The organism is Marinobacter sp. DUT-1 (assembly GCF_050379415.1).
GTDB lineage: Bacteria > Pseudomonadota > Gammaproteobacteria > Pseudomonadales > Oleiphilaceae > Marinobacter.
On the sequence record NZ_JBNRLS010000002.1, the window covers coordinates 452764 to 510434 of the forward strand.

Here is a 57671-nt window from a genome sequence, read left to right on the forward strand (position 1 = left end):
TGGGACAGGGAATCCTTCATTCGCATTTCCTGCAGTTCCCCCTTGAAGAAACTCAGTCGCAGGGAGATAAACAGCGAATCCGGACTCCGTGGTTCAAGAGTGAACTCCCGGGTATTGTCACCAATGCGGCGCTGGGACACCTTGTAGGTTTCATCCAGATTGTCGACCTCGCCACTGAGTAACAGGGCCGGCGTGGTCTGCACCCGGTCATCGAGTTTATGGATGGTTACCTGCTCCAGGTCGGGATCGTAAACTTCCACCGTTTCCCCGTTACTGACGATGAACTGGGGCAAGGGCGCACTGGTTTCCCAGTAGAACAGTCCGGGGCGCTTGGCCTTGAGTTCACCCTGGGTCTCCTGCACGCGACTACCATTTTCGTTCACCACAATCTGGATGAAGTCCGCCTGGTATGACTCATAACTCATGAGGATGGAAGCAAGCTCGGACGCAGCTTCGTGACTCTGCGCACTGCTCTCCTCGGCCGCCGCGGCGCCCAGGCTGAACATCAACCCGATCACCAGGGAAAACGCGACTTTGAACTGGCGTACCGTCATAGGGTTAACTCCTAGTCTCTGGGTGGCGGCGGGGCCAGCACCTCACGGGCACCGTTATGCCCGGCAGCGCTTACCACTCCCGACGCCTCCATGGCTTCCACCAGGTTTGCGGCCCGGTTGTAGCCGATCTTGAATTTACGCTGTACGGAGGAAATCGACACCCTCCGCCCCTCAGTGACAAACGCCACCGCTTCGTCATACAGGGAATCGCCTTCGCTGTCGCCGCCACCTTCGCTGAGGGTCGGGACACCCGGCAGACTCTCGCCTTCCGCACCATTGAGAACATCATCCACGTAAACGGGTTCCCCGCGCGCTTTCCAGGCGCTCACCACCCGGTGGACTTCATCGTCGTCCACGAAGGCACCATGGACACGAACCGGCAGTCCGGAACCCGGCGGCAGGTAAAGCATGTCACCGTGCCCCAGCAGCTGCTCCGCACCGCCCTGGTCCAGCACGGTCCGGGAATCGATCTTGGAGGACACCTGGAACGACATCCGAGTGGGAATATTGGCCTTGATCAGGCCGGTAATCACATCCACCGACGGGCGCTGGGTGGCGAGGATCAGGTGGATACCGGCAGCCCGGGCCTTCTGGGCAATGCGGGCAATCAGCTCCTCCACCTTCTTGCCAACGATCATCATCATGTCGGCGAACTCGTCAATGACGACGACGATGAACGGCAGGGTTTCCAGCTCGGGCCGGTTCTCCTCGTCGTTTTCGAGATACTCGTCCGGCTTCCATAGCGGATCCAGAATGGGCTCACCGGCGGCCTGGGCATCCTTGACCTTGCGGTTGTAACCGGCAATGTTCCGGACCCCGAGGTTGGCCATCAGCTTGTACCGGCGTTCCATCTCGGCGACGCACCAACGCAGGGCGTTGGCGGCTTCCTTCATGTCAGTCACCACCGGGGCCAGCAGGTGGGGAATGCCGTCATAGATGCTGAGTTCCAGCATCTTCGGATCCACCATGATGAAGCGTACCTCCTCGGGAGTGGCCTTCAGCAGCATGCTAAGGAGCATGGCATTGACCCCCACCGACTTACCGGAACCGGTGGTACCGGCCACCAGCAGGTGCGGCATCTTGGCGAGGTTGGCCACCACCGGGTTGCCACCGATGTCATTACCCAGGGCCAGGGTCAGCGGCGAGGAGCTTTCGGTGAATACCCGCGCACCAAGCACCTCGGACAGGCGGACCATTTCCCGTTCCTCGTTGGGAATTTCGATACCGACAACGGATTTGCCGGGAATAACCTCTACCACCCGCACGCTGAGTACCGCCAGGGACCGCGCAAGGTCCTTGGCCAGATTGGAAATCTTGCTCACTTTCACGCCGGGAGCGGGCTTGATCTCGAAGCGGGTGATCACCGGGCCGGGATTGACCTCCACCACCTCCACGGAGACACCGAAATCAGCCAGCTTCTCTTCCAGCAGGCGGGACATATGTTCCAGGGATTCCTCGGAGTAGCCCTTCTCCTTGTGCTCCTCGGGGGGATCCAGCAGTGTCAGAGGGGGAATCGGGCTTTCGATATCCTCCAGCAGGGAACCCTGGCCGGGCTTCTTGCCTTTCTCCGCCTTCGACTGATCCTCTTTCTTGAACGGAGAGATCTTGAAGGATCGGGAGGCCGGCTGCGCCTCCGGTTTTACCGGCTTTGCCCGAGGCTCGGGCTTGTCGCCGCTGTCCCGCGCACTGAAATTCTCCAGGCGCGCCGGCTCAGCCGGTTCCGAGGCACTCAGACCGTCCAGGGCCGGTTCCCTACGCTGGACTGGCGCCTCGGACCTGGCCTTGCGGGGACCCAGGCCCGGCAAGCGATGCCACCAACGGTCCTTTTTGCCCCCCGCGGTCTCAGCATTGCTCTCAACCCGGTCATTCACGATGGGCGGTTCTTTCTTCGGAGCCTCCGGCGCTTTCTTCTCGGCCCTGGGCTTCGCAGGCTTGTCGCCGCTGGATGTGAACAAACCTTTGAGAAACTGACCGAAACGCAGGGTCAGACCGCCCACCTGGTCCATCAGCCAGAACCAGGACAGGCCGGTGGTTACCGTAAGCGCAAACAGGAAAATAGCGATCAGCAGAAGCGTCGTTGCCGGCAGGTTGAAGAACCGGACCATCGCTTCGGACACGGCCGTTCCCAGCACACCACCCGAGGACACGCCAAGCCCGAAAACCGAATACAGGGACAGCAGGCTGGTCGACGACAGCAGGATCAGGAGGAAACCGCCAAAGCGCATCAGAAATAGCGGCCAGTGCAGGTCCAGCGATTCATTCCGACGCCGGATCAGCATGATCGCGTAGCCGGCAATCATCACCGGGAAGAGATAGGCCATGTGACCAAAGAAATCCATGAACAGGCTCGCCAGCCAGGCGCCTGTGCGGCCGGCGTAGTTGCGGACCGAGGTGTCATGCCCGATGCTGGCCCAGCCGGGATCACCGGGGGTAAAGGTGACCAGGGCCATGGCGAGGTAAATCGCCAGGGCAATCAACGCGATTACCGCGCCCTCACGCGCGCCCTGTGCGGCAAGACGACGAAAACGCTGCTGCTTTTCCGTAAGTTCCGGGGATGCTTTCTTAGCTTTTGCGGTTTCGGCCATGAATGCTCTGACGTGTCCGTTACTTTAACTGCCCAGGGCGTCGAAGCCTCGTATCAGATCTGTTTTCAGATCCTCGACGTCCTCAATGCCGACCGACAATCGGATCAGGTTCTCGGTAATACCTGCGTGATCCTTGTCCTCGGGCGACAAGCGGCCATGAGTCGTGGTTGCCGGATGGGTAATGGTTGTCTTCACATCCCCCAGGTTGGCGGTAATGGAGATCATCCGCGTGGCGTCGATAAAACGCCAGGCCTCTTCGCGACCACCTTTGACGCGGAACGAAAGTACCCCGCCGAAGCCTTTTTGCTGCTTCTTTGCCAACTCATGCTGGGGATGGCTCTGCAGACCCGCGTAATACACGGATTCCACTGCATTTTGCTGCTCCAGCCACAATGCCAACTCTAACGCATTGTCGCAATGGGCGCGCATACGGATTGGTAACGTTTCCAGACCCTTATGGAAAACCCAGGCATTGAACGGGCTCATGGTCGGGCCCGCGGAACGGAGAAAGCCGTAAACCTCTTCCATCAGCTTCTCTGAACCAACCACGACGCCCCCGACACAACGGCCCTGACCATCGAGGTATTTGGTAGCAGAATGGATGACGATGTCCGCACCATGCTCCAGCGGCCGCTGAAGAATGGGAGTGCAGAAACAGTTATCCACCACCAGAAGCGCATCACTGGCCCGGGCGAGCCTGGATAATTCCTCGAGGTCCGCCACTTCGCACAAGGGGTTGGACGGGGTTTCGAGGAACAGCATGCGGGTTTCAGGACGAATGGCCTGCTGCCATTCCTCGTAATTGGTCAGGCTGACAAAGGTGGTCTCCACCCCGAACCGGGCAAGGTACTTCTGGAACAGAACGTTGGTGGTTCCGAAAACACCTCTGGAACAGATGACGTGATCCCCGCTCTTGAGCAACGAAATGCAGGTGCTCAGAATCGCCGCCATGCCGGAAGCCGTGGCCACGGCACGCTCGCCACCTTCCATGGCTGCAATGCGACCCTCGAAAGCCTGGACGGTCGGATTGGTGAACCGGGAATAGATATTTCCCGGTTCGTCGCCGCCAAACCGCGCCGCTGCCTGGGCGGCACTGCCATAGACGAAGCTTGAGGTGGGAAAGATCGCGTCACTGTGCTCCAGCTGATCGGTACGGATCTGCCCTGCCCTCACGGCCAGGGTGTCCACGGACATACCCTCGAGATCCGATTCCGGAATCTGGACGGTTTCTTCTCTGCGAAAGGTCATGGGCGTCTCCTGGCCTGGGTTCCCGGACAATCAGTCTTCATCGTTGTGAAGATCGATAATACCGTTGTCGGACGAGTCGCCACCGGACGTGCTGCGTGATTCATCCTTTCGGAGGTCCTCAAGCTTGTCCAGGTAGGCCCGGTCGACGTCACCGGTGACGTAGTTTCCGGTAAAGACCGAACATTCCCAGCCTTCAATCTGGTCATTCACATCGCTGACGCAGGTAATAAGGTCCTCCAGATCCTGATACAGCAACCAGTCGGCGCCGATCAACTCCCGGATCTCCTCGATGGTGCGGTCATGGGCGATCAACTCACTGGCGGACGGCATATCGATGCCGTACACATTCGGATAACGCACGGGGGGCGCCGCGGAGGCAAAATAGACGTTCTTCGCGCCGGCATCCCGGGCCATCTGGACGATTTCCTTGCAGGTGGTGCCGCGGACGATGGAATCGTCCACCAGCATCACGTTCTTGCCACGGAACTCCAGATCGATCGGGTTCAGCTTCTGGCGAACGGATTTCTTCCGCATCTTCTGGCCCGGCATGATGAAGGTCCGGCCGATGTAGCGGTTCTTGATGAACCCTTCACGGAACTTGACGCCCAGCCGGTGAGCCATTTGCATCGCCGAGGTCCGGCTGGTATCCGGGATCGGGATGACCACGTCAATGTCATGATCCGGCCGCTCGCGCATAACCTTTTCCGCCAGGGTCTCGCCCATACGCAACCGGGCCTTGTAGACGGAGACCTTGTCGATGATGGAGTCAGGGCGGGCAAAATAGACGTGCTCGAAAATACAGGGGTACAGGTGGGCCTCATCCGCACACTGCTGGGTGTAGAGGGTGCCATCGGTCTCGATATAGACCGCCTCACCCGGCGCGATATCCCGGACCAGCTTGAAGCCGGCGGCACTCAGCGCCACGCTCTCGGAGGCAATCATGTATTCCTTGCCGCCATCCTCGGTCTCGCGCACCCCGTAACAGGCGGGACGGATCCCGTTCGGGTCACGGAAACCGATAATTCCGTAACCGGTAATCATGGCAATCACCGCATAGGCGCCACGGCAGCGCTTGTGCACCGCCTTCACCGCGTAGAATATCTCGTCTTTCGTCGGCGTCAGCTTGCCCAGCTTCTGCAGCTCATGGGCGAACACGTTGAGCAGTACTTCCGAATCGGAGTTGGTATTGATATGGCGAAGGTCAGTGCGGAAGAGATCCCTCGCCAGCTCATCGGCGTTGGTCAGGTTGCCATTGTGCGCCAGGGTGATGCCGTAAGGACTGTTGACGTAGAACGGCTGGGCTTCGGCAGAACTTGAGGTACCGGCGGTGGGATAGCGCACGTGGCCGATCCCGACATTACCCACAAGACGACGCATGTGACGGGTGTGGAAGACATCCCGCACCAGGCCGTTGTCCTTGCGCAGATAAAAACGTTCGTCCTGAAAGGTAACAATGCCCGCCGCGTCCTGGCCCCGGTGCTGAAGTACAGTCAGCGCATCATAGAGCGACTGATTGACGTTGGAAGTACTGACGATGCCGACAATGCCACACATGGATAGGATCTTCTCCGAGTGTTAATACTGAATGTTAACGGGACGCGGACCTGGGTTCCACGTCTTCTTTTCCCTGACTTGCCTCCGGAGCTTCTGGTCGGGCCTCGCCCTCCCCCGCTGGCTCCAGAAAACGGGCGAATTCATCGCCGAAGGTGCGCCGTGACCAGTCCTCTACCACGGCAAGCCTGTCGATCATCACGGATTCCCGCCACCAGGTGTCCTGAGCCAGCGGGGTGTAACGGGTGAAGGCAATCCCGACAATCACCACGACCAAACCCCTGAGCAGGCCGAAGCCCATGCCGAGCACCCGGTCCGTTGCCGACAGTCCGGTGACACGAACGAGATGGCCGATCATGTTATTGATGATGGCTCCGACAATCAGAGTACCAAAGAACAGGATGGCAAACGCCGCAATCAGGCGCACCAGAGGCGTCTCGACGGTGCTCTCCAAGAGGGATTGCATCTGCGGGTGGAAAGTCCTGGCCAGGATGAAAGCTGCAATCCAGGTAACCAGTGACAGGGCTTCCTTGACGAATCCACGCTTGAGACTGATCAGCGTGGAAACCGCAATGAGGACAATTATGACCCAGTCAATCCAGATCAGCGATTCCATGAAAAACCCGGCAGAGAAAAGAAAGCGCGAATTCTATCAGGAATCGCAGCGCCACCAAACTGCACGACGCTCATAATCCGGGGTCAACACGTTATTTATCACCCTCGGTGACCAGACTGTTCAGGTTGAACGCATCGTCCAGCACCCGTTTGGCGGCTTCGGCTTCGGATTTACTGGCAAAGGGCCCGCTGAACACCCGCGTCAGGGCAGTATCGCCGCGGGTCAGCTCCTGAAGATGGGATCCGTAGCCCTTCTCCCGCACCTGGTCCCTGAGCCTGCGGGCATTATCGGGATTACCGAAACTGCCCAGCTGCACCACCCAGGCGCCTTCAAGGGAGCGGGTATACTCAGCCTTCTCCGACTCTCCGGACGCGGCCGGCTGCGACTCAGCCGTGTCATCGGCCTGCTGATCGGTACCAGCGCTGACGGCAGCGTTGTCTACGCTGTTATCTGCTGCCGGCTGTGACTCCGAAACGGCCTCCTCATCCTCGATTACCCGGTAACCAGCCGACTGTTCGGTCTCGGCGGGCATCGTTTGTGCGGGCTGCCCAACCTGCGAAGTTGCTTCAGGTGCGACCGACTCCTCGATTTCATAAACGGGAGGCTCCGGAATCTCTTCCGACGGGGCGTTCACTTCCGGGAACGGCGGCTCTTCCGGAATCTGGATGGGCGTGGAGGTGCGCTCGGAATGAGGCTCATCGAAAATCATCGGCACAAAGATAACCGCCAGGGACACGAGAACCAGTGCCCCGATGATCCTTTGTTTCAGTCCGTCCACGCTACCACTCCCGTTAACCGTTCCTGTACAGTTTACTGCTATCGCCGATACTAAACGGCTGTTTCCGATAACTCAAAGCCGGAACCCCCGCCATGGACAAAGTTTAAGCTCTGTCGCCCTGAAGGGCATCACGGGCTTCGGCAACGGTAAAGAAAGACCCGAATACAATCACGAGTCCATCCCGGCCGGCGGATTCCCTGGCTGCGGCAATGGCCGCCGCTACTGACTCACACTGCTTAAGCCCGGTAACGCCAGCGCGCCGCACTCGCTCGCTCAGAGTCACGGCATCAAGCCCTCTGGGAACCTCCAGCGGTGCGAGGAACCACTCATCTACCACCGATGCCATGGCCGAGGCAACACCTTCCACATCCTTGTCGCCGAGGGCCCCATAGACGGCAACCACCCGCTGGTCTACGTGACGCATGGACGCCAACCTGTCGGCAAGCCAGGTTGCCGCATGGGGGTTGTGGCCCACGTCCACCAGGGTCAGAGGGCTGTCTGAAAGTTGCTCGAACCGACCGGGGACCGACAGGCCCATAAGGGTGGTTTCAATCTGCGCGATGCTCAGTTCCGGCTCCAGCTTCCGGATGGCCACCACAGCCGCCGCCACACTCTTCACTGGCAGAGGGCCAGCGGGAAAACGGATCGTCTCGCCCCGGTATTCCAGGTGGACCTTGGCGGAATCGCCGGTAGCGCCGTCTTCGGGCAGCCGGATCAGGTAGTCCCGACCGAACAGATCCAGCGATACCTTTTGCGCCGAAACCTGCTGCAACACCGATCTGGGGGCGTCCTCATCAGCGTACACCGCCGGAATGCCCGGCCGTAGGATCCCGGCCTTTTCAAAACCGATCACTTCACGGTCATTACCAAGGAAAGCTACGTGATCGATATCCACAGAAGTGATGATGGCAAAGTCCGCATCGAGTACGTTGACCGCGTCCAGCCGGCCACCAAGACCAACCTCAAGCACCCAATCCTGGACTCCCGCCTCGGCAAAAGCCACAAACGCCGCCAGGGTACCAAATTCGAAATAGGTCAGCGTGGTATTGCCCCTCGCCTGTTCTACTGCCTCGAACGCGCGCACCAGAGCCTCATCGCTGATCTCCGAGCCATCGATGCGGACACGTTCGTTGTAGCGATGCAGGTGCGGAGAGGTATAAGCCCCGGTTGTGCGGCCGGCGGAGCGCAACAGGGCATCGATGGCAGCGACAGAACTGCCCTTACCATTGGTGCCTGCGACGGTGATGATCCGGCCCCGGGGTTTGCGGGGCAACAGCCGGCGCAAAACCAGCAGGACCCGGTCAAGACCCAGATCTATTTCGGAGGGATGGATGGATTCCAGGTAGGAAAGCCACTGATCGGGCGAGGCATTGGCCCCCGGCGCGGCCGGGGGCTTGCCATTGGTGTTACTGCTCGGCGGCATCGTTTTCGGGCTTTTCGGACACTTCGAACTCGATGGGCTCTTCGGTACCGGGCTTCTCATCCGCAGTGAACTTGGCGAGCAGGTGTGCGCAACGCTCCCGCAGCTGGTGGCGATGGAGAATCATGTCGATGGCACCGTGCTCAAGCAGGAATTCACTGCGCTGGAAGCCTTCCGGCAGCTTTTCACGGACCGTCTGCTCGATCACCCGCGGGCCGGCGAAACCGATCAGCGCATTGGGCTCGGCAATGTTGAGATCCCCCAGCATGGCCAGACTCGCGGATACTCCACCGAATACCGGATCGGTCATCACGGAAATGTAGGGAATGCCTTCCTGTTTCATCCGTTCAAGCACGGCGGCGGTCTTGGACATCTGCATCAGCGACAGAATCGCTTCCTGCATCCGGGCACCACCACTGGCGGAGAAACACACCAGCGGAATCCGATCCCGTAAGGCAACGTTGGCCGCCTGCACGAACTTCTCACCTACAACCTGGCCCATGGAGCCGCCCAGGAAGTTGAACTCGAAGGAGCAGGCCACCAGGGGAACCCCCAGGGTCGTGCCCTTCATGGCGATCAGCGCGTCTTTCTCACCGGTGCCCTTCTGGGCCTGGGAGAGGCGATCCTTGTACCGCTTGCTGTCCTTGAACTTGAGGCGATCCCAGGGTTCCAGATCTGCTGCGATTTCCTCACGGCCGTCTTCGTCGAGGAAGATGTCCAGTCGACGACGGGCGCTCACCCGCAAGTGATGGTTACATTTGGGGCAAACTTCCAGATTCTTCTCAAGTTCCGGCTTGTAGAGAAAGGCTCCACACTTGGGGCACTTCTTCCAGAGCCCCTCGGGGACCCCGGTTCTCTGCTTGGATTCCGAGCGGATCTTGCTCGGCATGATTTTGTCCAGCCAGTTACTCATGATTCAATCCTGTCCTGTGAGGCCTGCCTGCCCACGGCCTCCGGTCAGGAGGCCAGGCTGTCCAGTGCTTCGCGCATCGGGTGGAGCAGATCCGTCAGGGCCCGTTTGAGCTCTTCCGTATCTGCCTGATTTCTGGCTATTGTATCGACCAGCACACTGCCAACAATTACACCATCGGATACCCGACCAACGGCAGCGGCTGTTTCCGCGTCACGAATTCCAAACCCGACTCCGACCGGCAAGGCCGTCATCTCGTGAATATGGGCGACCTTGGCGGCCACTTCGTCGACGTTGATTTTAGCCGCACCGGTCACACCCTTGAATGAAACATAGTACACATAGCCGGAAGAGTGCTCGGCAATAGCCCGGATCCGTTCATCAATCGTGGTCGGTGCCAGCAGGAAAATCGCGTCCAGGTTGCGGCTGGTGAACAGCGGCGCGACGTCATCCGCCTCTTCCGGCGGCAGATCAACGGTGAGAATACCATCGACGCCGGCATCCGCTGCCGCCTCGGCGAAAGCTTCGTAACCCATGGCTTCCATGGGGTTGAGATAGCCCATCAGGACCACCGGGGTCTTGTCATCCTGCTTGCGGAACTCTTTAACCATGCCAATGACCTGGCGCAACGAGGTTCCATGCTTGAGCGACCGTTCGCAGGCAAGCTGGATGACCGGGCCATCCGCCATCGGGTCGGAGAACGGCACACCAAGCTCGATGATATCCGCGCCGGCACTGACCAGCGTATGCATCAGATCCACCGTCACATCCGGGTGGGGATCACCGGCCGTGATATAGGGAATCAACGCTTTCCGATCCTGTTCCTTCAGGGCCTTCATTACCCCTTGAATTCGGCTCATGCCAGTTTCCGTCCTTTCATCAAATCTCGATACCATCAAGTTGGGCGATGGTGTGAATGTCTTTGTCACCCCGGCCGGAAATGTTGATGACCAGCATCTGGTCCTTGTCCATTTCCGCGGCCTTCTTCACGCCGTAGGCCACCGCGTGGGCAGTCTCCAGTGCCGGCATGATGCCCTCTACCCGGGTCAGCATACGGAAGCCGTCCAGGGCCTCGTTGTCGGTCACCGACACGTAGTTGGCGCGGCCGATATCCTTGAGCCATGCATGCTCAGGCCCGACTCCCGGATAGTCCAGGCCCGCGCTGACGGAATGGGTGCCGGCAATCTGGCCGTTCTCGTCTTCCATCAGGTAGGTGCGGTTGCCATGCAATACACCCGGGCGTCCGGCACACAGGGGTGCGGCGTGCTGGCCGGTCTCGATACCCAGGCCACCGGCCTCAACGCCATACATCTCCACATTCTCATCCCCGAGGAACGGATAGAACATGCCGATGGCGTTCGATCCACCACCCACACAGGCAACAAGCGCATCGGGCAGCTTACCGGTTTTCTCCAGTGCCTGCCGGCGGGTTTCACGACCGATCACCGACTGGAAATCCCGTACCAGAAGCGGATAAGGATGGGGGCCAGCCACGGTGCCAATGATGTAGAAGGTGTCGTCCACATGGGAAACCCAGTCGCGCATGGCGTCGTTCATGGCGTCTTTCAGGGTCCGGGTGCCGCCTTCAACCGCGTGGACCTGGGCACCCAGGAGCTTCATGCGATACACATTCAGGGACTGCCGCTGAACATCTTCCGCGCCCATGAACACGTGGCATTCCAGGCCCAGCCGTGCACATACCGTGGCAGTGGCGACACCGTGCTGGCCTGCACCGGTCTCGGCAATAATCCGCTTCTTGCCAAGGAAACTGGCCAGAAGCGCCTGACCGATGGTGTTGTTCACCTTGTGAGCGCCGGTATGGTTCAGATCTTCCCGCTTGAGCCAGATCTGAGCCCCGCCGGTCTCCCGTGTCAACCGCTCGGCGAAGTAAAGCGGGCTCGGGCGACCGACGTAATCCGCCAGATCCGCGTCAAATTTGGCCTGGAACTCGGGATCCTTCTTCATCCGAAGGTATTCCTTTTCCAGAGTCATCAGGGAGTCCATCAGGGTTTCAGAAACAAACCGTCCGCCGTAGGCACCGAAGTGACCCCGTGCATCGGGAAGCGCGCTCAGCATTTCTTCAGTCAGTTTTACAGACACGGTGAACCTCTTTAATGAAGTCGGAAATTTTCTGGATGTCCTTGATGCCTTTGCTGCGTTCGACGCCGCCACTGACATCCACGGCCCAGGGTTTCACCTGTGTTACGGCGCGGGATACGTTATCAGATGATAACCCACCGGCCAATACAAGTGGCATGGGGCGGCTTTCAGGGATCAGCTGCCAGTTGAAGGACTGCCCGGTGCCCCCGTATTTATCCGGATCCCAGGCATCCACCAGCAAGCCGGCGGCGTCCCGGTAATCCTGAAAAGCGGTCTCGATCTGCCCTTCCTCGCGGACCCGGATGGCCTTGATCCAGCGCCTGCCAAAACTGCGACAGAACTCGGGCGTTTCATCGCCATGGAACTGGAGCAGATCCAGCGGCACCTCGGACAATACCTGCGCGACAAATTCGGGCTCCGGATTCACAAACAATCCGACCGCTTGCACAAAGGGCGGGATGTCACGAATCAGCGCTGCGGCGTGCCCGGGGGAAACGGAGCGCGGACTGGGTTCATAGAACACGAACCCGAGGGCATCCGCGCCACAACTGATAGCTGCCGACACATCCTCGGGGCGGGTCAGGCCACAAATCTTAACTCTTGTGCTCATAGCTTCGGCATCGGCTTTTTGGGATGAATATGGGTCGGTTCAATCGGGTGATTGTCGTCCAGCGGAAACCAGGGGCGGACAAAACCCGGGCCACATTCGGCCCTCGGTATTCCGTAACCTGCAGGATAACCCACATCCACCAGGTAAAGCCCGTCCGGAGGTGCGGTTACGCCGCCCACGGTCCGATCCCGCTCATTCAGTATCGCGGCAATCCAGTCCACAGATTCCTTGCCATTGCCGACCGCCATCAGGGCCCCGGCTATGTTGCGAACCATGTGGTGCAGGAAAGCGTTAGCCTGAACATCTATTACGACGAAATCGCCCTTGCGGGTTACCGAAATTCTCTCAAGAAAGCGAACAGGCGTGAGGGACTGGCAACCGGCAGCCCGGAAAGATGAAAAATCATGCTCGCCAACCAGCGCCTGGGCAGCCTCATGCATCCTGACTTCATCCAGGGGACGGAAGGTCCAGCTGACCTGGCCCCTCAGGATTCCCGGGCGAACCGCGTGGTTGTAGATCACATAACGGTAACGGCGATAGACCGCCGAGAACCGTGCGTGGAAATCGTCCGCGCCCTGACCCGCCCAATGGACCGAGATATCCTCCGGAAGCGCCGTGTTGATTCCCATCACCCATGAGCGCAGATTGCGGATCGACGGCGTCTCGAAATGGACAATCTGGTAACTGGCATGAACACCCGCATCGGTACGACCGGCACAAACCAGGTCTACCGGGTGGTCGGCTACCTTGGCGACTGCTCTGGAAAGCTCCCCTTCAACCGACCGCACTCCGGATTTCTGCATCTGCCAGCCATGAAAACTCCGGCCATCGTATTCAAAGGCCAGGACCACCCGGCCGTCACCAATTGCGTTGTCTGTGGTCAGTTGCTGTGCTTCGAGGAACAAGGGGAAGTCCGAAAAGGTCTTGCTTTAAAAACAAAGCGCCGGCTGTATCCCGTAAACCGGGGCCGGCGCTCGTCACCAGAAGGCTTGATTATAACGGATCAGGACAGATTTTTAAGGAGATCCTGCGCCTCTGCCTTCTGGGCGTCATCACCCTCCAGTGCGACTTCCTCCAGGATGTCGCGGGCACCATCGCTATCACCCATCTCGATGTAAGCGCGAGCCAGGTCCAGCTTGGTCGCTGCTTCATCGGTGCCAGCCAGGAAGTCGAAGTCGTCGTCTTCGCCAAGCTCGGACTCATCGATATCGACAGGTGCAGGCCGATCTGTTTTCTCGTTTGCCACTGGAATCTCCTCTTCAGCAGCTTCGTCAGCGGCAGGCGCTTCCTGTTCCGCCAGGTTCTCCAGGGTACCCAGATCCTCCAACTCCTCGGTCTCGGCAACTTCCTGTTCAGGGCTGGGCTCCTCGCCCTCTCCCATCACGTCGCCTTCGCCAAGGGTGTCTTCAAGACCCAGCTCCTCGTCGAGGGATGCAGGCTCCTCCTCACGGTGATTGGTGGTATCAGCGGAATCGGAGAACTCCTCCATCAAGGCGAGATCCTCGTCAGAGACATCCAGCTCCAGATCATCCAGTGAGGACTCTTCAATCTCATCACCGCCAAGCTCGTCCTCGCCTGCGACCTTGTCGAGTTCAGCATCCAGCTCATCCAGGAACGACTCGTCCAGACCGCTGAGCTCAGATTCCATTTCCTCGCCTTCCGCATCTGCCGGCTTACCGGGCTCGTCCTCCGGCTCCAGGGAGAACTCATCACTCTGGCCTTCCTTTGACTCTTCGGCAGGCTCTTCCAGATCCATTTCAAGAGACGAGAAATCAGTCTCTTCGTTCTTCGCTTCCGGCTCGCCTTCATCTTCCGTCTCAAGGGAGGACAGATCGAACTCGATCGTATCGTCCCGATTTTCAGCAGCTTCGGACTCCGTATCCGCTGCATCTTCGGATTTTTCCTCGGCCTGCTCGACATCACTCAAATCGAATTCAGCGAATTCGGTATCAAAGTCACCGAACTCGTTTTCAACCTGCTCTTCCTTTGACGCATCGTACTGGTCTGCCAGCAGTTCGTCGGATACTTCTGCCTCCGAAGACGTCTCGGCGGATGCATCTTCTTCAGCTGTGCCGAATGAATCGGAACGAAGCTGTGACTCCAGGTCATCAATGCTGGGCACTGACTCCGCCTCCTCGAGACGACTGCGGAGGGCATTGGCCTCGGCCAGCGCGTCCTCGTCTTCGAAGGCTTCGATCTCACCGAACTGTTTTTCGAAGCCCTGGCGGTCCTGGTTATCGGCATAAAGAGCCAACAACTTCAGGCGCAGATCGGTACGGCTCGGTTCCCGGGAAATCGCGGTTTCCAGGGTCTGTACCGCCTGATCAGTCTGACCGTAAGCAACATAGCGGTCGGCCTCAGCCAGCGCATCAGCAGCTTCGGGAGCCTTGGCTTCATCCTCACCAAGGTCAACTTCGAAAGAATCGGACTCGCCCTCGGAATCTGCGTTGAGCTCGTCATAGAACTCTTTTTCACGATTGGCATTCCGGCGTGCCAACAGAAGCAGGAGCAGGAGCAGGAGAATCAGGCCGCCGCCCAATGCGATCTGGTACATCGGATTGTTGACGATCATGTCAATGATGTTGCCGGGGAATGCTTTTTGCGGAGCCGGCGGCTGCTGGGCGGACTGGGTCTGCTGTTGCGACGGGGCAGCTGCTGCCTCTTCTTCAGGCTCCTGGCCGCCAGCCGCGGCGGCATCATCTGCGACTGTTGCATCTGCGGACTCCGCACTGCTGCTCGTCGCGTCGGCTTCGGCCTGGTCTGCTGCGGCTTGACCCGCTGCACCGGCTGCCTGGGCCGCATCATCAAAACCCTCTGCAGCAACGTCTTCGTCAGCCGCCATGTCTGTCTCGGCCCCGGCTACGCCCTGCTCCCCTTCACCAGCGGCTGAATCGGACCCGGTCGCAGAAGCTACAGTTTCGGACATCTCGTCCGCGCCTGTTTCTTCAGATCCGGGTTCCGCGGCATCCTCAGCAGACGCTGTTGCAGCTGCCTCACCCTCACCAGGCGCTCCGGCTTCGCCCGCTACCGCTTCAGCGTCGCCCTCTCCGGCCATCTGCTGCATTTCCGCGAGCTGACTGTTCTTGAGCTCAAGCAGACGCTGCAGGGTCTCGACCTGATCCTGCAGGTCGTCAACGCGGCTGTTCAGTTCCGCATTTTCACGTCGTGCACTCTCCAGCTCTTCCATGGCAATGGCCTCGCCGGCATCCACACCGCCGGGCAGGTCGCTGTCACCGCCGGCGGAACCACCGTCGGCGGTATCCCGGGAGTCACTTTCCTCGGCTACCAGGAGCTTCAGCTCGGCGTCTCCACCAGCCGTTGCAGCCTGCTCGGTTGGCTGCGTCTGTTGGGGAGTCGGGGTGGCATCGACTGTGCGTTGGGGAGACTGGAATTCCTGATTCTGCTGGCTGACGATGCGCGTGGCTTCAGCCCGGGTACGAGTCTGGATCTGGTCCCTGGTGGGTACCCGTAAGACTTCACCGCGCTTGAGCCGGTTGATGTTGCCACCGATGAAAGCATCCGGATTCAGATCCTGGATGGCCAGCATCACCTGTTGCATGGACACGCTGTTATCGGGACGGACCCGCGAGGCGATCGTCCAGAGCGTATCTGAGGGACCGGTAGGGCCAAAGGTATCTGCAGAATAACCACGACCGAGCGAACTTTCCGCCTCGGCCTGGCGCCGGATGGATTCGCTGCTGCGGGTCGGTTGAGCGGCAGGCTCGGAGGTACGCGTGGTGGAGCTGGGGGCAGCTACCTGTTCACGGACGCCGGAATCTTCGGCGTACACGGGCGGATCAACCAGCACCGCGTATTCACGCATCAGCCGTCCGTTCGGCCAGGTCAGCTCCAGCAGGAAATTCAGGTACGGTTCGCGCAGCGGTTCCCGGGAGGAGACATTGACCACGAGATTACCGTCTGTGCCGGTCACAACCTCAAAACGGAGCTTGCTGAGAAACTGGTTGCGATCCAGCCCCACACGCTCATAGGCGGTGTCCGAAGCAATATTGACCAGAACATCGCCAGGGCTCACTCCCCGGCTCTGGGGCAGAACGATTTCCGCATCCAATGGCTCATTCAGATAGGACTGAAGTTCGATTTCTCCCAGCCCAAGGGCCTGTGCAACGCCGGAACCGAGCCCTCCTGCCAGAGCCAGGGCAACCGCAAGCTTGCGTACCTTCATGCTTTTTCCTTTCCAGTCTCCGTTATTCGTTACTGCTTTCTTCAAAACAGAATCGGATGAGGTTGGATGACTTCCGTCTGGATAATTTTCGTTATTATGTCGCGATTTTAATATTCAATTTCGCAAGTATTGTTGATAAAGCCTCGTTTATCAATCAATCAGCTGCAATCCTTGCACCACTTTTTTATCTTCAAGCCGGAACCCCCTAGGTTCCCTGAAAATAACAGGGGCGGAGGCCGAAATCAGCCTCCGCCCCCAACCGGTTTTCTGAAACCGGACACAGTTGGCATTAATTACCCCTGCGTAACACTTCTTAACGCTCCTGAAGGATCCGGAGCATGCGCCGCAGCGGCTCTGCAGCGCCCCACAGCAGCTGGTCACCAACAGTGAACGCGGAGATATATTCCGGGCCCATGGCCAGCTTACGGATTCGTCCGATGGGGATGCTGAGTGTACCGGTCACTTTCGCCGGCGTCAGCTCTTCCATGGTCGCATCCCGGTCGTTCGGGATGACCTTCACCCAGTCATTGGCCTTCGCCAGAATTCCTTCAATCTCGGAAACGGACAGGTCCTTCTTGAGCTTGATGGTCAGTGCCTGGCTGTGGGAACGCATGGCACCGATACGAACACAGATACCATCGATGGGAATCGGGTTGTCGCTGCGACCGAGAATCTTGTTGGTCTCGACGCCCGCTTTCCACTCTTCCTTGCTCATGCCGTTATCGAGCTGCTTGTCGATGAACGGAATCAGGCTGCCCGCCAGAGGCACACCGAAGTTCTCGGTTGGGAAATCGCCGGAACGCATGGTGTCGGTTACCTTGCGATCGATTTCCAGGATCGCGGAGGAAGGATCGTCCAGCTCGGATTTCACCGCGCTGTTGAGCGCACCCATCTGGTTCAGCAGCTCCCGCATGTGCTTGGCGCCAGAGCCGGAAGCGGCCTGATAGGTCATGGGAGACACCCACTCGATCAGGTCCTGCTCGAGCAGTCCGCCGAGGGCCAGCATCATCAGGCTGACGGTGCAGTTACCGCCAACGTAATCCTTCACACCCTTATCCAGGGCGTCATCGATCACGTTGCGGTTAACCGGGTCCAGGACGATCACGGAATGATCAACCATCCGCAGAGTGGACGCGGCATCGATCCAGTAACCTGCCCAGCCTGCGTCACGCAGTTTCTGGTAAACCTCACCGGTGTAATCACCCCCCTGACAGGTGACGATGACGTCCATGGATTTGAGAGTATCGATATCGAAAGCGTCCTGCAGTGGCGGAACGCCTTCCTTGCCGACATCCGGAGCCGGTTTCCCGGTCTGGGAGGTGGAGAAGAACACCGGATCGATGTCAGCAAAATCGTTTTCTTCACGCATGCGCTGCATGAGGACCGAGCCCACCATGCCACGCCAACCTACAAGTCCAACTCGCTTCATGTGCGACCTTTGAACCTCGTTGATTTATGCCCGCCCGCTACCGTTATCGCTGGCAGGGACAGGATGGATGATCCCGCGGCAACTGCATCCTGTTGCCGTCGGGTCTCTGTCGGTCTGAACCGGGATCGCCCGCTCAGAGTGCTGCGAGCACCGCCTCACCCATTTCCCGGGTGGACACTCTCTGCGCGCCTTCCGACATGATGTCAGCCGTGCGCAGGCCCTGGTCCAGAACCTTGCTGACCGCCGCTTCGATGGCTTCTGCGGCGTTTTCCTCACCCAGGCTGTAACGCAACATCATGGCAGCACTGAGGATGGTGGCCAGCGGATTGGCAATGCCCTGACCGGCAATATCCGGCGCCGAACCGTGGCAGGGCTCGTACATTCCCTGCTTCCGGGAGTTCAGCGATGCGGACGGCAACATGCCGATGGAACCGGTGAGCATAGCCGCTTCGTCCGAAAGAATATCACCAAACATGTTGCCAGTCACAATTACATCGAACTGTTTGGGGGCCCGTACCAGCTGCATGGCGGCGTTATCCACGTACATGTGGGACAGCTCTACATCTGGGTATTCGCGCTTCAGATCTTCCATGATTTCCCGCCACAGAACAGTCACTTCCAGCACGTTGGCCTTGTCCACGGAGCACAGCTTCTTACCCCGCTGCTGGGCCGCCTCGAAGGCCACCCGGCCTATGCGACGAATTTCCGATTCGGTGTAGGCGTAAGTGTTGTAGCCCTGCCGCTCTCCACTCTCGAGTTCACGCACACCACGGGGCTGACCGAAGTAAATACCGCCAGTCAGCTCGCGCACGATCATGATATCCAGACCGGACACCACTTCCGGCTTGAGCGAGGAAGCAGACGCCAGCTGCGGATACAGGATGGCAGGGCGCAGGTTGGCAAACAGCTGGAGATTGGAGCGCAGGCCCAGCAGGCCCTTCTCCGGCCTCTTGGCCATGGGCAGGCTGTCCCACTGGGGGCCACCGACCGCGCCGAGCAGGATGGCGTCGGCCGCCTTCGCCTTTTCAAGGGTTTCCTCGGGCAGCGGGGTATCCGCCTCATCAACGGCGGCACCGCCGACCAGCGCGGTTTCGAAGCTCAGCCCCAGGCTAAACTGGTCATTCACCTGGTTCAGGACCTTTTCAGCCTCGGCAACGATTTCAGGGCCGATTCCGTCACCCGGGAGCATGAGAATATTTCTGGACATGAAGTTCTTCCTTAAAGTCAGTGAACGAGATCAGTTGCCGGTATTGAACAGCCAGGGGGCGGTCTGCCTGCGCTTTTCTTCGTAGTCGCGGATCAGGTCGGCGTCCTCGAGGGTGACACCGATATCATCCAGGCCGTTGAGCAGGCAGTGCCGGCGGAAGTCATCCACCTCGAAGCTGAAGGATTCACCGGAGGGCGTGGTCACGGTTTTCGCCTCCAGGTCCACCGTCAGCTGATAGCCTTCGTTCTCTTCTGTCTCGCGGAACAGTTGATCAACCACTTCTTCCGGCAAAACAATAGGTAAAAGGCCATTCTTGAAGCAGTTGTTATAGAAGATATCGGCAAAGCTCGGGGCAATAATGACCCGGAAGCCGAAATCATCCAGCGCCCAGGGCGCGTGCTCCCGACTGGAGCCGCAACCAAAGTTGCTGCGGGCAAGCAGCACGCTGGCATGCTTGTAGCGATCCTGGTTCAGCACGAAGTCCGGATTGATCGGGCGCTGGGAGCTATCCTGATCCGGCTTGCCCTCGTCCAGGTAGCGCAGTTCGTCAAACAGGTTCGGTCCGAAACCGGTCCGCTTGATGGATTTCAGAAACTGCTTGGGAATGATCATGTCCGTGTCCACATTGGAACGGTCCATGGGGGCAACAATACCCTGGTGTTGCGTAAATGCTCGCATGGTCTCTCTCCTGTGGCTCAGTGCATCAATTCACGGACATCAACGAAGTGGCCGGTCACCGCAGCGGCAGCGGCCATGGCCGGGCTGACCAGGTGGGTACGACCACCAAAGCCCTGACGGCCCTCGAAGTTCCGGTTGGAGGTGGAGGCACAATGCTCGCCCTGCCCCAGTTTGTCGGCGTTCATGGCCAGACACATGGAGCAACCCGGATCGCGCCATTCCAGGCCGGCTTCGATAAAGATCTTGTCCAGACCTTCCTGTTCGGCCTGCGCCTTTACCAGGCCTGAGCCCGGCACAACCATGGCCTGCTTGAGGCTGGACGCAACCTTGCGACCCTTGACCACGGCCGCGGCCTCGCGCAGATCCTCGATGCGGCTGTTGGTGCAGGAGCCGATAAAGACACGATCGAGCTGGATGTCGGTGATCTTCTGGTTCGGCTGCAATCCCATGTACTTGAGCGCACGGACAATGCCTTCACGCTTGATGGGATCTTCTTCCCGGGCTGGATCCGGCACAGCACCATCGACACCAGTAACCATTTCCGGAGAGGTACCCCAGCTTACTTGCGGCATGATGGCGGAGCCGTCCAGCTCGACCACCTTGTCGAACACGGCATCGTCATCGCTGTGCAGGGTGCGCCAGTAGTCCACGGCCTTCCCCCAGGTCTCGCCTTTCGGGGCGAACGGGCGGCCTTTGACGTAGTCGATGGTGGTGTCGTCCACCGCCACCATACCAACGCGGGCACCGGCTTCGATGGACATGTTGCAGATGGTCATCCGGGCTTCCATGCTGAGACCGCGGATGGCTTCACCGCCAAATTCGATGGCGTAGCCGGTACCGCCGGCGGTACCGATCTTGCCGATAATGGCGAGGACCACGTCTTTGCCGGTCACGCCGGGACCAAGCTTGCCATTGACCTTGACCAGCATGTTTCTCATCTTTTTCTGGACCAGGCACTGGGTGGCCAGTACGTGTTCGACTTCGGAGGTACCGATACCGTGGGCCAGGCAGCCGAAGGCGCCGTGGGTGGAGGTGTGGGAGTCACCACATACGATGCTCATGCCCGGCAAGGTGGCACCCTGCTCTGGCCCGATGACGTGGACGATGCCCTGGCGCTGGTCCTTGATCTTGAATTCGAGGATGCCGAACTCGTCGCAGTTCATGTCGAGGGTTTCGACCTGGGTGCGGGATACAGGGTCGACGATGCCGTCGATGCCTTTGTCACGATCGGTAGTCGGGACGTTGTGGTCCGGGGTGGCGATGTTGGCGTCGATGCGCCACGGCTTGCGACCAGCGAGGCGCAGGCCTTCAAACGCTTGTGGTGAGGTGACTTCGTGCAGCAACTGACGGTCAATGTAGATCAGTGCGGAGCCGTCGTCCCGCTGTTTGACCAGGTGGTCGTCCCACAATTTGTCGTATAAGGTCTTGCCCGCCATGGTTCTCTCTCACTCTCTGGGGGTTTCTGGTTTTGACTTCATTGTTGGTTATGTTACTCCCCTGAGCTGCATAACCTCAATTCATGTTTTTTATTCTTTGCATTCCTTCCTGGCATATCTTAGCTTTGGTGAAGGGTCTGATTTGATCCGGCTTTCCAAAACACGCTCCTTGCGGCACGTCCATGTGACGCTTGAGCTCCGCCATCCATGGCTCCGCACAGTTTTGGAAAGCCGGATCAAACCAGCCCCCAAACTTTTGAGTGCCACCGAAGGGGAAATGTCCGGAAATGGATTCCAATTCTCTGAGAGCGTTTCTCACCATTGTCGACCAAGGCTCCTTCTCGGAAGCCGCCGAGGTTCTGCACCTTACCCAACCAGCAATCAGTAAGCGTCTGGCGGCTCTGGAGAACCAGCTGGGCACCAAACTGATTGACCGCAGCCACCGTGAGATAAGACTGACGGATGCCGGAACAAGGTTGCTGCCCCATGCGAGAAAGATCCTGGACGAGATTCATAACGCACGGGTGGCGCTGTCTGCAGATGACGGGGAGATCAGCGGAAAGCTGGAGATTATCGCCTCGCACCACATCGGGCTGCACCATCTGCCCAATTGGCTCAGGCGCTTTTCCCGTGATTACCCCGAGGTTCGGTTGAATCTTCAATTCATGGAGTCGGATGCCGCTTACGCGCAGATGCTGAAGCGTAACGCGGAGCTGGCCTTTGTCACACTCAGTGACAGTATGGGGAGCCAGTTCGTGGTATATGAACAGTGGTCCGATCCGATGGCGTTTGTGGTCGGGCGGGATCATGAGTTGTCGGGACAGGTTTCTGCCTCACTGGAGGATCTTGCCGATTATCCGGCTCTGTTGCCGGATACCACTACCGCCACCTATCGGTCTGTCAGTCGCCTTTTTCTGGAGGCGAATCTTCCGCTGAACCAGCAGATACCGACCAATTACCTTGAGACGCTCAAGATGATGACGAGTGTCGGTCTTGGCTGGAGTGTTTTGCCGGTGAACATGCTGGATGAGTCGGTCCACAAGCTGGAAACCGGCTATCCCGTTAACCGCATGCTGGGTGGTGTCGGGCTGGCCGGACGTCAGCTCAGCCAGGCGGCAAGGGCGCTGCTGAAGGTCGTGCGGGAAGAAGAGACGGGCAAATCTACGTAAATCATTGACGATCAGGAGAAGACATGGGCTTTGACGATTACCTCAAGATTCTGGCCAAGCACGATGGCTCGGACCTTTACCTGAGTACCGGCGCCCCGCCCTGCGCCAAATTCCATGGTTCGCTCAAGCCCATCGACCGGTCTCCCATGGCGCCAGGTACGATCAAGGATATCGCCTATACCATCATGGACGATGAGCAGATCGCTGAGTTCGAGCAGGAGCTCGAGATGAACCTGGCATACAGCATTCGCAACGTCGGCCGGTTCCGCATCAACATTTTCCGGCAACGTAATGAGATCTCAATCGTCGCGCGGAACATCGTGACCGAGATTCCGAACGCCGATGACCTTGGTCTGCCGCCGATCCTCAAGGATGTGGTGATGACCAAACGGGGTCTGGTTCTGTTCGTTGGTGCCACAGGTTCGGGCAAATCCACCTCTCTCGCCGCCCTTATCGATCACCGGAACAGCAATTCTGCCGGCCACATCATTACGATCGAAGACCCGGTGGAATACATCCACCGCCACAAAAAGTGCATCGTTAACCAGCGCGAGGTAGGCGTTGACACCCGGAGCTTCCAGAAAGCGCTCAAGAACACACTGCGCCAGGCTCCGGATGTCATACTGATCGGTGAGATTCGCGACCGCGAAACCATGGAACATGCCCTGGCCTTTGCCGAGACCGGGCACCTGTGTATTTCCACGTTGCACGCCAACAATGCCAACCAGGCGCTGGATCGTATCATCAATTTCTTCCCTGAGGAGCGGCGCCCTCAGCTGCTGATGGATCTTGCGATGAACCTGCGCGCGTTCGTCTCCCAACGGCTGGTACCAACGATCGACAAGAAGCGCTGCGCAGCTATCGAAATCCTGCTCGGCACACCCACCATCAGCGAACTGATCCTGCGCGGTGAAATCGAAGGCATCAAGGAAATCATGGAGAAGTCTGCCAACGTCGGCATGCAGACCTTTGACTTGGCGCTGTTCAATCTATGGAAGGAAGGCAAGATTTCCGAAGAGGAAGCGCTCAAGAATGCCGACTCTGCCAACAACCTGCGCCTGAAGATCAAACTGCATGGTCAGGGAGGCGCGGACTCTTCAGCCGACTCGGGTCCGACTGGAAGTGGTCTTTCGCTCAAAATCGAGGAAGACGACGAGGATCCGGAAGAGTAGTTACCCGTATCAGATGTCACCTGGCGGCGGCCTCAGGCCCCGCCAGGTAATCAGCACCGCCAGTGCCATGGCCACTGCTCCGCCCCAAAAGGCGGCACTGGTACTGATGCCATCCACCAGGAACCCGGATATCCAGGCACCGGCCGCACCGCCTGCGCCGAAGGTCAGACCACTGTAGAGCGCCTGGCCCTGGCCATGGTGGTGTTTGCCGAAAAAGCCCTGGATGTACTGCACTGAAATCGCATGCAGGGCCCCATAGGAAGCGGCATGAAGAAGCTGGGCGAAGATCAGCACTGCAACCACGTCGGTCAGCTCGGCTATCAACGCCCAGCGAATCATGGTCAGCACCAGGGCCCCGATGGCAATCTGCCGAACAGAGAAGCGACGGGTAAACCGGTGCATCACCAGAAATAACCCAATCTCAGCGACCACACCCAGAGACCACAACAGACCGATGGGCAACTTGCCATAACCATGCTGCTCGAGATGGATACTGAAGAAGGTGTAGTACGGCCCGTGGGATACCTGGAGCAGGAAGTTCATCAGAAAGAAGGTGACCACCGCTGGATGGGTGACAATCTCCTTCAGGCTGCCCTTAGGGGCCTTTGGCTTTACCTCTCCCCGCTCTGACGGCACCAGAAACGCCGATACCGCAATACCTGCGAACACGGGCAGCAACAGCCATGGGAGGAAGCTCACCGGAACAATCTCGAGGATTCCGCCAACCCCGGCGACCGCGGCAATGAACCCGACCGAGCCCCAAAGCCGTACCCGTCCGTATTTCTCCTTCTGCGCTCCCAGAGTGCGAAGCGTAATCACCTCGTACAGAGGCAGGATAGCGTTCCAGAAAAAGGTGAAGGCAAGCATCACCAGCAACAGGCCATAAAAGCCCGGCTCAAGGAAAACGCCGGCAAAGAACAGCGAGCCGGTAATGGCACCGAACCTCACCAGCCTGACCCGCTGGCCACTCCGGTCCCCGAGCCATCCCCAGACACTGGGGGCTACGATCTTAGTAAGCTGGATGGTCGCCATCAACGTGGCGATCTGAAGATAGGTATAGCCCTGCCCCTTTAGGTACAGAGACCAATACGGAAGCAGTCCACCCAGAAGGGCGAAAAACCAGAAATAAAGATTCGAAAGCCGCCAGTAAATACCAGCACTCCTGCAGAACTATCGTGAGATTTGGCGGATTCGGCCGGGCAGACCGTTCAAAAATGTGGAGCGCCATGGATGGCGCGACCAAGCCCTACAGGGACGTATTCACGGGCGTTTTTTGAACGGTCTGCCGGGCCGGAGCCGCTTCTCCCAAGCCAAACACCAGGGAGATCAAAGCTGCCCGAGCACAGGCGTAGAAACCTCCACATCACCATTCTGACCACGATGGCGCAGGTAATGATCCATCAGAACGATGGCCATCATGGCTTCAGCAATCGGCGTGGCCCGGATACCCACACAGGGGTCGTGACGGCCGGTGGTAATCACCTCCACCGGATTGCCGTTCACATCGATGCTACGACCGGGCAAGCGCAGACTGGACGTGGGCTTCAGGGCGATGCTGGCCACGATGGGTTGTCCGGAGGAAATGCCGCCCAGTACACCGCCGGCGTTATTGGAAAGAAAGCCTTCAGGCGTCATCTCGTCCCGGTGCTCGGTGCCCTTCTGCTCTACCGAATCGAAACCAGCGCCAATCTCCACACCTTTCACCGCGTTGATACTCATCAGCGCATGGGCCAGATCCGCATCAAGGCGGTCGAAAACAGGCTCGCCAAGGCCGGGAGGCACGCCATCAGCCACGACGTTGATCCGGGCACCGATGGAATCGCCCTCTTTGCGGAGCGCATCCATATAGGCTTCCATTTCCGGCACCTTGTCGGCGTCCGGGCAGAAGAACGGGTTCTGGTGCACCTGACCCCAGTCCAGCTTTTCCGCCTTGATGGGGCCTAGCTGGGAAAGGTAACCGCGGATCTTGATGCCCAGTCGCTGCTCCAGGAATTTGCGGGCGACGGCGCCAGCGGCCACACGCATGGCGGTCTCACGGGCCGAGGAGCGGCCACCGCCACGATAGTCGCGAACCCCGTATTTGTGCATGTAGGTGTAATCGGCATGGGCCGGGCGGAACTGCTCAGAGATTTTGGAATAGTCCTTGGAGCGCTGATCCGTGTTCTCGATGATCAGGCCAATGGGCGTTCCGGTGGTCTTGCCCTCGAACACCCCGGACAGGATCTTCACCTCGTCCGCCTCACGGCGCTGGGTGGTATGGCGGGAGGTGCCCGGCTTGCGACGATCCAGATCCCGCTGCATGTCGGCTTCCGAAAGCTCCAGGCCCGGAGGACAGCCGTCAATAATGCAGCCCAGGGCGGCCCCATGGCTTTCACCAAAGGTGGTTACTGTGAATAGTTTTCCAAAGCTATTTCCCGACATGATTCAGTATCTTATCCAGTTCTTGTGAGAATTTGGTTTAACCACGGACCTGCCAGGCGCGCAGGTCTTCAGCCCGCAGCAGGAACACACCGTCACCGCCATTTTCAAACTCCAGCCAGGTAAACGGCAGCTCGGGATAGGCCTGATCCAGAGCCACCCAGCTGTTGCCCACTTCCACGATAAGCAGGCCGTCTTCGGTGAGGTGGTCTGCCGCTTTTGCCAGGATGCGGTGGGCGATATCCAGACCATCCGCCCCTGCGGCAAGACCCAGTTCCGGCTCATGGCGGTACTCGTCCGGCATATCCACGAGGTCTTCGGCATCCACGTAGGGGGGGTTGCTCAGAATGACATCGTAGCGACCGCTAATGTTCTCGAACACATCTGACTTTACGGTGCTTACCCGGTCTCGGACGTCATGAAGATCAATATTCGACTCCGCGACCGCCAGGGCGTCCTCGGAAATATCGGACAGATCCACCTCGGCATCCTCGAACACCATGGCTGCGCCAATGCCGATGCAGCCACTGCCGGTGCACAGATCCAGTATCCGGGTGACTTCGGTATCGCCCAGCCAGGGCTGAAGACCATTTTCCAGCAGTTCGCCAATGGGCGACCGGGGCACCAGCACACGCTCGTCCACGTGGAACGGCATGCCCATGAACCAGGCTTCGCCGAGCAGGTACGCGAGCGGGACGCGGTCGTTCACTCGCCGCTCGATTCGGTCGAGAATCATGGCACGCTCGTCCCGGGTGAGCCGCGCATCGAGGAACAGTGTGTTGTTTTCCAGTGGCAGGTTCAGGCTGCGCATCACCAGCTGAACCGCCTCGTCCCAGACGTTATCGGTACCGTGGCCAAAAAACAGTGGCGACGCCGCAAACTGCGTCGAGGCATAGCGAAGGTAATCGCGAACGGTCTGAAGGTCGTCGATGGGACTGGTCACAAGGATCATTTCCTGTTCTGGCGCATGTCAGCGCGGGATTATACGCTGTTTGGCCCCGCTCCTGCAGCCTAAACCAGCCCGGATCCTGCTCAGATGGCCAACGGGCCGGAGCTGCTCCTGTTCGCCTCGTACCGATCCAGAGCCAGGGCCATGCGTTCGCGCCCGAGCTGAATCAGTTCGGGGGCCTTGTGGTAGTCGTAGGTCCGACAGGAATTCTTGGGTACGTTGACCAGCAGATCCGGCGGATAACCGGCGATTTTGTATTGCACCAACGCACTCTGCATGGTTTCGATGGTCAGGTTCATCACATCGAATTTGCCTATGCCAAGCTTGTCCCAGTCGATGGTTTCGTGATCTTCCTGATGTTTCTTATCGGTTGGCTTTTTGTCGTGGTCCTTGTGGTTTTCTTTTTTGTGGACCTCCCGGCTGATTTTCTCCTCGGGACTTTCGCCATTGTCGGCTTTCCGTGATCCGAGTGACTTGATGGTATCCCAGTCAAACCAGCGGGATGCCTTGTCGCGGATGGCATCAACCCACTCTTCCATCTCCGAAGCCTCTTGATCATGGACAAAGGCCGCGTCCGGGATCCGCTGGCGCTGGTCGTCCTCGCCACTGAGGTTGACCGCAACAATCAGGTCCGCATGGGCGGAGATGGTCGGGATTATGGGTAACGGATTCAGCAGAGCGCCATCCACCAGGACGCGCCCATTCAGCACCAGGGGCGTCACAACACTGGGAATGGCGACGGAGGCTCGGATGGCCTGGTCCAGCGGGCCTTCCTGAAACCAGACTTCCTTGTGGGCCAGCAGATCGGTTGCAACCGCCGTGTAAGCCAGTGGCAGGTCTTCAATCCGGGTATCACCGAGCATATCCCGCACCACGGAAAAAATCTTTTCGCCACGGATTGCGCCCACTGAATTGAAGGTAACGTCCAGCAGCTTGAGGACATCGAACTGGCCTAGGCCAGTCACCCAGTCCTTGTAGTCCTTCATCTTGCCTGCGGCGTACATTCCTCCGATCAGCGCGCCCATGGAACAACCCGAGATTGCGATGATGTCGTAACCGCGCTCATTCAGGATCTCTATGGCGCCGATGTGGGCATAGCCGCGTGCCCCCCCGCTACCGAGGGTTAATGCAACGGTCTGCTTACGTTTGGTGCCGGGCGGCTTTTTCTGGATATTGGCCGGAGCCTCTGCCGCAGAAACGTCGGAACTCTGCAGGACCTTGGAAATGTTATCCTGCGGAGTGTTTTCATCCGTTTTTCCCGGGGGATCCCCGTTCTTTTCCTCATCCCTGGCCATGATCTCACCTCGAAATGACGGTCACTTCCACCCGATCACCCTGACGATCCGGGTTTTCCATGGGTATAAACGGGCCAACCACCAGTATTTTCTGCTGCTCCCGGGAGATCCCGATACGCGCCAACACTTCGGAGAGGGATTCGGTCGCACCCCGGGCACGTTCGAGGGAATCGTCAAGGCTCTCTTCCGCACCCAGTGACGAGAATCCTACCAGAACCACCGTAGCGCCTTCTTCCGAAGCCTGCTCCCTCAGATTGCGACGATCACTTGCCGCCCAGTCAAACTTGTAGGTAAAGCCGCCCTCGTAGGGAACAATCAACGGCCCGAACATCCGATCGGAACCCGTATCGAATCCAGGTACGACGGCACCATCACCGAGCCTGAGGTGCTCGACCCAGACGTACTCACGCAAGTTGCCACGGGTTACGGTGTAAACGAGCGTCAGCCAACGGGTTCCATCCTCATCCAGTGACCCGGCAACCAGGTAATCCTGTTCGGAATCCCGGCCATTGAGGATCGCCTGGCCAAAAATACGGTTGGCCCAGATGACACTCCGGCCGCAGCTGACCCCGGAACATTCATACAGAACGCTAGCGCCCCGGGCCTGCAACAACTGTCGATAATGGCCACGGGCCCCTTCACGGCCCGCATCCCGGTTGAGCTGGTACATTCGGGCTTCTCCCGAGACCGGCAGGCGCGCCATGGTGTCGGAACGGATTTCATTATTCACTTCCCGAACCGGGCTGAACAACACCAGATGGCCGTTGGACTGAATCCGGGTGCTGGTTTCCAGCTGAGACTGGGGGAAAGGTTCCGGAAAACCGGATGCCAACGCCCCATTCGAAAGTGTAGCCAACAGGACCAGCATCCCGCCAAGGAATTTAACGAACCACTTTACGCTCAATTGTTTAACCATTGGTCAGAAATGCCCTTACCGCTTCTGCCACCGGAACGGTATCGCCATCAAGGTGACAATGATGGCCGCCCGGAACGCGCGCCATTGTGAGATTGCGGATCCGCTCAGCCCGGTCGTCCAGGCCTTTGCGATGGGAGAGCAGGCCTTCATCGGCACGCACGAACAACGTCGGCGTCTCGATGGCTTCCAGGGAAGCCAGCACCTGCTCCTCCGTCATCATCAGCGGGGACGGGTGACGAAGACGCGGATCAGTACACCATACGTAACCGTCGCCAAACGGTTTCATATTTCGGGGCACCAGGGTCAACGCGGCTTCATGGCTCAGCGGGCTAACGCCGCCCTCCCGGGCCTTTGCCGCGGTCGTCAGATCCGGATAGACCACCGACTTGCCCGAGCCACTGAGGCGCTTCTTGATGGCCCTTCTCAACTGGGGAATCGTTTCTTCAACCGGACGACTGATGGCGCCAAGACTGTCGATCATCACCAGATGCCGGACTTTTTCCGGGAAAGCCGCGGCGTACAGGGCGCTGACGATGCCGCCGAGCGAGTGCCCCACCAGGTCGACCCGGCTTTCATCCGATTCGCTGAAATGCCGTTCGATCACTTCAGCCAGATCCGCCACGTAATCCATCAGCAGGTAGGACTGTCCCGGTGAACGGTGCCCCGATTTTCCGTGCCCGGCCATATCGATGGCATGGACATCGGCCACCTTTGCAAGTTCCGGGGCAAGTTTTGTGAAGGTCAGGCTGTTGTCCAGCCAGCCATGAAGCATCAGAATCGGTGGTTGCCCGCTAACTCCTGGATTGGCGGACCAGGAAAGGCCGGCAAGATCGATGTTTTCCAGCTGCCAGACGGTTTCCGAGCAACACAACGGTTTTCCGGCAGATCGTGCGGTTTCGGACATATCGTTCATGAAGCGGAACGCCTCACATGGTGTGTGTGGGGCGATCGGAACTCAGGGAGCCGGCCAGGTAGGATTCAATCTTGGTACGAGCCGTTTCATCATCGCCGTTGAACTGTACGCCGATACCGGCGGCGCGGTTCCCCTGGGCACCCTTGGGTGTTATCCAGATGACCTTGCCGGCCACGGGGATCTTTTCCGGCTCATCCATAAGGTTGAGCAGGAGAAAGACCTCGTCACCAAGCTGGTACTGTTTCTGCGTCGGGATAAACATTCCGCCCTGACGAATATAGGGCATGTAGGCGGCATACAGCACTGCCTTGTCCTTGATGGTCAGGGTGAGAATGCCACTGCGCGCGCCAAAACCTGGGCCCATATCTGACACCTTTTATTGTGTTGTCACGGTAACTCGTTCATACCGGGATAAGAAAATCCCTGTCATTTCGCAATCATAGCAGCTTGGGCCCGCATAGGCGTAGCCCTTACCGGCAACGCGGTTAACCCGCCTTGCGCCGCTTGGGCATCAGGGCCTGCCAGGCCAGTAACAAACGGCTGGCTTCAAGCTCCGGATTGGCATTGTAGACACCCGCTGCCCTCGACTCCCGGATCATATCCAGGAGCTCATGGGCCCGCCAGGCCGGATTCCGGTTCGCCAGGAATCCAAGCATGTCTGCAGCCTCCGCGTCCGTGGCCTGGCCGCCGGCCGCCATGCGTGCGAGGTCCGCTGCCCAGCCTTCGAACAGGAACAGCGCATCGTCCAGCCCCATGGCCTTGAACGCCTTCGCGGCCTCGGCCACGGGCATCTTCCCCTTCATGAACTGCCTGAAGCTTTCGAAAGCCTCATCGCGAAGCTTGAGAAACTCGCCATTGACGTATTCAAGGGCAAGTCGTGGTGCGTTACCCGCCAGCATCAGCGCTTTGGCCAGTACCTCTGCGGACGGTCTCTGATCTTCGTCCAGCTCCGTCACCTTCGCCACCAACCAGCGTTCCGCCTGCTCCCGCGCTGGCACAGGAATGTTCAGGGTCTGGCAGCGTGACCGGATGGTTGGCAGCACGGGGCGGCCGCTTTCCTGGAGCAACAGCAGGGTGACGTCCGCCAGTGGTTCCTCCAGGGTTTTCAGCAAGGCATTCGCGGCATTAATGTTGAGCTGGTCGGCACGATCAATGATCGCCACCTTGTGATGGGCGACCTGGGGCGAGCCCACGGCAAACGACGACAGGGCACGAATCTGGTCCACCTTGACCATCCGGGATTTTTCCGGCGCATAGATCCGCACATCCGGGTGACTGCCAGCGCCAACAAGCTCGCATTGCTTGCAGTGACCGCACGCGACCGGGAGACTTGCCTCATTCTTCACCGGCCGGTCGCAAAGCAGCAACCCCGCCACCGCTTCCGCCCAGGCCCGCTTCCCGACACCCCGCTCGCCATTGATGATCATGGCGTGGGGCAGACGGTCCTCGGCGAGCCGGGCCTGGATCTGTTGCCAGGCTCGCTGGAGCCAGGGCATGTCTTGCGCGATATCGGTCACGATGCTGATCCGGATTCTCTGTGTGGTTGACGCCGCTGTGAGGCTTCCCGTAACTGGCGCTTCATGGTACCCAGCAACCGCCGCATACGCCGCAGTTCCTGATTATCGGATTCGGATGACGGCTTATAGTAATGGCTGTTCACCATCCGGGCAAAACGACGGGCCGTTTCCGTGACCGACGGCCGCGCTTGCGCCAGGCGGTCTGCCAGGGTACTGGGCGTTTCACCCTGCCGTACCGGAACGCCGGCACTCTCGCAAGCCCGGTGCCAGGATAGCAGCACTTTCTGGAAATCGTCCCGGCGTTCACCCCGTCGCAACTGCAACGCTGAAAACAGGCCAGCGATCAGCAATCCCCCACCAACAATGCCAGCAGTCAGGTAACCGAGCTCACGCAGACCAAAACCGCCAGGAAGGCGAGACATCAGATCCATCTGGCTCTGGCCCTGGTAGCCGACCACCCAGCGCTGCCACTGGTAGTTGATCCGATCCAACTGGAGGCTGGCCCATTGCACCAGAGCCATATCCCCGTATTTTTGCGCCGAGAGGACCTCATCCTCCAGGAACGAGCCTTCCTCTGCCACCGCATCCCGGAGTCCGGACTCGATCCGTGCCGGTGAAATCGCCGCCGTGGGATCGACCCGCACCCAGCCCTGGCCATCCAGCCAGACCTCAACCCAGGCGTGGGCATCGTACTGGCGCACAATCAGGTATTCGCCGCCAGCACCCGGCTCGCCGCCCTGATAGCCGACAACCACCCGGGCCGGGATGCCCGCTGCCCTCAGAACGAAGGTGGTAGCCCCCGCATAGTGGGCACAGAAGCCCCGTTTCTGATCGAACAACAGGGCATCGATGCCCTCCTCCGGCATGGCTGGCGGACGGAGTGTGTAGAAGTATTCCTGCTCACGGAACCGGCTCAGCAGCGAGTCAACAACACCCTCATCAGAAAAACGTTGGTCCAGCTCGCGGGCAAGCTCACGGGCCCTCGGATTGCCGGACGCGGGCAACTGCAGAAATCGGCGCCGCTCTGCCGGACTCAGCTCGGCATTTCCAGAGCTCCGGGATTCATCAAGTCTGAGACGGTAACGCATCGGGCTGTCCGCTGGCCGGCGGAACCGGAACAGGTCATCGCCCTCTTCCACCACGTTGTCGGAAACCGGCGAGGAGCCCTCCAGGGCAAAAGCCCAACGCTGATCGGTCGGCTCCATCAGCACATCATATTCACTGCCACCCAGGGTCCCTACACCGCCATCCATCGCAATCCGGCCCGGTCGACGGAAACCCTCTTCACGCCCCTGACGCCAGGTTTCACCATCCAGGTAATCCAGCACCAGGCCCCGCCAGTAACGATCGCGGTAGGCCGGTATTTCACCTCCGAACGTTGCCCGGAAGGCCCGCTCGCTGCTTTGCGCCAGGTTGGAGATGTCCCCCGGCCGCATGGTATCGCTGATGCCCGAACGGGCTTCGCCGGAAACCAGCGGCACACTCCAGAGCGGGGCCATGCGGGGGAAGAAAACAAACAGCAGCACCACGACCGGCAGGGTCTTCAGCAGCAGTCCGCCCAGGCGACGCCAGCCGGAAGGCATATCGCTGGGCAGGTCCGGGGCATTGAGCACCTGCAACCCGACCAGAAGTAAAGCAACCGCAAGGAAGTTCACCAACGACCACAGAATATTCTGCTGGAACAGGAAATTGACCCCGGCCAGGTACACCAGGATGAAAAACAGCACGTAGAAGTCCCGCGTCGAGCGGGTTTCCAGCCATTTCAGCCCCACCGCCAGCACAAAGAACGAGGCCGCGGTATCCACGGTAAAACGGCCCTGCACGGTGGCGACATACACGGAGATCAGCACCAGCATGATGCCGGTGCGCAACCAGCGCCCCGGCAACCGGACCCGGCCCTCCTGCGCAAGCCACCGCCACACTGCCAGTATTCCGCAGGCGGCGACCAGCCATATCGGCAGCCGGTCCCACTGGGGCGCCAACAGGATGGCGAAGCTACCGATCAGCCAGAGCAAGGCATTCGAAGGCAGAGCGTTCGCCGGCTCAACAGCCTCACGCCCGAGAGAGAAGGCCTGGGTCAATTTCATGCGGCCGCCTCCTTCTCTCTCGGAACTTCATGTCGGCGGGATCCATGCTCCGCCGCTATCGCATCTCTCGGAGGCTCCTCGCCCCAAACAGCCAGGGCGCGGAGGCAGCGGGTGACGTGGGCTGGTCCCTGGTCAGGCTCAATCACCTGGCCTGGCAGATTCAGACCGAACGGCGTGCTGGCCTTGCCCCGCTCCAGCACCTGCCAGGCGAGATAGCTCAGCCTCAGTTCATTGTCCGCGCCGGCAAACGCGAAGAAATCCAGCCACTGCGGGTTTCCCTGCTCGCCTTCCCAGTCCGCAACCACCATTTGCCCGGTGCGGGCATAGCGTTTCCACATGACACGCTGACTCAAGTCACCCTCACGCCATGGACGCAGGTCCGCGTTGTCGTTTCCGACGGTTGGGCGCTGGGCAGTATCTTCGTCTCCATCCTCGACGGTACTTCCGACATCGGGCGCTACCACGGGGCGGGGAAAAATGATCGCCGGCGATACCGGCCGAACCCAGGACCAGGCTTTCAGCAAGCCGAAAGGAAAACGGGTTTCGATCCGAATCATTTCCGGCCGGAGGTAACCACGGTGGGCCGAGGGCACCGACAACGTTACATCCAGCGCCTGACCGGCGGGGATATGGAAAGGGGCAAGCGTGGAATCCTCACAGGAGAGGCGAATCGCAATGGCCGGACCTTTGCCGGCGGACGCCCGGAACCGGTAGGGAACCTCGTCACCGGCAAAGCCCTCGCCTGGCTGGGTCACCGTCAGTTGCAGTCCTGACAGGTTGCGATGGGTCTGGTGCATCGCGCCAACAAACAGTGCGCCAAGCAAAAAAGTAGTGAGATAGATCAGGCTGTTCTGGTAATTGATGCCAGTAATCAACATCACCAACAGCAAGATACCAAAGACCACGCCGGCTCCGGTCGGGAGAATAAAGATGTTCTTCTGATTGAAGGACTGACTGTCCGATCGGGGGACCCGACGGTTCACCCAGCGCTGCCAGCGTTCGCGAAATACTTTGATCATCCTGCCCTTCTGGCCATGTACGAACGGAAAAGTTCCACGACTATACCAATGAAACTGCGGCTTTTTATAAAGATACTGACAATTCAAAGAGACTGATCACAATCCCGATCCACCTCGGTTGAAAAACTGTCCAACAAACCGAATACTGAGAAGCAGATCAAAGGACGAGGCCATATCATGAAAGGCACACATCTGCTCGCCAGCGCTATCGCCGGCCTGACCGCCAACCTGGCGGCAAACGCGGGCGTGGAAGCCCTGACCTCCGACGAAATGGTGGAAACCTACGTCAAGGACTCAGCGGTCATCATCGTACCCAAGGAAAAACGGAAATCCGAGGCCGACCGCCGGCGCATCATCCGTTCCCTGACCATTTCCCCGGGCGAGCCCGTGCTCACCGAATCTGAAGAAGAGGCCTATCGGGACCTGCTACAGAAGTACATGGAAGATGACCGGGAAGACGCCCTCGCCGCCGCGGAAGAAGAATTCATCCGCCGCGCCCTGCTGCTGCCCACGGATCAGTTGGCTGCCGCCCAGCCTATTGCCGAGTTCACGCCCACAATCCCGCCGCTGATCTTTGGTCAGCAGATGGAGATTCCCGACGAGCCGTTTACCCAGACGTTTCTCAATGACCAACTTAGCGTCGGTTTCGATGGGCAGAATGTGAATTTCTCGATTGGCAACCCGCCGGGGATTGATCAGATCCGGATTCCGGAGGCGATTAATGAGGGGCCGGTTAGTCTGACGCCACGGGCTGGGGGTGGGTTTGATCTTTCTATTGCGGTGCCTGAGGAGTAGCAGACAGCCCCAATGTTAACTATAAAATGGCGGCAAGGTAGCTGCCATTTTTTGTGTCCAAGCATGATTGCTTCGCTACAAATGAAAGCGCCCCGCAATGCGGGGCGCTTCATCCAAAATGGTATCAGGTCAAATTAGTGACCGTAGATAGCCATCCTGGTGTTCTGAACATGCAGGTTGTCCAGGGCGACAGAACCGATGCTGGTTCCACCAATCGCAACGCTGGCAATGTTCATATCCATCACGACATTGTTGACGTCAACTCGCAGAACGTCGGTAGCCCCAGAGGTGCCGAGGCCAGAACCGTCCAGCCCATTGCCTTTGTAGACATCCATGTTCACGTTTGCAAAGCCAGCCATGACCTTCGCTTCTTTGGAAGCCGGATCAAGACCGAATTCCCCATCCGCATCTGCCGACATGATGGAACCGTCTCCATCGTAATCAAAGTTAGCGCCGGCACCGGTAATAGACATGCCCTGAATACCAACTGCAAGGAACGGTACATCAAAATTCATGTTGTTAACCGTAAACGCGGTATCGATATTCAGCGAACCATCACCAGTACCTCCGAGGTTGGTCGCAGCATCTTCGGTATCCACACGGATATCCAGCTTGGCCAGCATACCCCAGGCGCTCAGACCGGAGATCAGAGTTGTGCTATCAGTGCCTTCCAGGTTCATTGACGAGGCGGTGAAGCCCCAGTCGATGGGCTGGCCACTGATAGTGTGTACAGAGATGACTGCATCACCGTCGGCATCGAGATCGATATCGATCGACAGGTCGTCCAACAGAGCCGTAGCAGCGGTGTCAGCATTGCCGTCACCGGTAGTATCGAAAATCGGGTTTGCGCCAGTCACGAGGCCAGCACCACCCAATTCAATATCATTCACGGTAAAGGAACCACCACCGATCTCTTCAGCACCGCCACCATCGGTATCGGTGTACTTGAACTGACCAATGCTGACCTGGGTTTCCAGCTCGATGGTCACACCGGCCTGACCGGTCACGTTACCCATCGCAGAGTCATTCAGTGCTGTCAGTTCTGCCTGCGCGGCGAACGGAGCAGCAGCTACGGCTGTAGCAAGTGCAATTTTCTTCAGGCCTTTCATTCTTATCTCCTTATAAACTCATCATTATTCTTGTGTGAGTCTGTATTTTTTTTGAAGCAGGATCTGTGATCCCACAAATCCATTTAAGATTGTTTTACAGTCTGAATCCGTGATTGCACTCACAATTCTCCACCACACTGAAACGAACGGTTACAAAACGGATTTACGTCACGTTTTGTCCTGGCCCTGCACTTCGCCCTCAGTTTCCCGGCCATCGTAGAAGAGTTCGTATGGCTTTTTCTGCGTGTTAGGCTTGCCAAAGCTCAGGTTGCCCTGCTCAAAACGATAGGGAACCACCTGCAAACCTGAGAGCCCCAAACGATGCTCATGTTCAATTGCAAGCACTCGAGTGTTGTCACCCTCTTCCACTGTCCCCGCGTAAACGATTGCGGTTGCGAGAATCTTGCCGTGTCGAGCGAGGGATTTTAGAGCTGCCCTGAACATAAGTACCTTCATGGTTGCAGCAGCTTGTTCGCCACTTTCGCCCAGACGGACACGCTTGACTTCACCGTCATTCATCATCATCCAGGCTGCAGGGATGACGACCCCGCTTTGCTCCAGCTCTGCGCCCACCTCCTCACGAGCCACGGCCGTTAATTTCTGCATATGGTTTGCAGCCAAGCCGGCGTACTGTTTGATCTCATCCGAGGTCAGCTTTCCATCAGAGAGTGCGTTGCGATCCGGTATTTCTTCATCAACTCCTTCCTGAGCCATAGTCGCTGGGGAGGTCGCAGCGAGAAGAAGAAAAGTCGATAGAAAGAGCGGTTTCACATTCGCCATCATCATTGTTGTCCTTATATTCTTTGGTCTTTTGAAGAAGGGCCGGCCTTAGTGCGGTAAAATATCGCTTGTTCGATCGCTACCCTTGTTCTCCGTCATTTTCATTAGATCAGTGGCGCGACAAACGCGACAACGCCCGTTTTGTGCCCTGTTTATCATTCTTCCAAAATTCTTCGGAGGTACCTTGAGCCCGGCTACAACCCGCCAGCTTTCTCGGGAGGACTTTTCTCGCTTGCTGCAATACGCTTCTCAACAGGATGATTTTGTTCATGTTGGGACTGTGGGCGAAGGCGCCGGACGTGGCACCTGGCGCGGGTTTTCGTGCTATGCGGCAGAAACCCGTGGGTTGCATTCAGGAGATACTGACAATGACGGGCTTGTACGGTTGGCAGGGGAGATGGAATCGGCAGCCAACAGATACGCGGGATACTCGGCTGGCATAAAGTGCCTGGTCGGTGGCTGGATTGGGTTTCTGAGTTACGAGCTCGGCTATATCCGCGAACCGCGTCTTGCGCCCATCTGCCCCACTCTACCTGTGCCGTTGCTTTCCGCGGGCCTGTACCTCTGGATGGCCAGCCACAACCGGCACACTGGTGACTATTTCCTCTGGATTCACCCGGAATGCCCGGAGAATCTGGTTGGGCAGATAAGCCGATGGCTTTCCGAACCCGCAGGCGGTGAGCCATGCAGCTGGAAGATCATCGAACCTTTCAAGCCCCGGCAGTCTCCTGAATCCTTCAAAGCCGGGGTTCAGGCTGTCCGGGACTACATCCAGGCTGGTGACTGCTATCAGGCCAATATGTCCCAGGAGTTTGTCGGAAAATTCAGCGGCGATCCCTGGTGTGCATTTCAGGCATTGGCGGAGGCCAACCCCACGCCCTACAGCGCTTTTATCCGGGCTGGTGAGTATTCGGTCCTTTCCATCTCTCCGGAGCGATTTCTCGAGATTGAAGGGCGAACGGTAAAGACAAGTCCTATCAAGGGTACCCGGCCACGCGGGAAAACTCCGGAAGAGGATGCGGCGCTTGCGACCGAGCTTCAGGCTTCCGAGAAAGATCGGGCCGAGAACCTGATGATTGTGGACTTGTTGCGCAATGATCTGAGTCTGAATGCGGCCACCGGGTCCGTTTCGGTGGACCAGCTTTTTGCGCTGGAGTCCTATCGGAATGTGCATCACCTGGTCAGCCATATTCGTGCGGAGCTGGCTGAGGGGGTTTCGCCGCTGAAGGCGTTTTTTGATGCGTTTCCCGGGGGCTCCATTACCGGTGCGCCGAAGATCCGGGCGATGGAGATTATCCGGGAGCTGGAGCCGCATTGGCGTGGGCCTTACTGTGGCTCGGTGTTTTATTACGGGCTGGATGGCCGGCTGGATAGCAATATTGCGATTCGCACCCTGCTCTGTGATGGCGGGGGGACCATTCGGTGCTGGGGTGGTGGGGGTATTGTGGCGGATTCGGATCCTGAGGCGGAATATCAGGAGACGTTGGCTAAGGTTGGGTCTTTGATGGGTTTTTTGGAGGAGTTGGAGATTGGACCAGGGGGGAAGGGTTAGAGGTGAAGGTGGGGTCAGATGAAGGCTTTCATCTGACCCCGGAGATCTGGCCTCATCCTGAAAATGGGGTCAGAAGAAAGCGTTCTTCAGACCCCGGCTTCTGCGCCAATCAGCAGTCGTGGACGGTGCTGGCTTTGAGGAATTCCTGCTTGAGCTCGTCGAAGTTGTGGACGGCCGGGAAGTGGGGGAATTCGTCGATAACGTTCTGCGGGGCGTGGATGAGGATGCCCTGCTCTGCCTGGCCCAGCATGGTGGTGTCGTTGTAGGAGTCACCGGCAGCGATGACGCGGTAGTTCAGCAGCTGGAAGGCGCGGACTGACTGACGCTTCGGGTCGCGCTGGCGCAGGAGGTAGTTGGTGATCTGGCCATTCTCGGCCACTTCGAGTTTGTGGCACAGGAGTGTCGGGTAGCCCAGTTTTTTCATCAGGGGCATGGCGAACTCGTAGAAGGTGTCTGACAGAATCACCACCTGGAAGCGCTCGCGCAGCCAGTCGAGGAATTCCCGGGCGCCGGGCAGCGGGTCCAGCTCTCCGATCACTTCCTGGATCTGCGGCAGGCCATAGCCGTGCTGGTCAAGAATGCGCAGGCGCTGCTTCATCAGCACGTCGTAATCGGGAATGTCACGGGTGGTGGCCTTGAGTTCTTCAATGCCGGTTTTCTCGGCGAATGCGATCCAGATTTCCGGGATCAGTACTCCCTCAAGGTCAAGACATGCGAGTTCCACAATGGTCTCCTGATTACGTGGTTCGGTGGCTGAGCTGCCGCTCGTGATTGATCAGGAGCGTATGATAAGGAAATCCGGTGCGGAATGCATCGTGATTCTGGCTTTCGAAACCAGGGCAATAAGGTATAAATATATAGATTGTCATTCCTTCCGGCTATGAAGGATTTAATGTTAGCCTGCCTGAACATTGATTAAAGGTATGTTTTCTCCATGACCGATATCGACACCCTTCGCACGGAACTCGAGGGCCAAAGCCCCAGGGCCATCCTCAAGGCCGCACTCCAGCGTTACGGCAACATTGCTATCTCGTTCAGCGGTGCCGAGGATGTGGTCCTGATTGAAATGGCCCACAAGCTTACCGACAACCTGCAGGTGTTCACCCTGGATACCGGCCGGCTGCATCCGGAAACCTATGAGTTTGTGGAGAAGGTTCGCAAGCATTACGGCATCGAGATTGAGGTGCTGTTCCCCGACGCAGCGGAAGTGCAGGATCTGGTCAATCGCAAGGGCTTGTTCAGTTTTTACGAGGACGGACATTCCGAGTGCTGCGGCATCCGCAAGGTCCATCCGCTGAAACGCAAACTGGCGACGGTGGATGCCTGGATTACCGGTCAGCGAAAGGACCAGAGCCCAGGTACCCGAAACGATGTGCCGGTCGTGCAGGAAGACACGGCGTTCTCAACGGAAGACAAGGCCCTGGTGAAGTTCAATCCCCTGGCCAACTGGACATCCAAGGAGGTCTGGGACTACATCCGGATGTCAGAGGCGCCCTACAACGAATTGCATGAGAAAGGCTTTGTCAGTATCGGCTGCCAGCCGTGCACCCGGCCGGTGCTGCCGGGTCAGCATGAGCGGGAAGGCCGCTGGTGGTGGGAAGAGGCCACGAAAAAGGAATGTGGCCTGCACGCCGGGAACCTGATCGCCAAAGACTGACCGGGCCCACCGATCCTTTCGGACTGCCCACTTAATAGGTGGGCAGTTCCACGTCCTTGAACAATTCCTCGATCTCCGACCGACTGCCCTGATGGGCCACTGCCGCATCGATCCTCTCCTTGGTGAGGTGCGGCGCAAACCTGTGCATGAAGTCATACATATAACCACGCAGGAAGGTGCCCTTGCGGAAGCCGAGCCGGGTGACACTGGGCCGGAACAGTTTGCGGGCATCCAGTGCGACCAGGTCGGTATCGGTCTTCGGATCAAAGGCCATGCTGGCGATAATGCCAACGCCCAGCCCCAGGCGCACATAGGTCTTGATGACGTCCGCATCGGCGGCGGTGAACACCACCTTGGGTGTCAGACCCTGTGACTGGAAGGCCTCGTCCAGCTTGGAGCGACCGGTGAAACCGAACACGTAGGTCACCAGCGGGAACTCTGCCAGCTCCGGCAAGGTCAGCTCCGGCTTCTGGGCCAACGGGTGATCCTTGGGCACGATGACGCTGCGGTTCCATTTGTAGCAGGGCATCATGATCAGGTCATTGAACAGTTCCATGGCCTCGGTGGCAATCGCAAAATCCACTGCGCCGTTCGCCGCCATCTCGGAAATCTGCATCGGGGTGCCCTGGTGCATATGCAGCGACACATCCGGGTACTCTTCGATGAAACCACTGATAATCGGCGGCAAGGCATAGCGGGCCTGAGTGTGAGTGGTGGCAATGCTCAGGTCACCCTTACGCTGGTTACTGAATTCCTGGGCGATTTTCTTGATGCCTTCCACCCGTCGCAGGATCTCGCCCGCCTCGCGGATTATGATCTCGCCGCCCGGAGTGATACGGGTAAGATGCTTACCGCTGCGGGCAAACACCTCCAGGCCGAGTTCGTCTTCCAGCAGACGGATCTGCTTCGAGATCCCGGGCTGCGAGGTGAACAGACTTTGAGCGGTCGCGGACACGTTCAGATCGTGATGCGCGACTTCCCAGATATAGCGCAATTGTTGTAATTTCATCGATTGCTGCACTCCCGCATAAAAACTTTAACTTTCATTCTTTTTTATTATAGATAAAACCTTTTCCAAAGTTTAGACCAAAATTGAATTTACGCATCATCTAACCGCAATCTGAGTCATTAGAAACCTTGACTTGTCTGACGCAAAGCACACAATCCGCTTTACGTCTTTAAATTCCGGCATTCAGGGAACCAATGCTGCTTACCACGAAATTCCTACGGCCCAGTTCCGATCCGAGAGCGGTTCCCCGCGATCGGCTGCGCGCCTTGCTGGATCCTGCAGGGCCGAAACGCCTCGATCTGGTCATTGCTCCGGCCGGATTTGGCAAAACCACCCTGGTCAGCCAGTGGTGTGCCCGCACCTCCTCTCCCACCGCCTGGCTTTCCCTGGACGAGCACGATGACCAGCCCCGACGATTCTGGCAGTACGTGATCGGCGCTTTCGAATATGCGGGTCTGCCGGGCATGGCCCAGTGCCACAAACTGCTGGCGCAGGAAGACGACGGAGATCCCACCGCCGGCATCACGGCACTGATCAACGAGCTGGCTCGGGACGGCGGTGCCTGGGCCCTGGTCCTGGATGACTACCACTTTATCCAGGATGACACCATCCACCGCCAGCTGGCCTGGTTTATTGATTACCTTCCGCCCGGCGTGCTGGTTTGCCTGGCTTCACGTACTGAGCCACCGCTCCCGCTTGCGCGCTGGCGGGTTCGCCGCTGGGTAGAGGATATCCATCCCGGATTGCTCGCGTTCTCCGAGGAGGAGTGCCGGCAATTTTTCCGGGACACCATGGGGCTGAAGATCACCGACGAAGATGCCCGCGCGATTTGCCGCAAAACCGAGGGCTGGGTTGCCGCCATGCAGTTGTCCGCACTTTCCGGTGACAGCAGTATTTCCGGGGGACTGGCAAAGCCTGCCGGAAACCTCGAGGTGGACGAGCGCCATATCAGCGATTACGTGCTGACCGAGGTGCTCGAAAAACAGCCCTCCCACCTGGCTGACTTCCTCCTGGAAACCGCCTGTTGCCCCCGCCTGAATGCCTCCCTGTGCAACAGCATCCGGGGACGGGACGACAGCCAGGAAATTCTGGAAGAACTTCTCCGGCAAAACCTGTTCCTGATTCCGCTGGACAATCACAACGGGTGGTTCCGTTACCATGATCTGTTCCGGGATGCCCTTTCCAGGCGGATGCAACACACGCAGCCGGAACCGGCCGAAATGCTCTGGCGCAAAACCGTCCACTGGCTACTGAGTCACGGCCACGTACAGGAAGCCATTGCCCAGATTGTGCGACACCAGGACTGGCCCTGGCTGGCCCGGGTGCTATCCGAGCATGGCAACAACCTGATCCACGGTGGCTTTCACCTGCCGGTACTGGACTGGCTTGCAGCGCTACCAGATCACCTGATGAGCGAAAGCCCGCAATTACAGATGCTGAAGATCTGGGGTTTGTTCTTTGCCAATCGTGTCGACAGCCTGGAACCCCTGCTCGTTGCCCTTGAGGATCTTCTTGATCGGCGAGTAGCCGATTCCCACCCGGATGCCGAGGGTGCGCTCGGATTGCACAGCGAGATTTCCCTGATCCGTTCCTACCTTGCCCGCTCCCGGAGCGACGACAAGGCGGCCAGCGACCTCACCCGTCGCGTGCTGGAGGAAATCGACCACACCCGGATCCCCCTGAAATCCGTTACCTACTACGGAATTGGCCTGGACTGTTTCGGACGCGGTGAATTGCCCGAGGCCGAGGACGCCCTGCGCTCCGCCATCCATTATGGGCAGGTAGAGCGCAAACCCAGCACCGTACTTTCCAGTGGTGGACTGCTGGCCTGGATTCAGTACAACCGGGGCGATATCGACCTGGCCCTGGAAACCTGCACCGAAATTCGCCGATGGGTGGACAGGCATTACGCCGATCCGAGCCAGCCACGGCTGATTTCGTGTTGGCAGAACAGTGCCCTGACCGAGATCTACCGGGAATGTAACGAGCCGGAGCTGGCCCGGAGCCACCTTGCGCCTCTTCTCGAGCATGTCAGTAACGGCACAGAACCCGGGCAGCATGTGGTGATTCAGTACGTGCGCGGGCATCTGGCCTTCAGTGAAGGCCGGTTCCGGGATGCCATCGAAGCCCTTGAAGATGCCTGGCAAACCAGCAGGAAACGACGGGACCACATTGTCTTTGAACCTCCGGCCAGCGCCGCCCTGCTCGCGCGCTGTTTCCTGGCAGAGAGCCACCTCGAAAAGGCCGCGGGCATAATGTCGGCCATGGAGGATGAAGAGGCCACCAATCCCCTGAACCGGGAGCAGTTGCTCATCAGCAAGGCGCGGGTATTGAATGCCCGGGGCACGCCGGAGGAGGCACTGGATTGCCTGGCGGGCCTGCGGGAATCAGCTTCACGCCATGCCCACAATCGCCATCTGGTTGAGATCCTGCTGGTTTCGGCGGAAGCGCAGGACCTTCTCGGACACGCAGAAGAAGCCAACACTCTGTTGAGCGAGGCGCTCGAGCTTGCCTCCGGCTCCGGCTTTGTCCGGCTCTTTGGCGAGGAAAGCCCGCGGATTCGGGAAATGTTGCTCGATCTGCCCGCGCTCCGGACACCGGGTAGCTGGAACCGGCGAGTCCTGGGTATGCTCCGGGAACTGGAGAGCACCCGGATTGCAGATATACAGCAGGCGACAAAACCATCCGGCGGCCACCCATCCTCTTTGGCGGAAGATCACGGGGGCCTCGTGGAGCCGCTGAGCCAACGGGAAATGGAAGTTCTGGCGCTGATCAACCAGGGCCTGGCCAATAAGGACATCGCCAACAAGATGGAGGTGGCGCCGGCAACGGTCAAGGCCCATATCCGCAACCTCTATGGCAAGCTTGCCGTGGGGCGCCGGACCGAGGCCCTGGCCAGGGCCCGGGAGCTGGGGTTGCTGGAATCCTGAGCGGGCGTCAGACTAAAACCGTGACGGCCCTCACATTTCACAGAACCTTTCCGCAGCGACTACGCCCTTTGGACGATCCGTCTACGCCCTCTACTCCCCTATTATTCTCCCGACGGTGAGGCAAAGCCCCACCCAGGAATTCTGAAACTTCAGGCCTTCAGACTTCTCTTGTACCGCGTTGTTTCGACGCCCGGGTTCGAAAAGAACCCCTTCGCCAAGAGCCGCCCAATGGGACGGCTCTTTTTTTATCAGTGCTCAATGATCCTGCGGAACGGCGGCAGGGCATCCAGCAACAGCTGGCCATAGCGGCGGGCAATGATGCGTCGGTCCAGGATGGTTACCCGGCCGGTGTCCTGCTCGGTGCGCAATAGTCGACCAACTGCCTGCACCAGTTTCACCGAGGCATCCGGAACGGTGATTTCCATGAACGGATTGCCACCGCGCTGGGTTACCCATTCCGCGAGACTGGCTTCGATGGGGTCGTCCGGGACCGAGAATGGTAACCGGGTGATCACCACGTGGTGCAGATACTTGCCCGGTAAATCAATGCCCTCGGCAAAGCTGGCTACCCCGAACAATACACTCGGCCGTCCCTCATCCACCCGGCTGCAATGCTGTCGCAGCACTTCGCCTTTGGCCATGTCGTCCTGGGTCAGGATCAGATCCGGATATTCCGGGGCCAGGGCATCACGAACCTGCTGCATCTGCCGTCGGGAAGTGAACAACACCAGGGTGGCCTTTTCTCCGGCCCAAAGGTCCGGCAGTCGCTCGACCAGGGCATCGGTAAAGGCATCCTCGTTGGGCATGGCTTTCATGGCAGGCACCTCCACGGTTGCCATTTCGCCATAACGGAAGGAGCTGGGCACCACCAGGTATTTGGTCGCCTCCGGCAACCCCGCCCGGGATCTCAGGCGGTCAAACCGGCCCAGTGCGGTCAGCGTCGCACTGGTCAGCACCGCGCCGTAGGCCCGTGACCAGAGCCGGGCATACAGCAGGTTATCCGCCAGCACCGGCGAGCTGTAGAGAGTGATATCTTCGGCGTGATCCCAGCGCTGCCGCACCGCCCAGCGGGCCGATGGCGGGCTCTTGGATTTTGGGGCGGGTGAGCCCTGCTCTTCATCACCCTGTTTTTCCTGGCTGCCGGCACCGGCCTGGTCACACCACGCCGCCCAGAGCCTCAGTTGTTCTTCGGAGCGGCTGTGGAAGGAGCCGATCACCGGATACCACGCCTCGGCGGTATCCCGGTCGATGTCGTGTTCCTTGCGGTCGTCAAAGGCCGCCTGGAGTTCATCGGCCAGGGCGCCAAGATGGCGGACCAGGCCAGCCGTGGCGATGCGGGCCTCACCGGCAAGCTCGGCCAGTTTCTCCGGCAACTCGCCTTCCGGATAACGCCACTGGGCGGTCCTGCGCTCCTCATTGAACTCCCAACCGGTGTTCTGTTCCGCTTCCTCATAGACCCGCGTAAGCATCTGGTCCACATCACGGGCCGCCGTGCTGATCTTGTCCAGGGTCTTGACCGCCTGGGTACCGGGCGCAAGGAACGGCTGCATCTTCACCAGCGCCTGGGACAATTGTTTGAGCCACTGTCGGGTGGCGTTCAGGGGTACCGAGGCGGCGAAATGGTTCAGGGCCTTGTCAGGCAGGTGGTGGGCCTCGTCAAAAATGAACAGGGCGTTTTCCGGCTCAGGCAGGATGGCACCGCCTCCCAGCGCCAGGTCGGCAAGCACAAGGTCATGGTTGGCGACGACGATATCGGCGTCGTCCAGGTCCTTGCGGGCATCAAAAAAGGCGCAGCTGTCAAAATAGCTGCAATGGCGGTTGGTGCACTGCCGGTGGTCGGTGGTGACCTGACGCCAGACGTCATCGGGAATCTGCTCCGGCCAGTGGTCCCGGTCTCCATCCCACTTCCTCGATCCGTAGCTGGCCAGCATTTCCTCGAAGAACGCACGGGAGCCCGGCTCGTCCCCGGATGGGCTGTCCAGCAGGAACAGGGGCATGGTGTCACTGTCACCGTTGCCCTCATCGTGGAGCCTTGCCTCCAGGCGGGACATGCACAGGTAGCGGCCCCGGCCCTTGGCCAGTGTCCACGAGAAATCCATCTTGCTGTGCTTCTTCAGGTCCGGCAGATCCTTGAGGACGATCTGGTCCTGCAACGCCACCGTGGCCGTGGAAATCACCAGGGTCTTGCCCAGGGCCTTGGCGACCGGAATCGCGGCGATCAGGTAGGCCAGGGTCTTGCCGGTACCGGTTCCTGCTTCCACCACACAAGTGGCGGGCGGCGAGGTGCGCTGGCCATCGTTTTCGGTGATCTCACCCATATAGCGGGCAATCTCGGCGATCATCAGCCGCTGGCCATAGCGGGCCCGGATGTCCTTGCCGGCCAGAACGTCCCGGTAACCTTGCTGGATCTGTTGCTTGATCTCTTCCGTCAGTGCCATCAGCGCGGGCTCACCCAGTCGCGGACCGTGCCGACCCTGAACGATTGCCCCTTCCTGCTGAGCACCACACCGTCTTCGGTGATGCGCTCCACCGTCAACCCGGAGAAGGTATCTCCGGCGCGCAGGTAGTTGTCGTTGATCATCACCCGGCTTGAAGACGGGTCGGATGAGTAGAGATGGCTGTTAAAGGTCAAATCGGGAATGCTCTTCTGGAATGACAGGGGTAACTCGACAAGATGCGGTACCCTGCCTGAGCTTTCGACTTCAGGCAACACCGGATTGCCATCGTTGGCAGCCACTGAAGGCACAATGATCGTCGGCTTCTCCGAAACCTGCGGTTCCGGGCCAGCCCGGGGCTCCGGTTCTTCCGCCTCACCGGTTTCGGCCACCCAGTCATCCGCCGTTGCCTGGCCAACGGGTTCCGGAACGTCAGCAGGCGCTTCCTGGCGGGTTTCCATGGCGACGTCCTTTCTGGCAATCGCCGGCGCCTGTTGCTGTGAGGGAGTCGCGATCAAGCCCTGGTCCGGCCAGAACACCACCGCCAGAACTGCCGCATTCACCAGTAATGCCAGAGCAATCCAGACCGCAGCCGAACTGCTCCGCTTCTTTTTGGGCCGGTGAATCAACTGAACCTGCTGGCCGAGGTCCGGAACCTTGCCCTGCCGCCGTTCGGTTTCGGATTTCCGGAGCGCATCTAGGATATAGGACACGGCTTACCCCTTACTGCTCGAAATACGGGGCACCAGGCGCGGGCCCGGGGCATCCAGATCGTTATTGATCTGGATAACCGTCATGGCGCCGGCGATGCCGTCCACCGTCAAACCCCTGATTTCCTGGTACCAACGGACCTGTTGCTCTGCCGACATCCGCTTTACACGGCCATTTTCGGTAGCAGAATCCGTATACCGGTCGGCCAGCTCCATCATCCTGGCGCCGATCCACAACTGCTGGCCACTTCCGGAGGCATAGAAATCGTCACCGGTCATGTATTCGGGCAAGCGCCACAGCACCCGGTACTCTCCGAACCAGTATTGCTCCAGGCTGGCAAAGGACATTTCCCGGGATTGCCCCCCGGGGAGCATGACTTCCGCGAGGTCTCCATTGAGGGACTTGAGCACGGCATAGCCGGTATCACCGGCCTGGTTCCGAAGCTGGAGCATGGCCGGTCGGTTGAGGAATTCGAGGCTCCGACGTGTTCCCTGTCGTTCCAGGCATCCCAGGCCTACAGTGCGGGCATAATCACAGGCAATGGGATGATCCCCGGGGCGATAGCTCTTTTGCCACAGGCCGAAAAGTAAACGGAAAGCGCCCGTCGCATCGACCCTGTCTTCGGAGAACTGGAAAGCGGCCAGCGGCTCCCGGACAGACTCCGTGCCCGGGGTTCCCTCAGTGGCAACTTCAGCGGTGGCTTCGTCGGCCGCTCCCTGTGATTCGGCTTCCCGGTCAACTGCACCCGCCTGTCCAGTTTCGGTCTCGGCGGCCAACTCGACAGTGTCGGCCAGTGGCCAACGCTCAACCAGCCAGACCGTCCCCATGATCGCCAAAAGAATGGAGGCCGCCAGCATCAGGTACTGCGAACCGCGGCCGGAGCCGCTATTGGCGGTGACAGGGGCCGAATTGCCACCCCGAACTTCCTTCGCCGCCTGTTTGATATGACCGGTGGTAATTTCGTGTTCGCCTTCGGCGTAGGCACCCAGCAGTGCCCGGTCGCTGATCAGGTTGATCAGGCGGGGAATGCCCTGGCTCTCCTTGTAAAGCCGGTTGATGGCGCCCTGGGAGAAGATATCCCCGCGCATCCCGGCCACTCCGAGGCGGTATTTCAGGTAAGCCGGCAGCTCGTTCCGGTTGATGGCATCCAGGTGGTAGCGGGCCGTGACTCTCTGGTTGAGCTGGCGCAGTTCGGGCAGGGACAGGATCTGCTGCAGCTCCGGCTGCCCGAGCAGGACTATCTGCAATAGCTTTTTCTCGGCGGTCTCAAGGTTGGTCAGCAACCGCAGCTGTTCCAGCACATCGGCGGACAGGTTCTGGGCCTCGTCAATCAGCAATACCTTGTGACGACCGGCGGCGTGGGCATCGAGCAGATCCCGGTTGATCAGGTCCACCAGCTGCTTGATGGTGGCGCCAGGCTCGTGGGCAATCCGCAACTCGTCGCAGATCGCGGATAGCAGTTCCTGGGCAGACAGCCGGGGATTGAGGATCAGGGCAATGTCGACGTTGTCCGGGGCATTCTCGATAAAGCAGCGGCTCACCGTTGTCTTGCCGGTCCCTACCTCCCCGGTAATCACGATGAAGCCACCCTGCCCCTTCACCCCATACATCAGGTGAGCCAGCGCCTCCTTGTGGCGCTCACTCAGGTACAGATAGCGGGGGTCTGGCGCGATGGAGAACGGCGGTTCCCGGAACCCGAAGAAATCGTAGTACATGGACGTCCAGTCAGATGCTCAGGCACCGGGCAAGAGATTCACCTGCCCGGCTTGTTATGGCGGTATGATAGCGCCCGTTTCAACGGTGTGTCATCTCAGGATGCATTGGAATCCGAATTGCTTATCAGCCGGAGTTCAGCGGTTCGTCGATTCTGCTGTTTAAGGCGCCTTACGCAGCGCTCCAGGGTCTTGGAAATCCGGGCATGGGAACGGATCATCGAGATTTTCGGCCAGGTGGCACGTTCGCCCGCCAGGATCATCTCCCGGACATAGGCCGGATCGGGATTGGCCAGCATCCGGCTGAAATCCCGCACAGAGTAGGACGGTGCGATGGTGACATCCCCGGAATAGCGCTGGGCCATGATGGTGTACAGCTGCCCCGACAACTGTCGCAGCAGTTCAGGCCGCATACGTTTGCGCAGGTAATCGAACACGCCCTGACCGTGGAACTGGATCTCGGACTTGAACAGGTGCGCCGGAAGCCTGGCCAGGGAGAGTTTTTCATCCTCGCCCCGGCCGCTCAGAAACGGCACTACGTGCGGGTTGGTCTGGCTGACAATGGTGAAGTTCACATCGTACAGGTGCATCAGGCGCTCAATAGGCAGATCGCTGACCACGGACCCATCCACAAACTGCACTTTCGGCATGTAGGGCAGCGCATTGCCGTGCAGGTCCTTCTTCATCAGGGTGACCGGCGGGAAGATCCCGGGTACCGCAGCGCTGGCCAATGCCGCACTCCAGACCAGTAGATAGGGCGAGGTGTATCCGCACAGGAGCCTGGCCTTCTGGTGAACCTGGACGGGTGACACACTGACATTGATCGACCGGCCGGTGCGCTGATAGGCCTCTTCGAAGGTGTACTCTCCAACATTGTCGCGCAGGCAGGTACGGAGCTGCTCCTGATCCATGAGGCCGTCACCACGCATGGCACTGAGCAGGCCGCGCCATTTCCAGGCCTTGAGGTTGTGGTTCTCAGGAACCAGCATTTCCGGGATTTCGGCGTCGGTGTGAACACCCAGAATGGCCGCGATAATGGCACCGCTGCTGGAACCAGCCACTACCTGGGGCAACAATCCTTTTTCCCAGAGCGCCTTGATCACCCCGAAATGGAACATACCCAGAGTGGCACCGCCACTGAGCAACAGCGTGGGCCGGCCATAACTGGTCAGGGTATCGCGGAAGAACTGGAGTTTGTCTGCCACAGGGAATCCCGGTACCGGGTTGTCGCAGAGAAAATCGAGGGATTCACAGACCTGGGTGATGTATTCCTCGATCAGGTGTTTGGTACCGACCCTCGATCGCGTATAGAGGGCGGGATTGCCCATGTTGCCGAGGTCGTGGTGCAGACCCTCGCGAAGCGCACGCTTGAGCCGCTCGAAGTCATTCTGCTGTCGGTACTGCTTGAGATTGCTCAGACGATCGTAGATGAGCTCGTAGTGGTAGAGGTCAGAGACAAACTCTTCCTTCCACTCGGCATTGCCTTCCAGAAAATCCAGCTCCAGGGCTGCGGCTTTCCAGACTTCGTAATTCGGCGCCTGCGCCAGCATCTTCCGGTATTTCGCAATCCTCGCATCCTTGATCACCCTGGCCTCCTCACGTGTTGCGCCGGTCAGAAACCCTCAAGCATCAGGTCTTCGTCATCGTCACTGGCAAATGGATCTTCTGTCACCTTACCATCATTGATCAGGTATTCGCGGCGTTGCAGGAAAGCATTGCGCACAAAGATGTAACTGTCGCCGGAGATAAACCCTTCAGCCGGAATCAGATCGGCCCGCTTGTCCACGATCTGCAATGCCCGGGCGTAGTAGACCTCTGGACTTTCTGCAGCATCCCACAGTGACGGAAAAACAAATCCATCAGTGGCCAGGCCGCCAAAGTGCCGGGGAGTCGACGGGCCCAGGAACGGAAGCATCAGGTACGGTCCGGAGCCGGCCCCCCAGTACCCCAGGGTCTGGCCAAAATCTTCCGGCCGCTCCGGCAGATCAAATGCTGTTGCCACATCGAACAGGCCGCCCAGCCCGAATACCGTGTTATAGGTAAATCGCCCGGCAGCAACGACGGCGGACTCGCCCTTCAGCTGCAGCAGACTGTTGATGAAGTTCCTGACTTCCTGCAGGTTATTGAAGAAGTTGGTGACACCCCGATCCACCGGGGTCGGCGTAACTGTCCTATAGGCCTGCGCCACCGGCTTCAGGACCCAGCGATCGATGGTTTCGTTAAAGGTGAAGACGCTACGATTCCAGGATTCGTAAGGATCTTTCGGATCAACCGGCGTGGAACCTTCCGGCGCGGGCTCCTGCATCGCCTGGGCCTGTACCTGACCGGCCAGCAGCATGGCCAGAATCAGCGTGACCAGGGGAAAGCGCCCGGAAAAAAATTGTCTCATCATACATTCTCGGGTTGTGAATCATGTTTCGCTTCGTCGAAAATACCGGCGCTATCCGCTTGTCATTATATTTTTTTCTTCCGGAGGAGTCCGATGTCAGTACCGGGTAATCTTGTCAGCACCCTGGAAACGCCCCTGCGCTGGGGCGACATGGATGCATACGGCCACGCCAACAATACAGTTTATTTCCGCTTCTTCGAGGAGGCCCGGATTACCTGGTTCTCGTCCCTGAATGTCGGAGGCCCGGAAGAGCCCACCGGACCCGTCATTATAAAGACCAGCGCTACATTTCTGAAGGAATTGACCCATCCTGCCTCGGTAATAGTGGAAACCTACGCCGACAGGGCCGGAAACACCAGCCTGGACACTTACTATTTGTTAAAAGATGCAAAAACCGGAGAGGTCTATTCGGAGGGCTACGCAAAAGTGGTCTGGTTTGACCGGACCGCCCGAACCTCAACGACGCTGCCAGAAACCCTGAGGCAACTGGCAGCCCGTTAAGGTTTCAGATCAACGGCGGCGAACCACAACGCTGCCGATGGAATAACCGGCACCGAAGGAGCAGATCACCCCGAGGTCGCCGGATTCCAGGTCGCCCTTGTACTTGTGGAAGGCAATGATCGAGCCGGCGGAACTGGTATTGGCGTATTCATCCAGGATCACCGGCGCTTCCTCTTCGGTCGCGTCCCTGCCCAGGACCTTCCGGGCAATCAGCTGATTCATATTCAGGTTGGCCTGGTGCAGCCACATCCGGCGCAGGTTCTCCGGTGACAGGTCCAGCGCTTGCAGGTGGCTCTGAATTGTCTGGGCCACCATCGGCGATACTTCCTTGAACACCTTGCGACCTTCCTGGACAAAGAGCTTGTCCGCCTTGCCGATGCCTGATTCATCCGCACGGTTCAGGAAACCGAAGTTGTTGCGGATGTTATTGGAGAACTTGGTCTTCAGGCTGGTACCGAGGATCTCGAACCCCTGCCCCTCTTTGGTGTTTTCCTCCCGCTCCACCAGGATGGCGGTGCAGGCGTCACCAAAGATGAAATGGCTGTCCCGATCCCGGAAGTTCAGGTGGCCGGAGCAGATTTCGGGGCTGACCACCAGCACAGAGCGGGCCGCGCCGTTTTCCACGGAATTGACCGCAGCCTGCAGGCCAAAGGTAGCGGAACTACAAGCCACGTTCATGTCGTAGGCGAAGCCGTCGATGCCCAGGGCTTCCTGCACTTCGATGGAGATCGCCGGGTAGGCGCGCTGCATGTTCGAGCAGGCGACGATGACCGCATCCACATCCGCCGGGGTTTTACCGGCCTGTTCCAGTGCCTCGTTGCAGGCGGCCACCGCCATGTCACACTGAACCGAGTGCTCGTCGTTGCTGCGCTCCGGGATGTAGGGCGTCATCCGACGCGGGTCGAGAATCCCTTCCTTGTCGATCACATGCCGGCGCTTGATACCGGACGCCTTCTCAATGAACGCGGACGAAGAGTGCTGAAGCGGGGCAATGTTACCGCGCTCGATCTCCTCGGCATGTTCGTCGTTATAAAGGTCAACGAACTGGTTGAACGCTTCAACCAGCTCATCGTTATCAATTGTTGCAGGCGGTGTGTACAGACCAGTTCCGCTAATGACGGCTTTAATCACGCTAACCCCACGTCAAGACAGTGAAAACTTGATGACAGAATGATGCACTGTCGGAAATACTAACACAGTCATCCCGAATTTCCCGTTAGGCTTCGTTACCAGCCTCAGACCCGTGTTTTTTCCCACTGTTTGTCGAGGCGTTTTACCGAAACCGTCATCGCAGTACCCAATTGCTGGGCGAAAAACGACACCCGGAACTCCTCAAGCATCCACCGGTACAACACCAGCTCCGGATCCCGGATGCCCTGGCGCTGCTGCTCATCGCGTTTGGCGGCATAGCGGGCCCACAAGGGTTCGATGGTGTGGAGGAACTCCCGCTCCCTGCCCATTTCCCGGGGCATCTTCTCGAGCCGGACCAGACAGGCCTCAAAGTACACGCCAAATCGCGCCAACCATTCCGGCGGGGTTGCCACCAGGAAGCCGGGGTACACGAGGTTCTCCAGCTGGAATTTCAGGTCTGCCATGCTGTTGGCCAGCGCGAGGTTGATTTTGCCCTTCAGCTGCCTGGCGACCTTCTGGTAACCGCTCATGGCTTCGTACAGCCGCTGATCTGCTTCCTCCAGGGCGGGGATAAAGTCTCCACGCCGGGCATCGAATATACGGTCGAAGTCGGCCTGCGACCGGGGTAACCCGTTGGCCAGAAAATGCTGGATCACGGCGGACAGCAGCAGGTCATCCAGTAACACCCGGGCTTGTCCGACCGGGGCGAACATCAGGGCAGATTGTTTGAATCGGGGTAGTTTCCGCTCCAGGTCGTTCAGGGTACTGCCGAAACGGTTTACAATGAGCCGTGCAACACCTTTCCTGGTCGTGTCGTCCGCTGTCAGCCGGTCCAGGCAGCGTATCTGCCGGACGGTCCTGCCCAGATCCTCCAACGCGGGGTACACCGTCACCTGCATACCGCCTTTCTCGGTCTGGACCTGGCGCGGCAATTCGCCAAACTGCCAGTCGGTGTATTCGCCCGAGGGTTGGTCCTGCTTGCTGTCCCGGCTGACCGAGGCCAGTGCTTCTTCCGCCTTGCCTTCCAACTGGGACTGAAGTTCACCGGTTTTGCGGCTCTCGGCCAGCACCTTGCCCTTGTCGCCCATGACCCGCAGATTCATTCGCAGGTGCCGGGGCAGCTCCGTCTCGGACCAGGCTTCCGGATCAATACGCACTCCGGTCATGCGGCGCAGTTCGTCCCCCAGCTGCTGGGTGAGCGGTGCATTGGAAGGCTGCATGTTGGCCAGGGCGGCATCGACAAAATCCGGTACCGGCACGAAATTGCGGCGCAGGGCCTTGGGCAGCCCCTTCACCAGGGCAATGCACTTTTCCCGGAGCAGACCCGGCACCAGCCACTCCAGACGCCGGGACGGAATCTGCTTCAGTGCCATCAGGGGCACCTGCATGGTGACACCATCCCGCTCGCTGGTCGGCTCGAATTCATAGCTGAGCGGGTATTTGACGCCCTCCCACTCCAGATAATCCGGGTAAAGCTCGGCCGCGCCGGCATCCAGGGGGCGCTGCAGAACGTCCTCCTCGGTGAGCTCCAGATTCCTGAGCTCCTCTGCGGAGAGATTTTTCCACCAGGATTCGAAATGGCGGCCGCTGACGATATCCCCGGGTAGCCGCTCGTCATAGAACGCGAACAGTACCTCGTCATCCACCAGCAGGTCCCGACGTCGGGTTTTCTTCTCCAGGTTCTCGACGGTATCGAGCATCTCCCGGTTGCGGGCGATAAACGGAGCTTTTGAACGGTAATCCCCTTCCACCAGGGCGCGGCGGATAAACAGGTTGCGGCTTTCGACCGGGTCCACTTTGGCGTACGGAATGCGACGCCGGGGTACCACATCCAGCCCGTACAGGGTCACCTTCTCGTAGCCCATCACCTGGGCCCGTTTCTGCTCCCAGTGCGGCTCGAAATAGTTGTGCTTGACCACATGACCCGCCAGGGGCTCGATCCACTCCGGCTGGATGGCGGCCACCATGCGGGCGAAGACCCGACTGGTTTCGACGATTTCCGCCGCCACGATCCACTTGGGGGCCGACTTGGCGACCTTGGATCCCGGAAAGATCCACACTTTGCGGTTACGCGTGGCCAGATACTCTTTTTTCTCCAGTTTTACCGCCACCTGCCCCAACAGGCCAGCCAGGATGGCCTTGTGAATCGGATCGTAACTCGCTGGCTCCTTGTTGAACGCCAGCTTCTGTTCACGGCAGATCAGCGTGAGCTGGCGATGGATATCCCGCCATTCCCGCATACGCATCCAGCTCAGGAAATTCTTCTGGCACAGTTTCTTGAGCTGGTTCTGGGACAGTTCCTGCCGCTGCTCTTCGTACCAGTTCCAGATGTTGAGCAGGGTGGCAAAGTCGGATTCCTTGTCATTGAACGGCGCATGCGCCTCGTCTGCAGCCTGCTGTTTGTCCTGGGGGCGCTCCCGGGGATCCTGAATGCTGAGGCCGGCGATCACCACCAGAGTCTCTGCCAGACTGCCCTGCTCTGCCGCGGTCACCAGCATCCGCGCCAGACGGGGATCCAACGGAAGCTTGGCCATGGTGCGACCCAGCCTGGTCAGCCGGCGTTTGTCATCAACCGCACTCAGCTCCTCCAGCAGCTTGTAACCGTCGTTGATCTGCCGTTTGTCGGGGGCTTCCAGGAACGGGAAGTTGCGGATCTCCCCCAGACCGGACGTGGCCATCTGCAGGATGACGGAGGCCAGGTTGGTCCGCAGGATTTCCGGGTCTGTATACTCCGGCCGGTTGATGAAATCAGTCTCATCGTACAACCGGAAGCAGATGCCCGGCGCCACCCGGCCACAACGGCCGGCCCGCTGGTTGGCACTGGCCTGGGACACCGGTTCGATGGGCAGGCGCTGGATCTTTGAACGCACGCTGTACCGGCTGATCCGGGCCACCCCGGTATCGATGACGTAGCGGATGCCGGGCACTGTGAGCGAGGTTTCTGCGACGTTGGTGGACAGAACGATGCGCCGGCCCCGGTGGGACTGGAATACCCGGTTCTGTTCCTGGTTGCTCAGGCGGGAGTACAGTGGCAGTACCTCGGTGTGTTTAAGATCCACATGGCGGAGTACCTTGCTCAGGCTGCGGATCTCCCGCTCGCCAGGCAGGAATACCAGGACATCCCCGGGAGGCTGTTTTTCGCTGCGTTCGTGGTCCTCGATTTCCCCCAGTGCATCCAGCACACCATCGGTCCAGCTCTGGTCCCGGTCATCCTCGTCACCGGTCAGGGGCCGATAGCGGATGTCCACCGGGTAGGTGCGGCCGCTGACCTCGATTACCGGTGCCTGATCGAAAAATTCGCTGAACCGTTCCACTTCGATGGTGGCTGAGGTAATGATGATCTTGAGGTCCGGCCGTTTGGGCAGCAACTGCCTGAGGTAGCCGAGCAGAAAATCGATATTGAGGCTGCGCTCATGGGCCTCATCGATGATCAGGGTGTCATAGCGATCCAGGAAGCGGTCGTGCTGGATTTCAGCCAGCAGGATACCGTCGGTCATGACCTTGACCCGGGACTGCTCCGACGTCTGGTCCGTGAACCGGACCTGGTAACCGATCTGCTGCCCGACCTGCTCACCCAGCTCCTCGGCGATCCGGGCCGCCACGCTCCGGGCGGCAATTCGGCGGGGCTGGGTATGGCCCACCAGTCCCCGGATGCCGCGACCACTGTTCATGCAGATCTTCGGAATCTGGGTGGTTTTCCCCGAACCGGTCTCACCGGCAATGATCACCACCTGATTCTGTTCGATGGCCTCCCGGATGTCATCGACCCGATCGGACACCGGCAAGGCTTCGGGAAAGCTTGCCGGTTTATGCAGGGCCTGGCGTTGCCGGACCTTCTCCAGCCCCCGCTCCAGCCAGCCCGCCATTTTTTCCAGATCCTTCTGGCCCGGCTTGCCCTTCGTTCGGGCTACGGTCTTGACGATGCGGGCGGCCTCCTGCTGATTGCAGGCGTCCAGTTGCTCCATCATGGCCTTGACGACCGCCTGGGAGTCGGGGCGCGTGGACGACGTTATGGGGCTGTCTGATGTGGTCTTTGGCATTGAAAAGAGGAACCGGTGTCAAACTCAGTCGGGTTGATTCGAACGGCACAGTCTAGCGGAAAGTCGCTGGCTTAAAAAAGAAAAACCCCGCCGGAGCGGGGTCTTCAGGGCACCAACGGGATTACTTGCTGGCTTCATCCCGCAGTTCGCGACGCAGGAT

At 59.0% G+C, this 57671-nt stretch carries 46 protein-coding genes (2 of these 46 only partly in view); 7 read left to right on the forward strand and 39 right to left on the reverse strand.

Annotation, left to right across the window (positions count from 1 at the left end; all coding sequences use genetic code 11):
- From lolA to leuC, 17 genes are all read right to left on the reverse strand, one after another.
- A protein-coding gene (lolA, locus tag ACQUTG_RS07745; protein WP_428919254.1) for an outer membrane lipoprotein chaperone LolA crosses the window boundary here: on the reverse strand, positions 1–506 show its 5' portion. 109 nt of this gene lie to the left of the window's left edge; only the first 506 of its 615 coding nucleotides appear in the window; the start codon lies at positions 504–506; the stop codon falls past the left edge of the window.
- A gap of 59 nt (positions 507–565) precedes the next feature.
- Positions 566–3139, reverse strand: coding sequence for a DNA translocase FtsK (locus tag ACQUTG_RS07750; RefSeq protein ID WP_428918854.1), 2574 nt, complete (start codon positions 3137–3139; stop codon positions 566–568).
- Positions 3140–3163: 24 nt separating this feature from the next.
- Entirely contained in the window at positions 3164–4387 is a 1224-nt protein-coding gene (locus ACQUTG_RS07755; RefSeq protein WP_428918855.1) for an O-succinylhomoserine sulfhydrylase, read from the reverse strand.
- A gap of 30 nt (positions 4388–4417) precedes the next feature.
- Positions 4418–5941, reverse strand: a complete 1524-nt coding sequence (gene purF, locus ACQUTG_RS07760) for an amidophosphoribosyltransferase (RefSeq protein WP_428918856.1) — start codon at positions 5939–5941, stop codon at positions 4418–4420.
- Between the two features lie 34 nt (positions 5942–5975).
- Positions 5976–6554, reverse strand: coding sequence for a CvpA family protein (locus ACQUTG_RS07765; RefSeq protein ID WP_428918857.1), 579 nt, complete (start codon positions 6552–6554; stop codon positions 5976–5978).
- A gap of 91 nt (positions 6555–6645) precedes the next feature.
- Positions 6646–7332 (reverse strand): SPOR domain-containing protein, encoded by a 687-nt coding sequence (locus tag ACQUTG_RS07770; RefSeq protein WP_428918858.1) that lies wholly within the window; start codon positions 7330–7332, stop codon positions 6646–6648.
- A gap of 103 nt (positions 7333–7435) precedes the next feature.
- Positions 7436–8755: a bifunctional tetrahydrofolate synthase/dihydrofolate synthase gene (folC, locus tag ACQUTG_RS07775; protein WP_428918859.1), complete on the reverse strand. Its 1320-nt coding sequence runs from the start codon at positions 8753–8755 to the stop codon at positions 7436–7438.
- Positions 8739–9665 carry an acetyl-CoA carboxylase, carboxyltransferase subunit beta gene (gene accD / locus ACQUTG_RS07780; protein ID WP_428918860.1) on the reverse strand — a complete coding sequence of 309 codons (927 nt, stop codon included), beginning with the start codon at positions 9663–9665 and terminating at the stop codon, positions 8739–8741. The genes folC and accD overlap by 17 nt, the downstream gene beginning before the upstream one ends.
- Positions 9666–9709: 44 nt before the next feature.
- Complete coding sequence (gene trpA, locus ACQUTG_RS07785; RefSeq protein ID WP_428918861.1) at positions 9710–10522, reverse strand: tryptophan synthase subunit alpha; 813 nt, start codon at positions 10520–10522, stop codon at positions 9710–9712.
- 19 nt (positions 10523–10541) lie between these two features.
- Positions 10542–11738 carry a tryptophan synthase subunit beta gene (gene trpB, locus ACQUTG_RS07790; protein ID WP_428919255.1) on the reverse strand — a complete coding sequence of 399 codons (1197 nt, stop codon included), beginning with the start codon at positions 11736–11738 and terminating at the stop codon, positions 10542–10544.
- A 4-nt stretch (positions 11739–11742) separates the two neighbouring features.
- Entirely contained in the window at positions 11743–12372 is a 630-nt protein-coding gene (locus ACQUTG_RS07795; protein WP_428918862.1) for a phosphoribosylanthranilate isomerase, read from the reverse strand.
- Complete coding sequence (gene truA, locus ACQUTG_RS07800; RefSeq protein WP_428918863.1) at positions 12369–13277, reverse strand: tRNA pseudouridine(38-40) synthase TruA; 909 nt, start codon at positions 13275–13277, stop codon at positions 12369–12371. The genes ACQUTG_RS07795 and truA overlap by 4 nt, the downstream gene beginning before the upstream one ends.
- 98 nt (positions 13278–13375) lie before the next feature.
- Positions 13376–16555, reverse strand: a complete 3180-nt coding sequence (locus tag ACQUTG_RS07805; RefSeq protein WP_428918864.1) for a FimV/HubP family polar landmark protein — start codon at positions 16553–16555, stop codon at positions 13376–13378.
- Between the two features lie 313 nt (positions 16556–16868).
- A complete protein-coding gene (gene asd / locus ACQUTG_RS07810; protein WP_428918865.1) occupies positions 16869–17984 on the reverse strand; it encodes an aspartate-semialdehyde dehydrogenase in 1116 nt (371 codons plus the stop codon).
- 133 nt (positions 17985–18117) lie between these two features.
- A complete protein-coding gene (gene leuB, locus ACQUTG_RS07815; protein WP_428918866.1) occupies positions 18118–19191 on the reverse strand; it encodes a 3-isopropylmalate dehydrogenase in 1074 nt (357 codons plus the stop codon).
- A 30-nt stretch (positions 19192–19221) separates the two neighbouring features.
- Positions 19222–19869, reverse strand: coding sequence for a 3-isopropylmalate dehydratase small subunit (leuD, locus tag ACQUTG_RS07820; protein ID WP_428918867.1), 648 nt, complete (start codon positions 19867–19869; stop codon positions 19222–19224).
- 17 nt (positions 19870–19886) lie between these two features.
- Positions 19887–21305 carry a 3-isopropylmalate dehydratase large subunit gene (gene leuC, locus ACQUTG_RS07825; RefSeq protein ID WP_428918868.1) on the reverse strand — a complete coding sequence of 473 codons (1419 nt, stop codon included), beginning with the start codon at positions 21303–21305 and terminating at the stop codon, positions 19887–19889.
- A 287-nt stretch (positions 21306–21592) separates the two neighbouring features.
- Between leuC and ACQUTG_RS07830 the strand changes: the two genes are divergently transcribed.
- Positions 21593–22474, forward strand: a complete 882-nt coding sequence (locus ACQUTG_RS07830) for a LysR substrate-binding domain-containing protein (RefSeq protein WP_428918869.1) — start codon at positions 21593–21595, stop codon at positions 22472–22474.
- A 23-nt stretch (positions 22475–22497) separates the two neighbouring features.
- Positions 22498–23646 carry a PilT/PilU family type 4a pilus ATPase gene (locus ACQUTG_RS07835; protein ID WP_428918870.1) on the forward strand — a complete coding sequence of 383 codons (1149 nt, stop codon included), beginning with the start codon at positions 22498–22500 and terminating at the stop codon, positions 23644–23646.
- A gap of 9 nt (positions 23647–23655) precedes the next feature.
- On the opposite strand, the gene ACQUTG_RS07840 is transcribed toward ACQUTG_RS07835, so the two are convergent.
- The 10 genes from ACQUTG_RS07840 to ACQUTG_RS07885 form a co-directional block, all read right to left on the reverse strand.
- Positions 23656–24798, reverse strand: coding sequence for an MFS transporter (locus ACQUTG_RS07840; protein WP_428919256.1), 1143 nt, complete (start codon positions 24796–24798; stop codon positions 23656–23658).
- Positions 24799–24972: 174 nt separating this feature from the next.
- Entirely contained in the window at positions 24973–26067 is a 1095-nt protein-coding gene (gene aroC, locus ACQUTG_RS07845; RefSeq protein ID WP_428918871.1) for a chorismate synthase, read from the reverse strand.
- Positions 26068–26104: 37 nt separating this feature from the next.
- Positions 26105–27007: a 50S ribosomal protein L3 N(5)-glutamine methyltransferase gene (gene prmB / locus ACQUTG_RS07850; protein WP_428918872.1), complete on the reverse strand. Its 903-nt coding sequence runs from the start codon at positions 27005–27007 to the stop codon at positions 26105–26107.
- An 89-nt stretch (positions 27008–27096) separates the two neighbouring features.
- On the reverse strand, positions 27097–28308 hold the full coding sequence (locus ACQUTG_RS07855; RefSeq protein ID WP_428918873.1) for a patatin-like phospholipase family protein: 1212 nt from the start codon (positions 28306–28308) through the stop codon (positions 27097–27099).
- A gap of 4 nt (positions 28309–28312) precedes the next feature.
- Entirely contained in the window at positions 28313–29224 is a 912-nt protein-coding gene (locus ACQUTG_RS07860; protein WP_428918874.1) for a DUF4892 domain-containing protein, read from the reverse strand.
- Positions 29217–30137, reverse strand: coding sequence for an alpha/beta fold hydrolase (locus tag ACQUTG_RS07865; RefSeq protein WP_428918875.1), 921 nt, complete (start codon positions 30135–30137; stop codon positions 29217–29219). Before ACQUTG_RS07865 ends, ACQUTG_RS07860 begins: the two co-directional genes overlap by 8 nt.
- Positions 30138–30150: 13 nt before the next feature.
- On the reverse strand, positions 30151–30501 hold the full coding sequence (locus tag ACQUTG_RS07870) for a PilZ domain-containing protein (protein WP_091999324.1): 351 nt from the start codon (positions 30499–30501) through the stop codon (positions 30151–30153).
- 121 nt (positions 30502–30622) lie between these two features.
- Entirely contained in the window at positions 30623–31654 is a 1032-nt protein-coding gene (holB, locus tag ACQUTG_RS07875) for a DNA polymerase III subunit delta' (protein WP_428918876.1), read from the reverse strand.
- Positions 31651–33741, reverse strand: coding sequence for a transglutaminaseTgpA domain-containing protein (locus tag ACQUTG_RS07880; protein ID WP_428918877.1), 2091 nt, complete (start codon positions 33739–33741; stop codon positions 31651–31653). The genes holB and ACQUTG_RS07880 overlap by 4 nt, the downstream gene beginning before the upstream one ends.
- Positions 33738–34760 carry a DUF58 domain-containing protein gene (locus ACQUTG_RS07885; RefSeq protein ID WP_428918878.1) on the reverse strand — a complete coding sequence of 341 codons (1023 nt, stop codon included), beginning with the start codon at positions 34758–34760 and terminating at the stop codon, positions 33738–33740. Before ACQUTG_RS07885 ends, ACQUTG_RS07880 begins: the two co-directional genes overlap by 4 nt.
- A 177-nt stretch (positions 34761–34937) precedes the next feature.
- Between ACQUTG_RS07885 and ACQUTG_RS07890 the strand changes: the two genes are divergently transcribed.
- Positions 34938–35555, forward strand: coding sequence for a hypothetical protein (locus ACQUTG_RS07890; protein WP_428918879.1), 618 nt, complete (start codon positions 34938–34940; stop codon positions 35553–35555).
- 134 nt (positions 35556–35689) lie between these two features.
- Here ACQUTG_RS07890 and ACQUTG_RS07895 read toward each other — a convergent pair whose 3' ends face one another.
- Both ACQUTG_RS07895 and ACQUTG_RS07900 read right to left on the reverse strand, forming a co-directional pair.
- Complete coding sequence (locus tag ACQUTG_RS07895; protein WP_428918880.1) at positions 35690–36664, reverse strand: DUF6160 family protein; 975 nt, start codon at positions 36662–36664, stop codon at positions 35690–35692.
- 168 nt (positions 36665–36832) lie between these two features.
- On the reverse strand, positions 36833–37447 hold the full coding sequence (locus ACQUTG_RS07900) for a hypothetical protein (protein WP_428918881.1): 615 nt from the start codon (positions 37445–37447) through the stop codon (positions 36833–36835).
- A gap of 181 nt (positions 37448–37628) precedes the next feature.
- Between ACQUTG_RS07900 and pabB the strand changes: the two genes are divergently transcribed.
- On the forward strand, positions 37629–38996 hold the full coding sequence (gene pabB, locus ACQUTG_RS07905; protein WP_428919257.1) for an aminodeoxychorismate synthase component I: 1368 nt from the start codon (positions 37629–37631) through the stop codon (positions 38994–38996).
- A 109-nt stretch (positions 38997–39105) separates the two neighbouring features.
- Here pabB and thrH read toward each other — a convergent pair whose 3' ends face one another.
- Positions 39106–39720, reverse strand: coding sequence for a bifunctional phosphoserine phosphatase/homoserine phosphotransferase ThrH (gene thrH, locus ACQUTG_RS07910; RefSeq protein ID WP_428918882.1), 615 nt, complete (start codon positions 39718–39720; stop codon positions 39106–39108).
- A 210-nt stretch (positions 39721–39930) separates the two neighbouring features.
- On the opposite strand from thrH, the gene ACQUTG_RS07915 reads away from it, so the two are divergent.
- Positions 39931–40653, forward strand: a complete 723-nt coding sequence (locus ACQUTG_RS07915) for a phosphoadenylyl-sulfate reductase (RefSeq protein ID WP_428918883.1) — start codon at positions 39931–39933, stop codon at positions 40651–40653.
- 31 nt (positions 40654–40684) lie between these two features.
- Here the strand turns inward: ACQUTG_RS07915 and cysB are convergent, their stop codons facing one another.
- Entirely contained in the window at positions 40685–41662 is a 978-nt protein-coding gene (gene cysB, locus ACQUTG_RS07920; protein WP_091999352.1) for an HTH-type transcriptional regulator CysB, read from the reverse strand.
- 194 nt (positions 41663–41856) lie between these two features.
- Here cysB and ACQUTG_RS07925 point away from each other — a divergent pair, with 194 nt between their 5' ends.
- A complete protein-coding gene (locus tag ACQUTG_RS07925; RefSeq protein ID WP_428918884.1) occupies positions 41857–44592 on the forward strand; it encodes a LuxR C-terminal-related transcriptional regulator in 2736 nt (911 codons plus the stop codon).
- A gap of 248 nt (positions 44593–44840) precedes the next feature.
- Here the strand turns inward: ACQUTG_RS07925 and dinG are convergent, their stop codons facing one another.
- The 5 genes from dinG to ACQUTG_RS07950 form a co-directional block, all read right to left on the reverse strand.
- The gene (gene dinG / locus ACQUTG_RS07930) at positions 44841–47030 is read right to left on the reverse strand and encodes an ATP-dependent DNA helicase DinG (RefSeq protein ID WP_428918885.1); all 2190 of its coding nucleotides are present in this window, start codon (positions 47028–47030) and stop codon (positions 44841–44843) included.
- On the reverse strand, positions 47030–47740 hold the full coding sequence (locus ACQUTG_RS07935) for a general secretion pathway protein GspB (protein WP_428918886.1): 711 nt from the start codon (positions 47738–47740) through the stop codon (positions 47030–47032). Before ACQUTG_RS07935 ends, dinG begins: the two co-directional genes overlap by 1 nt.
- Before the next feature lie 3 nt (positions 47741–47743).
- Positions 47744–49453, reverse strand: coding sequence for an ExeA family protein (locus ACQUTG_RS07940; protein ID WP_428918887.1), 1710 nt, complete (start codon positions 49451–49453; stop codon positions 47744–47746).
- A gap of 95 nt (positions 49454–49548) precedes the next feature.
- On the reverse strand, positions 49549–51036 hold the full coding sequence (locus ACQUTG_RS07945) for a DUF3336 domain-containing protein (RefSeq protein ID WP_428918888.1): 1488 nt from the start codon (positions 51034–51036) through the stop codon (positions 49549–49551).
- 26 nt (positions 51037–51062) lie between these two features.
- Entirely contained in the window at positions 51063–51839 is a 777-nt protein-coding gene (locus ACQUTG_RS07950; protein WP_428919258.1) for an MlaA family lipoprotein, read from the reverse strand.
- Positions 51840–51932: 93 nt separating this feature from the next.
- Here ACQUTG_RS07950 and ACQUTG_RS07955 point away from each other — a divergent pair, with 93 nt between their 5' ends.
- Positions 51933–52340, forward strand: coding sequence for an acyl-CoA thioesterase (locus ACQUTG_RS07955; RefSeq protein WP_428918889.1), 408 nt, complete (start codon positions 51933–51935; stop codon positions 52338–52340).
- Between the two features lie 9 nt (positions 52341–52349).
- On the opposite strand, the gene ACQUTG_RS07960 is transcribed toward ACQUTG_RS07955, so the two are convergent.
- From ACQUTG_RS07960 to ACQUTG_RS07970, 3 genes are all read right to left on the reverse strand, one after another.
- Complete coding sequence (locus ACQUTG_RS07960) at positions 52350–53471, reverse strand: beta-ketoacyl-ACP synthase III (protein WP_428918890.1); 1122 nt, start codon at positions 53469–53471, stop codon at positions 52350–52352.
- Between the two features lie 104 nt (positions 53472–53575).
- Entirely contained in the window at positions 53576–57439 is a 3864-nt protein-coding gene (gene hrpA, locus ACQUTG_RS07965) for an ATP-dependent RNA helicase HrpA (protein ID WP_428919259.1), read from the reverse strand.
- 193 nt (positions 57440–57632) lie between these two features.
- Positions 57633–57671: the final stretch of a long-chain fatty acid--CoA ligase gene (locus ACQUTG_RS07970; protein ID WP_428918891.1), read on the reverse strand. The gene runs 1635 nt beyond the window's last position; only the last 39 of its 1674 coding nucleotides appear in the window; its start codon lies off the right edge, out of view; the stop codon is at positions 57633–57635.

What these genes read in the sequence shown, in the direction of transcription:
- ACQUTG_RS07855 (WP_428918873.1), bottom strand. Translation starts at nt 28,308, where the DNA reads ATGGCCAGGGATGAGGAAAAGAACGGGGATCCCCCGGGAAAAACGGAT.
- folC (WP_428918859.1), bottom strand. Translation starts at nt 8,755, where the DNA reads ATGCCGCCGAGCAGTAACACCAATGGCAAGCCCCCGGCCGCGCCGGGG.
- ACQUTG_RS07870 (WP_091999324.1), bottom strand. Translation starts at nt 30,501, where the DNA reads ATGGGCCCAGGTTTTGGCGCGCGCAGTGGCATTCTCACCCTGACCATC.
- ACQUTG_RS07835 (WP_428918870.1), top strand. Translation starts at nt 22,498, where the DNA reads ATGGGCTTTGACGATTACCTCAAGATTCTGGCCAAGCACGATGGCTCG.
- ACQUTG_RS07805 (WP_428918864.1), bottom strand. Translation starts at nt 16,555, where the DNA reads ATGAAGGTACGCAAGCTTGCGGTTGCCCTGGCTCTGGCAGGAGGGCTC.
- dinG (WP_428918885.1), bottom strand. Translation starts at nt 47,030, where the DNA reads ATGGCACTGACGGAAGAGATCAAGCAACAGATCCAGCAAGGTTACCGG.
- ACQUTG_RS07795 (WP_428918862.1), bottom strand. Translation starts at nt 12,372, where the DNA reads ATGAGCACAAGAGTTAAGATTTGTGGCCTGACCCGCCCCGAGGATGTG.
- leuC (WP_428918868.1), bottom strand. Translation starts at nt 21,305, where the DNA reads ATGGCGGGCAAGACCTTATACGACAAATTGTGGGACGACCACCTGGTC.
- aroC (WP_428918871.1), bottom strand. Translation starts at nt 26,067, where the DNA reads ATGTCGGGAAATAGCTTTGGAAAACTATTCACAGTAACCACCTTTGGT.
- ACQUTG_RS07895 (WP_428918880.1), bottom strand. Translation starts at nt 36,664, where the DNA reads ATGAAAGGCCTGAAGAAAATTGCACTTGCTACAGCCGTAGCTGCTGCT.
- ACQUTG_RS07925 (WP_428918884.1), top strand. Translation starts at nt 41,857, where the DNA reads ATGCTGCTTACCACGAAATTCCTACGGCCCAGTTCCGATCCGAGAGCG.
- asd (WP_428918865.1), bottom strand. Translation starts at nt 17,984, where the DNA reads ATGAAGCGAGTTGGACTTGTAGGTTGGCGTGGCATGGTGGGCTCGGTC.
- ACQUTG_RS07865 (WP_428918875.1), bottom strand. Translation starts at nt 30,137, where the DNA reads ATGAACGATATGTCCGAAACCGCACGATCTGCCGGAAAACCGTTGTGT.
- purF (WP_428918856.1), bottom strand. Translation starts at nt 5,941, where the DNA reads ATGTGTGGCATTGTCGGCATCGTCAGTACTTCCAACGTCAATCAGTCG.
- ACQUTG_RS07880 (WP_428918877.1), bottom strand. Translation starts at nt 33,741, where the DNA reads ATGAAATTGACCCAGGCCTTCTCTCTCGGGCGTGAGGCTGTTGAGCCG.
- ACQUTG_RS07750 (WP_428918854.1), bottom strand. Translation starts at nt 3,139, where the DNA reads ATGGCCGAAACCGCAAAAGCTAAGAAAGCATCCCCGGAACTTACGGAA.
- ACQUTG_RS07950 (WP_428919258.1), bottom strand. Translation starts at nt 51,839, where the DNA reads ATGAGACAATTTTTTTCCGGGCGCTTTCCCCTGGTCACGCTGATTCTG.
- trpA (WP_428918861.1), bottom strand. Translation starts at nt 10,522, where the DNA reads ATGAGCCGAATTCAAGGGGTAATGAAGGCCCTGAAGGAACAGGATCGG.
- leuD (WP_428918867.1), bottom strand. Translation starts at nt 19,869, where the DNA reads ATGCGAGCATTTACGCAACACCAGGGTATTGTTGCCCCCATGGACCGT.
- ACQUTG_RS07915 (WP_428918883.1), top strand. Translation starts at nt 39,931, where the DNA reads ATGACCGATATCGACACCCTTCGCACGGAACTCGAGGGCCAAAGCCCC.
- ACQUTG_RS07940 (WP_428918887.1), bottom strand. Translation starts at nt 49,453, where the DNA reads ATGTACTACGATTTCTTCGGGTTCCGGGAACCGCCGTTCTCCATCGCG.
- ACQUTG_RS07890 (WP_428918879.1), top strand. Translation starts at nt 34,938, where the DNA reads ATGAAAGGCACACATCTGCTCGCCAGCGCTATCGCCGGCCTGACCGCC.
- trpB (WP_428919255.1), bottom strand. Translation starts at nt 11,738, where the DNA reads ATGCTGAGCGCGCTTCCCGATGCACGGGGTCACTTCGGTGCCTACGGC.
- leuB (WP_428918866.1), bottom strand. Translation starts at nt 19,191, where the DNA reads ATGTCCAGAAATATTCTCATGCTCCCGGGTGACGGAATCGGCCCTGAA.
- ACQUTG_RS07900 (WP_428918881.1), bottom strand. Translation starts at nt 37,447, where the DNA reads ATGATGGCGAATGTGAAACCGCTCTTTCTATCGACTTTTCTTCTTCTC.
- accD (WP_428918860.1), bottom strand. Translation starts at nt 9,665, where the DNA reads ATGAGTAACTGGCTGGACAAAATCATGCCGAGCAAGATCCGCTCGGAA.
- ACQUTG_RS07755 (WP_428918855.1), bottom strand. Translation starts at nt 4,387, where the DNA reads ATGACCTTTCGCAGAGAAGAAACCGTCCAGATTCCGGAATCGGATCTC.
- ACQUTG_RS07830 (WP_428918869.1), top strand. Translation starts at nt 21,593, where the DNA reads ATGGATTCCAATTCTCTGAGAGCGTTTCTCACCATTGTCGACCAAGGC.
- ACQUTG_RS07765 (WP_428918857.1), bottom strand. Translation starts at nt 6,554, where the DNA reads ATGGAATCGCTGATCTGGATTGACTGGGTCATAATTGTCCTCATTGCG.
- cysB (WP_091999352.1), bottom strand. Translation starts at nt 41,662, where the DNA reads ATGAAATTACAACAATTGCGCTATATCTGGGAAGTCGCGCATCACGAT.
- ACQUTG_RS07860 (WP_428918874.1), bottom strand. Translation starts at nt 29,224, where the DNA reads ATGGTTAAACAATTGAGCGTAAAGTGGTTCGTTAAATTCCTTGGCGGG.
- ACQUTG_RS07885 (WP_428918878.1), bottom strand. Translation starts at nt 34,760, where the DNA reads ATGATCAAAGTATTTCGCGAACGCTGGCAGCGCTGGGTGAACCGTCGG.
- hrpA (WP_428919259.1), bottom strand. Translation starts at nt 57,439, where the DNA reads ATGATGGAGCAACTGGACGCCTGCAATCAGCAGGAGGCCGCCCGCATC.
- ACQUTG_RS07955 (WP_428918889.1), top strand. Translation starts at nt 51,933, where the DNA reads ATGTCAGTACCGGGTAATCTTGTCAGCACCCTGGAAACGCCCCTGCGC.